49 protein-coding genes and 2 tRNA genes (1 of these 51 running past the window's edge) are annotated in these 56,396 nt (G+C 62.8%); 39 read left to right on the top strand and 12 right to left on the bottom strand.

Going from position 1 to position 56,396, the window contains the following annotated elements:
- The 7 genes from AB5Y68_RS09010 to AB5Y68_RS08980 form a co-directional block, all read left to right on the top strand.
- A protein-coding gene (locus AB5Y68_RS09010) for a M3 family metallopeptidase (protein ID WP_039039457.1) crosses the window boundary here: on the top strand, positions 1-974 show its 3' portion. 877 nt of this gene lie to the left of the window's left edge; the window shows 974 of its 1,851 coding nt (coding positions 878-1,851); its start codon lies beyond the left edge, outside the window; its stop codon occupies positions 972-974.
- A 402-nt stretch (positions 975-1,376) separates the two neighbouring features.
- Positions 1,377-1,853 (top strand): murein L,D-transpeptidase family protein, encoded by a 477-nt coding sequence (locus AB5Y68_RS09005; protein WP_029313677.1) that lies wholly within the window; start codon positions 1,377-1,379, stop codon positions 1,851-1,853.
- A 121-nt stretch (positions 1,854-1,974) separates the two neighbouring features.
- Complete coding sequence (locus AB5Y68_RS09000; protein ID WP_039039458.1) at positions 1,975-2,688, top strand: AzlC family ABC transporter permease; 714 nt, start codon at positions 1,975-1,977, stop codon at positions 2,686-2,688.
- Between the two features lie 2 nt (positions 2,689-2,690).
- Positions 2,691-3,026, top strand: a complete 336-nt coding sequence (locus AB5Y68_RS08995; protein ID WP_010672834.1) for an AzlD domain-containing protein — start codon at positions 2,691-2,693, stop codon at positions 3,024-3,026.
- 122 nt (positions 3,027-3,148) lie between these two features.
- Positions 3,149-4,675 (top strand): YjjI family glycine radical enzyme, encoded by a 1,527-nt coding sequence (locus AB5Y68_RS08990; protein ID WP_039039459.1) that lies wholly within the window; start codon positions 3,149-3,151, stop codon positions 4,673-4,675.
- A 10-nt stretch (positions 4,676-4,685) separates the two neighbouring features.
- Positions 4,686-5,567, top strand: coding sequence for a YjjW family glycine radical enzyme activase (locus AB5Y68_RS08985; protein ID WP_039039460.1), 882 nt, complete (start codon positions 4,686-4,688; stop codon positions 5,565-5,567).
- Between the two features lie 117 nt (positions 5,568-5,684).
- Complete coding sequence (locus AB5Y68_RS08980) at positions 5,685-6,008, top strand: DUF1820 family protein (RefSeq protein ID WP_039039461.1); 324 nt, start codon at positions 5,685-5,687, stop codon at positions 6,006-6,008.
- A gap of 16 nt (positions 6,009-6,024) precedes the next feature.
- Here AB5Y68_RS08980 and AB5Y68_RS08975 read toward each other — a convergent pair whose 3' ends face one another.
- Positions 6,025-6,957 carry a LysR family transcriptional regulator gene (locus AB5Y68_RS08975; protein WP_039039462.1) on the bottom strand — a complete coding sequence of 311 codons (933 nt, stop codon included), beginning with the start codon at positions 6,955-6,957 and terminating at the stop codon, positions 6,025-6,027.
- A 58-nt stretch (positions 6,958-7,015) separates the two neighbouring features.
- Positions 7,016-8,212 carry an amino acid aminotransferase gene (locus AB5Y68_RS08970; protein ID WP_201970069.1) on the bottom strand — a complete coding sequence of 399 codons (1,197 nt, stop codon included), beginning with the start codon at positions 8,210-8,212 and terminating at the stop codon, positions 7,016-7,018.
- Positions 8,213-8,605: 393 nt separating this feature from the next.
- Here AB5Y68_RS08970 and bcsG point away from each other — a divergent pair, with 393 nt between their 5' ends.
- The 7 genes from bcsG to bcsC are packed head-to-tail and all read left to right on the top strand — an operon-like array spanning position 8,606 to position 20,474.
- Positions 8,606-10,252: a cellulose biosynthesis protein BcsG gene (gene bcsG, locus AB5Y68_RS08965; RefSeq protein WP_042014583.1), complete on the top strand. Its 1,647-nt coding sequence runs from the start codon at positions 8,606-8,608 to the stop codon at positions 10,250-10,252.
- Between the two features lie 14 nt (positions 10,253-10,266).
- Positions 10,267-10,491, top strand: a complete 225-nt coding sequence (gene bcsR, locus AB5Y68_RS08960; RefSeq protein ID WP_319909462.1) for a cellulose biosynthesis protein BcsR — start codon at positions 10,267-10,269, stop codon at positions 10,489-10,491.
- Positions 10,488-11,150, top strand: a complete 663-nt coding sequence (gene bcsQ, locus AB5Y68_RS08955; protein ID WP_309563269.1) for a cellulose biosynthesis protein BcsQ — start codon at positions 10,488-10,490, stop codon at positions 11,148-11,150. Before bcsR ends, bcsQ begins: the two co-directional genes overlap by 4 nt.
- Positions 11,147-13,714 (top strand): UDP-forming cellulose synthase catalytic subunit, encoded by a 2,568-nt coding sequence (gene bcsA, locus AB5Y68_RS08950; protein WP_368207093.1) that lies wholly within the window; start codon positions 11,147-11,149, stop codon positions 13,712-13,714. Before bcsQ ends, bcsA begins: the two co-directional genes overlap by 4 nt.
- Positions 13,711-15,936 (top strand): cellulose biosynthesis cyclic di-GMP-binding regulatory protein BcsB, encoded by a 2,226-nt coding sequence (gene bcsB, locus AB5Y68_RS08945; RefSeq protein ID WP_368207091.1) that lies wholly within the window; start codon positions 13,711-13,713, stop codon positions 15,934-15,936. The genes bcsA and bcsB overlap by 4 nt, the downstream gene beginning before the upstream one ends.
- 3 nt (positions 15,937-15,939) lie before the next feature.
- Positions 15,940-17,049, top strand: a complete 1,110-nt coding sequence (gene bcsZ, locus AB5Y68_RS08940; RefSeq protein WP_339581327.1) for a cellulose synthase complex periplasmic endoglucanase BcsZ — start codon at positions 15,940-15,942, stop codon at positions 17,047-17,049.
- The gene (gene bcsC / locus AB5Y68_RS08935) at positions 17,034-20,474 is read left to right on the top strand and encodes a cellulose synthase complex outer membrane protein BcsC (protein WP_368207089.1); all 3,441 of its coding nucleotides are present in this window, start codon (positions 17,034-17,036) and stop codon (positions 20,472-20,474) included. The genes bcsZ and bcsC overlap by 16 nt, the downstream gene beginning before the upstream one ends.
- A gap of 28 nt (positions 20,475-20,502) precedes the next feature.
- Here the strand turns inward: bcsC and AB5Y68_RS08930 are convergent, their stop codons facing one another.
- On the bottom strand, positions 20,503-20,778 hold the full coding sequence (locus AB5Y68_RS08930; RefSeq protein ID WP_041214512.1) for a metal/formaldehyde-sensitive transcriptional repressor: 276 nt from the start codon (positions 20,776-20,778) through the stop codon (positions 20,503-20,505).
- 71 nt (positions 20,779-20,849) lie between these two features.
- Between AB5Y68_RS08930 and dmeF the strand changes: the two genes are divergently transcribed.
- Positions 20,850-21,791 carry a CDF family Co(II)/Ni(II) efflux transporter DmeF gene (gene dmeF / locus AB5Y68_RS08925; RefSeq protein ID WP_201895089.1) on the top strand — a complete coding sequence of 314 codons (942 nt, stop codon included), beginning with the start codon at positions 20,850-20,852 and terminating at the stop codon, positions 21,789-21,791.
- A gap of 15 nt (positions 21,792-21,806) precedes the next feature.
- On the opposite strand, the gene AB5Y68_RS08920 is transcribed toward dmeF, so the two are convergent.
- Positions 21,807-22,208 (bottom strand): hypothetical protein, encoded by a 402-nt coding sequence (locus AB5Y68_RS08920; protein ID WP_041211001.1) that lies wholly within the window; start codon positions 22,206-22,208, stop codon positions 21,807-21,809.
- Between the two features lie 261 nt (positions 22,209-22,469).
- Here AB5Y68_RS08920 and pulA point away from each other — a divergent pair, with 261 nt between their 5' ends.
- Complete coding sequence (gene pulA, locus AB5Y68_RS08915) at positions 22,470-26,522, top strand: pullulanase-type alpha-1,6-glucosidase (protein ID WP_039039471.1); 4,053 nt, start codon at positions 22,470-22,472, stop codon at positions 26,520-26,522.
- A gap of 193 nt (positions 26,523-26,715) precedes the next feature.
- On the opposite strand, the gene AB5Y68_RS08910 is transcribed toward pulA, so the two are convergent.
- Positions 26,716-29,145 carry a zinc/cadmium/mercury/lead-transporting ATPase gene (locus AB5Y68_RS08910; RefSeq protein WP_039039472.1) on the bottom strand — a complete coding sequence of 810 codons (2,430 nt, stop codon included), beginning with the start codon at positions 29,143-29,145 and terminating at the stop codon, positions 26,716-26,718.
- A gap of 254 nt (positions 29,146-29,399) precedes the next feature.
- On the opposite strand from AB5Y68_RS08910, the gene tpx reads away from it, so the two are divergent.
- Positions 29,400-29,900, top strand: coding sequence for a thiol peroxidase (gene tpx / locus AB5Y68_RS08905; protein WP_010672853.1), 501 nt, complete (start codon positions 29,400-29,402; stop codon positions 29,898-29,900).
- Between the two features lie 146 nt (positions 29,901-30,046).
- Positions 30,047-31,267, top strand: a complete 1,221-nt coding sequence (locus AB5Y68_RS08900) for a DEAD/DEAH box helicase (protein WP_039039473.1) — start codon at positions 30,047-30,049, stop codon at positions 31,265-31,267.
- A gap of 96 nt (positions 31,268-31,363) precedes the next feature.
- On the opposite strand, the gene AB5Y68_RS08895 is transcribed toward AB5Y68_RS08900, so the two are convergent.
- From AB5Y68_RS08895 to AB5Y68_RS08885, 3 genes are all read right to left on the bottom strand, one after another.
- Positions 31,364-32,923 (bottom strand): PAS domain-containing methyl-accepting chemotaxis protein, encoded by a 1,560-nt coding sequence (locus AB5Y68_RS08895; RefSeq protein ID WP_010672855.1) that lies wholly within the window; start codon positions 32,921-32,923, stop codon positions 31,364-31,366.
- A 152-nt stretch (positions 32,924-33,075) separates the two neighbouring features.
- Entirely contained in the window at positions 33,076-33,375 is a 300-nt protein-coding gene (locus tag AB5Y68_RS08890) for a hypothetical protein (protein WP_010672856.1), read from the bottom strand.
- Between the two features lie 110 nt (positions 33,376-33,485).
- On the bottom strand, positions 33,486-35,090 hold the full coding sequence (locus AB5Y68_RS08885) for an ABC transporter substrate-binding protein (RefSeq protein ID WP_039039474.1): 1,605 nt from the start codon (positions 35,088-35,090) through the stop codon (positions 33,486-33,488).
- A gap of 173 nt (positions 35,091-35,263) precedes the next feature.
- Here AB5Y68_RS08885 and AB5Y68_RS08880 point away from each other — a divergent pair, with 173 nt between their 5' ends.
- Positions 35,264-35,971: a ParB-like protein gene (locus AB5Y68_RS08880; protein ID WP_201970079.1), complete on the top strand. Its 708-nt coding sequence runs from the start codon at positions 35,264-35,266 to the stop codon at positions 35,969-35,971.
- A gap of 85 nt (positions 35,972-36,056) precedes the next feature.
- Positions 36,057-36,485 carry a DUF2753 family protein gene (locus AB5Y68_RS08875; RefSeq protein ID WP_039039476.1) on the top strand — a complete coding sequence of 143 codons (429 nt, stop codon included), beginning with the start codon at positions 36,057-36,059 and terminating at the stop codon, positions 36,483-36,485.
- A gap of 2 nt (positions 36,486-36,487) precedes the next feature.
- Here the strand turns inward: AB5Y68_RS08875 and AB5Y68_RS08870 are convergent, their stop codons facing one another.
- On the bottom strand, positions 36,488-37,237 hold the full coding sequence (locus tag AB5Y68_RS08870) for an enoyl-CoA hydratase-related protein (protein ID WP_039039477.1): 750 nt from the start codon (positions 37,235-37,237) through the stop codon (positions 36,488-36,490).
- Positions 37,238-37,326: 89 nt separating this feature from the next.
- Between AB5Y68_RS08870 and AB5Y68_RS08865 the strand changes: the two genes are divergently transcribed.
- The 3 genes from AB5Y68_RS08865 to AB5Y68_RS08855 all read left to right on the top strand — a co-directional run bounded on the left by AB5Y68_RS08865 (position 37,327) and on the right by AB5Y68_RS08855 (position 39,188).
- Complete coding sequence (locus AB5Y68_RS08865; protein ID WP_039039478.1) at positions 37,327-37,767, top strand: copper chaperone PCu(A)C; 441 nt, start codon at positions 37,327-37,329, stop codon at positions 37,765-37,767.
- Positions 37,768-37,859: 92 nt separating this feature from the next.
- Positions 37,860-38,489, top strand: coding sequence for a TIGR04219 family outer membrane beta-barrel protein (locus AB5Y68_RS08860; protein WP_010672862.1), 630 nt, complete (start codon positions 37,860-37,862; stop codon positions 38,487-38,489).
- An 18-nt stretch (positions 38,490-38,507) separates the two neighbouring features.
- Positions 38,508-39,188: an SDR family oxidoreductase gene (locus AB5Y68_RS08855; protein WP_010672863.1), complete on the top strand. Its 681-nt coding sequence runs from the start codon at positions 38,508-38,510 to the stop codon at positions 39,186-39,188.
- A 195-nt stretch (positions 39,189-39,383) separates the two neighbouring features.
- Here AB5Y68_RS08855 and AB5Y68_RS08850 read toward each other — a convergent pair whose 3' ends face one another.
- The 3 genes from AB5Y68_RS08850 to AB5Y68_RS08840 form a co-directional block, all read right to left on the bottom strand.
- Positions 39,384-40,013 (bottom strand): PolC-type DNA polymerase III, encoded by a 630-nt coding sequence (locus tag AB5Y68_RS08850; protein WP_039039479.1) that lies wholly within the window; start codon positions 40,011-40,013, stop codon positions 39,384-39,386.
- A 194-nt stretch (positions 40,014-40,207) separates the two neighbouring features.
- The gene (locus AB5Y68_RS08845; RefSeq protein ID WP_039039480.1) at positions 40,208-41,932 is read right to left on the bottom strand and encodes a proline--tRNA ligase; all 1,725 of its coding nucleotides are present in this window, start codon (positions 41,930-41,932) and stop codon (positions 40,208-40,210) included.
- Positions 41,933-42,069: 137 nt separating this feature from the next.
- Positions 42,070-44,079, bottom strand: a complete 2,010-nt coding sequence (locus AB5Y68_RS08840; protein ID WP_039039481.1) for a methyl-accepting chemotaxis protein — start codon at positions 44,077-44,079, stop codon at positions 42,070-42,072.
- Between the two features lie 232 nt (positions 44,080-44,311).
- On the opposite strand from AB5Y68_RS08840, the gene ruvA reads away from it, so the two are divergent.
- From ruvA to AB5Y68_RS08760, 16 genes are all read left to right on the top strand, one after another.
- Positions 44,312-44,926, top strand: coding sequence for a Holliday junction branch migration protein RuvA (gene ruvA / locus AB5Y68_RS08835; RefSeq protein WP_010672867.1), 615 nt, complete (start codon positions 44,312-44,314; stop codon positions 44,924-44,926).
- A gap of 8 nt (positions 44,927-44,934) precedes the next feature.
- Positions 44,935-45,945, top strand: coding sequence for a Holliday junction branch migration DNA helicase RuvB (gene ruvB, locus AB5Y68_RS08830; protein ID WP_039039482.1), 1,011 nt, complete (start codon positions 44,935-44,937; stop codon positions 45,943-45,945).
- 10 nt (positions 45,946-45,955) lie between these two features.
- Positions 45,956-46,198 carry a hypothetical protein gene (locus tag AB5Y68_RS08825; RefSeq protein WP_029313687.1) on the top strand — a complete coding sequence of 81 codons (243 nt, stop codon included), beginning with the start codon at positions 45,956-45,958 and terminating at the stop codon, positions 46,196-46,198.
- A 686-nt stretch (positions 46,199-46,884) separates the two neighbouring features.
- On the top strand, positions 46,885-48,441 hold the full coding sequence (locus AB5Y68_RS08820; protein WP_010672869.1) for a cytochrome ubiquinol oxidase subunit I: 1,557 nt from the start codon (positions 46,885-46,887) through the stop codon (positions 48,439-48,441).
- Positions 48,442-48,453: 12 nt separating this feature from the next.
- Positions 48,454-49,590 (top strand): cytochrome d ubiquinol oxidase subunit II, encoded by a 1,137-nt coding sequence (cydB, locus tag AB5Y68_RS08815; RefSeq protein ID WP_010672870.1) that lies wholly within the window; start codon positions 48,454-48,456, stop codon positions 49,588-49,590.
- 14 nt (positions 49,591-49,604) lie between these two features.
- Complete coding sequence (cydX, locus tag AB5Y68_RS08810) at positions 49,605-49,721, top strand: cytochrome bd-I oxidase subunit CydX (protein ID WP_005331536.1); 117 nt, start codon at positions 49,605-49,607, stop codon at positions 49,719-49,721.
- Positions 49,708-50,019 carry a cyd operon YbgE family protein gene (locus AB5Y68_RS08805; RefSeq protein WP_039039483.1) on the top strand — a complete coding sequence of 104 codons (312 nt, stop codon included), beginning with the start codon at positions 49,708-49,710 and terminating at the stop codon, positions 50,017-50,019. The genes cydX and AB5Y68_RS08805 overlap by 14 nt, the downstream gene beginning before the upstream one ends.
- Positions 50,020-50,305: 286 nt before the next feature.
- Complete coding sequence (gene ybgC, locus AB5Y68_RS08800; RefSeq protein WP_010672872.1) at positions 50,306-50,713, top strand: tol-pal system-associated acyl-CoA thioesterase; 408 nt, start codon at positions 50,306-50,308, stop codon at positions 50,711-50,713.
- Positions 50,703-51,389 (top strand): protein TolQ, encoded by a 687-nt coding sequence (tolQ, locus tag AB5Y68_RS08795; RefSeq protein WP_010672873.1) that lies wholly within the window; start codon positions 50,703-50,705, stop codon positions 51,387-51,389. Before ybgC ends, tolQ begins: the two co-directional genes overlap by 11 nt.
- A complete protein-coding gene (gene tolR / locus AB5Y68_RS08790; protein WP_010672874.1) occupies positions 51,389-51,835 on the top strand; it encodes a protein TolR in 447 nt (148 codons plus the stop codon). The genes tolQ and tolR overlap by 1 nt, the downstream gene beginning before the upstream one ends.
- A 5-nt stretch (positions 51,836-51,840) precedes the next feature.
- Entirely contained in the window at positions 51,841-52,971 is a 1,131-nt protein-coding gene (tolA, locus tag AB5Y68_RS08785; protein WP_039039484.1) for a cell envelope integrity protein TolA, read from the top strand.
- Positions 52,972-53,063: 92 nt separating this feature from the next.
- A complete protein-coding gene (gene tolB, locus AB5Y68_RS08780) occupies positions 53,064-54,389 on the top strand; it encodes a Tol-Pal system beta propeller repeat protein TolB (RefSeq protein ID WP_010672876.1) in 1,326 nt (441 codons plus the stop codon).
- Positions 54,390-54,437: 48 nt separating this feature from the next.
- A complete protein-coding gene (gene pal / locus AB5Y68_RS08775; RefSeq protein WP_010672877.1) occupies positions 54,438-54,962 on the top strand; it encodes a peptidoglycan-associated lipoprotein Pal in 525 nt (174 codons plus the stop codon).
- Positions 54,963-55,119: 157 nt separating this feature from the next.
- On the top strand, positions 55,120-55,929 hold the full coding sequence (ybgF, locus tag AB5Y68_RS08770; RefSeq protein WP_042014605.1) for a tol-pal system protein YbgF: 810 nt from the start codon (positions 55,120-55,122) through the stop codon (positions 55,927-55,929).
- Positions 55,930-56,103: 174 nt separating this feature from the next.
- A tRNA-Lys gene (locus tag AB5Y68_RS08765) sits at positions 56,104-56,179 on the top strand.
- A gap of 32 nt (positions 56,180-56,211) precedes the next feature.
- Positions 56,212-56,287 (top strand) — tRNA-Val (locus tag AB5Y68_RS08760).
- Positions 56,288-56,396: the final 109 nt, after the last annotated feature.

Genomic DNA, 56,396 nt, shown 5'->3' with positions numbered 1-56,396 from the left:
TCTGTCACGGCCCGGTGCCGAGCTTCTGGCAGGAAGGGGAGTGGGTGCCTGCGGTGGTCAACTTCACCAGTCTGGCCAATCCGGCCCAGGTGGGCAGCGGCTGGAGCGGGCTCAACACCTTGTTCCATGAGGGCGGCCACGCGGCGCACTTTGCCAACGTCACCGGCAACGCCCCCTGCTTCTCCCAGGAGTTTCCGCCCACCTCCATGGCCTATGCCGAGACCCAGTCCATGTTCTGCGACAGCCTGCTGGACGACGCGGACTGGCTCAAGCGCTATGCCAGAAACGCGGTGGGAGAACCCATCCCCGATGCGCTTATCCAGGCCATGATTGAAGCGCGCCAGCCATTTCGTGCCTTCAACGAGCGCCAGATTGCGCTGGTGGCCTACTTCGAGCGGGATCTCTACGCCATGGCAGAGAGCGAGCGCACCCCGGCCGCCGTGCTGGCCCTGGCCCGCAAGTGGGAGCGCAAGATCCTGGGGGTGGAGAGCCCGCGCCCGCTGCTGGCCATCCCGCACCTTCTGAACCAGGAGTCGGCCTGCGCCTATCACGGCTATCTGCTGGCACTGATGGCGGTGGAGCAGACCCGCGCCTATTTCCTGAGGCGCGACGGCTACCTCACCGACAACCCGCGCATCGGGCCGGATCTGGCCGCCCACTACTGGGGACCGGGCAACGGCATGACCCATGACGAGACGCTGCAGAGCCTCACCGGCGAGGGTTTCAGCGCGGTGCCGCTGGCCGAGGCGTGCAACCGGAGCGCCGCCGAGGCGTGGCAACAGGCACAAGCGTGCATGGCGGCGGCGCGGCAGCGCCCACCGGCAGTGGAGGGGACGCCCCTCGACGCCCATATCCGGGTGGTACACGGGGCCGAGCTCATCGCCGACAACAGCGAGTCCGAGGCGCGCATGCTGGCAGACTTCGAGGCCTGGATCCGGCGCCTTGAGGCCGCCGAACCAGTGACCCAGGCCTGAGCCCGGTGTTGCACAGTCAAAAGAGCCCCATCAGGGGCTCTTTTCTTGTGCGTTGAGATGGCCTGACCCCATGGTGCCAGCCGGGGATTGGCGGGTGGACAGGCTCAAGTGTCACTGGCGGCGGCGCTGCCCGCTGGTTTTTCTCCCTGCGCCATCTTCCTGGCCTCGATGACCTGCGCTGAGGTGCCCGGTTGCAGGCAAGAGACGACGCCCAGCCCTTGGCAGGGCCTCTGCATGGCGGGTTGACGGCCATTTCCCCCTGCTGGCCACAGATATGTTTCTCCCGATATATTGAGTATTCACGGCGATCCCATATCATGGCGCTCGCTCGCCACCAGAGAGTGGCGACATTCAGATGATTTGCTAACAAGAGAGCCCAGAAGGCTCGCAGAGGGATGGATAGTGAGAGCCGTATTGCTGTGTTTGCTGGGGCTGTGGCCCGCGTTGAGTTTTGCCACTCTGTCCGCCGATATGGTGGTGGTGAAGAAGTCGAGTTACAGCCTGACCCTGATGAAGGATGGCAAGGAAGTGAAGCGCTACTGGATTGCCCTGGGCCCGGCTCCCAAAGGACACAAGCAGCGTGAGGGGGATCAGCGTACCCCGGAAGGTCGCTATACCCTGGACTACAAGAAGAGCAACTCCGGTTTCTACAAGGCTATTCACATCAACTACCCGAATCTGGACGACATCAAGCGCGCCAACGAGTTGGGTGTGAACCCGGGCGGCATGATCATGATCCACGGCCAGCGCAACAGCCTGGGGGATCGCAGGGTGCAGCCGTCCAACTGGACCAATGGCTGCATTGCGGTGCTGAACCACGAGATGGACGAGATCTGGAACGCCATCGAGCCCGGCACCCCCATCATCATCGAGCCCTGATCCCGCCTGCCAACGCCCGCTCTCATGCGGGCGTTGCATTTGTCGCAGACCATGACGTGACACTGCCTCCTGCGCCGTGCTAGTTTTTCCGGTTCGCATTGGCTGTGACAAGGATGATCCCATGATGTCGGAAACCCGCCTCCCTGCGCCCGAGCGCACGGGGGCACTCTGGTGGCGCGCCACCCTGGATATGCTCCCGCTCTCCATTTCCGTCATCCCCTGGGGGATACTGTGCGGCGCCCTGGCGCTTCAGGCGGGTATGAGCCCGCTCCAGGCACAGCTGATGTCGCTGCTGGTCTATGCGGGGGCGGCCCAGCTCTCGGCCACCACCTTGTTCGGGGCGGGGACACCGCTGCTGCCCATCATGGGCTCCACCATGGTGATCACCTCCCAGCATCTGCTCTATGGCTTCACCTTCCGGCGCGACGTGCTGCCGCTCTCCCTGCGCTGGCGGGCCAGTCTCGCCTTCTTCCTGACCGACGAGATGTTTGCGGTGGCGCTGAAAGAGAGGGAGCGCAGCGGCGCCTTCAATCCCGCCTATGCGCTCATCGCGGGCTTTGTCTTCTATCTGTTCTGGAACCTGGCGACCCTGCTCGGCATCGCCGCCGGCCAGTATATTGACGGGTTGGACAAGATGGGGCTCGACTTTGCCATCGCCGCCACCTTTATCGCCATGACGCTCCCCGCCATGAAGAACCTGCCCATGGTGGCGGCCACCCTAGTGAGCGGCGGGACGGCGCTCGTCACCAAGCCGCTGCTGGCGGAGATCCACATCATCGTCTCGGCCCTGGCCGGCATGGTGGTGGGCTATGTGCTGCACCGGATGAGGAGGTGATCATGGGCTGGCTGATGATAGGGCTGCTGGCCCTGATCACTTTCTTCAACCGTTTTGCCTTCTTCTCGCGGTTGACCCGCTATCAGCCGGGAGCCGAGATGGGGGCTTTCCTCAGCTTCTCGGCCCAGTCGGTGCTGACCGCCATCTGGCTGCCCATCGTCTTCAGCTATGAGCCCGGCCACGGGCTGGACTGGGATCCGGACTACCTGGCAGCCACCCTGCTGGTGACGGTGCTGACCCTGCTGCGCCTGCCTACCCTGGTGGTGGTGGTCGTCGGCATGGGGGGCTTCTTCCTGCTGCGCTGGCTGGGGGGCGTGGCCCTGTTCTGGCCCTGGTGAAGGATGTGTCGTGATCCGGCATAGCGGATGTCTTGATGGGATATCCGCCCTGTTGGGAATGTCACTTCAAAAAAGGCCTCCCAAGTGTGAGGATTTTGGTTCCACCCGCCACGGAGTGAACTATGTCCTTCACCGAAACTTGCCAGCGCATCGTGCGCGACCCTCTGCTCTCACCGGCCCAGAAGAATCGGGCCCTGGCGCTCGCCGCCGAAAACGCGTTGCCTTACCCCGAGTTGCCTGCCGCCGTGCAGGATGCCATGGCACAAGGGATGCTGTGCGACATGTTCGAGGGGCACGCCCCCTACAAGCCGCGCTATGTGCTGCCGGACTACGAGAAGTTCCTGACCCAGGGCTCAGCCTGGCTGGAGCTGGCAGCGCCGCGGGATTTCGATGAAGCGCTCGATGCCTTGCGCATCCTCTATCACCACGTTCCTTCCGTCACCGGCATGCCGGTCTGGTTGGGACGGCTCGATCAGCTGCTGCTCCCCTTTGTCGGCGAGCTGGATGACGAGACTCTCTACCGCAAGCTGAAAGGGTTCTGGATCTATCTGGACCGGGTGCTGCCGGACGCCTTTATGCACGTCAACATTGGTCCCAACGACAACCGGATCTGCCGCCTGATCCTGCGCATCGACAACGAGCTCAAGCAGGTGGCCCCCAACCTCACCTTCTTCCACGATCCAGAGCAGACTCCCGACGATCTGCTGCTGCTGGCGGTGAAGAATATCGCCGAGTGCAGCAAGCCGCACATCGCCAACTACCCGATCCATCGCGATACCTTCGACCAGCGTGGTTTTGGCATCGTCAGCTGCTACAACTCCCTGCCGCAGGCCGGTGGCGCCAACACCCTGGTGCGGATCTCCCTCAAGCGAGTCGCCGAGCAGGCACAGGGGATCGATGATTTCCTCGGCTGTCTGCTGCCCCACTACTGCCGTCTCACGTCCCAGCTGATCGCGGTGCGCGCCGCCTTCCTGCACGAGGAGTCCGGTTTCTTCGACAGCTTCCTGGTCAAGGAGGGGCTGCTGGATGAGGATCGCTTCGTCCCCATGTTCGGCATCTACGGCATGGCGGAAGCGGTCAACATCTTGATGGATAAAGAGAATCTGCCGGGCCGCTACGGTCACGACGAAGAGGCAAATCAGCTTGGCTATCGCATCTCGGCCCAGCTTTCGGAATATGTCACTACGACGCCGCAGACCCATGCCTGGGGTGGGCACGCTCTGCTGCACTCACAGGGCGGCCTCAGCATCGATGTGGCGGTGACCCCGGGGGTGCGGATTCCCTACGGGCAGGAGCCGGATCCGGCCAGCCATGTGCTGGCGCTGGCGCCGCACCACGGCTACTACCACTCGGGGATCAGCGAGATCCTGACCCTGGATCTCACCATCCGCCAGAATCCGCAGGCACTGCTGCAGCTCTGCAAGGGGGCGCTCGCCATCGGCATGCGCGAGTTCACCGCCAACGTGGCCGACAGCGATCTGGTTCGGGTGACCGGCTATATGATCCGCAAGAGCGACGTGGCACGCTTCGCAGAGGAGGGGTCGCGGCTGCAGACCACCTGTCTTGGTGCCGAGGCGAGTGAAGTGACCGCCATTCGCCAGCGGACGCCGCGAGTGGTCGCCAATGAGTCGACCATCAGTCAGTACTGAGCCAAGTCCGATGGATGAAGCTCTGCTGACGCGCAGCGCCCTGGTGAGCAGGGTGCTGCCTTTTTCCTGCGTAGACGGGCCGGGCAACCGGCTGGTCTTGTTTCTGCAAGGGTGCAACTTCCGCTGCCCCGGTTGTCACAATCCCCACACTATCGGGCTGTGCGACGATTGCGGCGACTGCCTTGCGGTCTGCCCGAGTGGCGCCCTCGCCATGAGCGAGGGCAAGGTTCATTGGCAGGAGGCGCTCTGCACCGATTGTGACGCCTGTCTGGAGGCCTGCCCTCGCCACGCCAGCCCCAAGACGCGCCAGATGTCGGTGGCCGAGGTGCTGGCCCTGCTGCGCCGTTATGGCCCGCTGCTCACCGGCATCACCGTCTCTGGCGGGGAGGCTACCACCCAGTTGCCCTTCGTGATCGCCCTGTTCACGGCCATCAAGGCTGCGCCGGATCTGGCCCGTCTCACCTGCCTGCTCGACAGCAACGGATCCCTGGGGAAAACGGGTTGGCAGCGGCTGCTGCCGGTGCTGGACGGCGCCATGATAGACCTCAAGGGGTGGCGCGAGCCTGTGCATCAGGCCCTGACCGGGCGGGGCCGCGAGCGGGTGCTGGCGTCGCTGCGCTGGCTGGCTGCCCATGACAGGCTGGCGGAGGTGCGGCTGCTGCTGGTGCCGGGGCGGAGCGATTTTCTCGACGCCACTGGCGCGCTGGAGGAGGCGTTGACGACCTTTTTGCTGTCGCTGGGGCCCGTGCCCATCCGCCTCAACGGCTTTCGCCACCACGGGGTGCGAGGGGAGGCGCTGTCATGGCCAGAAGCCGGGTCGGCTGATCTGACAGTGCTTGCCAACGCATTGAAGGCCAAGGGGTTTGGGTCGGTGATGCTGCCTGCGATCTGAGCTCTGCGGCACGTAGGGATGCTGTGACCCGATATGACGCAACTGTGAACTCTGTCTATAGGGGCTGTCCGAGGGGACGGCTAGAATGGGTAAACCGTCCATCACCAACAGATACCCATGAGTGAATCCAACGCCCTTTATCGAGTGCAGTTCATTTGTCACAGCGAGCGTTACGAAGTCTATGTAAGAGAGGTGAATCAGGGCCAGCTGTTCGGCTTCATCGAGATCGCCCACTTCGTGTGGGACACCCACACGGCGCTCATCGTCGACCCCAGCCACGAGAAGCTGAAGAGCGAATTTGCCGACGTCACCCGCACCCTGATTCCCATGCACCACGTGCTGCGGGTCGATCAGGTGCGCAAGCAGGGGGCCGCCCGCATCACCGAACTGGGCAACAACGTCACCTCTTTCCCAGGCCCCATCTATACCAAGAAGCCCTGAGTCCTGCCGCCAGGCATCATTGTGGGGCGTCCAGCTCCCGGGCCAGTTGCAGGATGCGCTGACGGAACCAGCGCAGGGCGGGATCTTCCCCCAGGGGGCCATACCACACCAGGCTGTGGCTCACTGCGCCGTAATCGAAGGGGACGGGGCGGCTCACCAGCCCCTGGGTACAAGCCCGGGTAGCCCAGCCCTTCACGGCTGTGAGAATGAGATCGCTCTGGCGCAGCAGGGCGGCGGCGCTGCCAAAATCCGGCAGGGTGGCCCCCAGTCTGCGCCGTACCTGGCGCTGGGCGAGACTCTGCTCGAAGAAGGGATCGGCCAGCTCCTGATCGCGAATGGCGATGTGGCGCCAGCTCAGGTAGGCATCGAGATCCCAGGGGCGCGTCAACGCCGGATGATCCGCGCGCATCAGGCAGACCAGCTCGTCCTCCCGCAAGGTTTCCCAGACGAGGCCGGGCTGATTGACCCCGGGCTGGCTCTGATCGTGGGGCAGGATCACGAAGTCGAGCTTGCCCGCCGCCAGAGCAGCCAGACCCTGCTCGTCCTTGCTACGCACAACGGGCATCAGCCCCGGCACTTCCTGCATCAACTGACCCAGTACGGCTCCCATGGGCCAGATCATGCTGCTCTCCCGCATCGCCAGGTTCAGCTCCCCCTGCCAGTTGGCAGGGGCAAATCCTTCCTGGCTGGTGAGGCCGTTGAGCTCCCCCAGCAGGCGGCGCAGCGTCGGGCCGAGGCGTTCGGCAAACGGGGTCAGCAGCAACTGATTGCCCTGGCGGTAGAGCAGTTGATCCCCCAGCAGTTCGCGCAACTGGTTGAGGGTCTTGCTGACAGTGGAGGGGGTGGTGCAGAGGCGCTCGGCGCTGCGGGTGACACTGCGGGTGTCGAGCAGCAGATGCAGGGTCACCAGGTGGCGACCGCCGAGGCGGGAGAGGGCAATGAGATCCATCACGGTTCCACGGGCAAGGGGACAAACGAAAAGCCCCGCCTGAGCGGGGCTTGCGGGCTTAGCCCTTGAGCACGGCGGCCATGGCGTCGGCCACATAGTCGACGTTGCGGCTGTTGAGGCCCGCCACGCACATGCGACCGGAGCGCACCAGGTAGACGGCGAACTCTTCCCGAAGGCGGTCCACCTGCTCCGGCGTGAAGCCGGTGTAGCTGAACATGCCGCGCTGGTTGATGAAGTAGCCAAAATCGCGGCCCGGCACCTTGGCACTCAGCACCTCGAACAGCTTCTGGCGCATGGCCTTGATGCGGGTGCGCATCTCGGTCACCTCACCGACCCACATGGCGTGCAGTTCGGGCTGGCTCATTACCGCCGCGGTGATCTGGCCGCCGTGGGTGGGGGGGCTGGAGTAGTTGCGGCGCACGGTGGCCTTCATCTGCCCCAGCACCCGGCTCGCCTCTTCGGCATCCTGGCAGATGACCGACAGGCCGCCGCAACGCTCGCCGTAGAAGGAGAGGTTCTTGGAGAAGGAGTTGCTGACGAAGAAGCTGACACCGGCGGCCACCATGGCGCGGATGGCATAGGCATCCTCTTCCAGCCCGTCACCGAAGCCCTGATAGGCGATGTCCATGAAGGGGATCAGGTTCTTCTCGACCACCAGAGCGATCACCTGGTCCCACTGGGCACGGGAGAGATCCACCCCGGTCGGGTTGTGGCAGCAGGGGTGCAGCAGCACGATGCTTTTCGCAGGCAGGCTGCTCAGGCAGTCGATCATGGCGTCGAACAGCACGCCGCCGGTGGCCGCATCGTAATAGGGGTAGTCGTGCACCTTGATGCCGGCCCCCTCGAACATCGCCTTGTGGTTGTCCCAGGTAGGATTGCTGACCCACACCTCGGAGGTCGGGAAGTAGCGCTTGAGCAGATCGGCACCGATCTTCAGGGCGCCGGAGCCGCCGATGGTCTGGATGGTGGCGATGCGACCCGCCTTGACCGCTTCGTGCTCGGCGCCAAACAGCAGGTGCTGCACCGCGGTGCGGTAGTTGGCGGCGCCTTCCATCGGCTGGTAGGGGCGTGGGGCCGGGGCGGCGGCGCGCTGCGCTTCGGCCTGCTGCACCGACGGCAGCAGCGGAATGCGGCCCTGCTCATCGTAATAGAGGCCAATCCCCAGGTTCACCTTCTGTTCGCGGGTATCTTTGTGGAAGGTTTCGACTAGCGTCAGTATGGGGTCGCCAGCATAGGCATCGACGTGTTCAAACATGGGGGGTCCTTGAAGTTGACTGTCCAATTCGGCCGGCCATCAGCCGGGCCGATATGATGGCGCAATCCAGAGGTGGCCTCAAGTTGTTCGAGATGGCGACAGGGCTGACAAAGTCTGTCGCAGTGGTGAATGCGGGGCCCTTGCCAGGATCCTGCATCCCGTCTGCACGTTCCCCCCATTTTGTCAGAGAAGGCTGCCTTATCGGCATCGTTTGGATAATATATGGATGCATACGGCCCCTCTCATTCCCCTCCCACCCATCCGGGGGAGCCAGGTTCGGCGCCGCCTGAGACAAAAGAAATAGTTGCATAATAGTCAGGCTATTCTTTTGACAACCATTGCAGTGTGCCCGGCCCCTTCGGGGGGCCCACGATAACAGGTGACTCATCGCCGATGACCCGACATGTTTCTGATGCCGATTCCCCCTGGCTGGACTGGCACGGCCTGGGTGGCTGGAATGTCTATTTTCTTGCCAAGTTCGCCCTGCTCTGGGGGGGATATCTCAACTTCCATCCCCTGATCAACCTGGTGTTTGCCGCCTTCCTGATCTTTCCCCTGCCAAGGGCCGGGTGGCGCCGTGCGCGGCACTGGCTGGCGTTGCCGGTAGGGGCGGGGATCTTCTATCACGATACCTGGTTGCCGGGGATAGAGAGCATTCGTGCCCAGGGCAGCCAGGTCTTCTCCTTCACCCTGGATTACTGGGCTGAGCTGCTCGGGCGTTTCATCAATTGGGAGATGGTCGGCGCGGGGTTCGTGCTGCTGACGCTCTATCTGTTCATCGCCCAGTGGTTGCGCTTCACCCCCTGGATCCTGCTGGCGCTGCTCTGGCTCTGGGTCTCGCCCCAGGTGAGCAATCCCTTCGCGAGCAGCAAGGGGGCGAGCGAGCACGCCCTGAACACGCCCCGGGAGGAGACCCGCCCCTCAGTGCTGCCCATGGAGGAGCAGCTTGACCAGAGTGCCCCGCCGACCAACGAGAACCTCAACGCCTATCTCGATGACTTCTATCGGGAGGAGCAGGAGAGGCTGGTGCACTTCCCGGAGAGCCTGCCAGCCCAGGCGACCCCCTTCGATGTGCTCATCATCAATGTCTGCTCCCTGGCCTGGCGTGACGTGGAGGCGAGCGGCCTGACCGGGCACCCGGTCTGGTCCCACTTCGACATTCGCTTCAACCGCTTCAACTCCGCCACCTCCTACAGCGGCCCGAGCTCCATTCGCCTGCTGCGGGCCAGTTGCGGGCAGACCAGCCACCAGGGGCTCTATGTGACGGCGCCGAAGCAATGCCTGCTGTTCGAGAACCTGGCCCAGCTCGGCTTTGCCAAACAGGTGGCCATGGATCACTCGGGGGATTTTGGCAACTACCTGACCGGCCTGCAGCAGTATGCCGGGCTGGATGTGACCCCCATGGACAAGAAGGGGCTGGCCCATGATCTCGCCTCCTTCGATGGCGAGCCCATCTATCGCGGGGATGCCCTGTTCGGCCGCTGGCTGAACGAGCGGACACAGAGTCAGGCGGCACGCAACGTCACCTTCTTCAACCTCATCGCCCTGCACGATGGCAACCGCTATGTGGCGAGCCGCCAGATAGCGCCCTACAAGGCGAGGCTCAAGACCCTGCTGGATCAGCTGGACGACTTCATGACGACGCTGGAGCAATCCGGCCGCAAGGTGGCCGTGGTGATGGTGCCTGAGCACGGCGCCGCTCTCACCGGCGACAAGATGCAGATGGCCGGGCTGCGGGACATTCCCAGTCCGAGCATCACCCAGGTGCCGGTGGGGGTTGCCCTGCTCGGTACCAAGGCGCCCCACGAGGCGACCCGCAACGTGGACACCCCCAGCAGCTTCCTGGCGGTATCAGAACTGGTCTCCAGGCTGGTGGGGAAGGATGTGTTCGGGAGCGAGACCATCGATTGGGATGCCCTGCTGGGCGACCTGCCGCAGACCCCGTCGGTGTCCGAGAACCAGGGCTCGGTGGTGATCGAATATCAGGGCAAGTACCACATCAAGCTGGGGCAGGGGGACTGGGTCCCCTATCCCCAATGAGACCGGAGGTGACGATGCGCAGCGAACGGCAATCAGACATGCAGATCCCCTTCGGCGTCCCGGTGGAGGGCACGGTAATCAATGACGTGGCCATGGTCCAGCAGGCCTTTGGTGTCAGCCTCTCCTACCAGGATATTGCCGCCAGGGAGCGGCTCGCCGTCTTGTGCGCACGCTTCCCCCTGCTGGCGGAGGTGGCAGTGAAAGGGCCCGAGGGGACTGGCGAGGGGAGGTCTGCATGAAGGTGATCGCCCTGCAGGGGATCCGGGGAGGTGTGGGGACCACCGCCATCGTGGCGGGGCTTGCCCAGGCTGCCCATGAGCAGGGGGCAAGGGTGCTGGCGGTGGATCTCTGCCCGGACAACCAGCTTGGCATCCACCTTGGCCTGCCCCATGACGATCCGGGAGGCTGGAGCCGGCTGACCCAGCCGGCGCGGGAGTGGCGAGGTGCGCTTCACCGCCGGGAGGAGGGACTGGATCTGCTCTCCCATGGAGGGGGGGAGGGGGCGTCGGCCGAGTGGCTGGCGGGGATCGATGGCTATGATCTGGTGCTGCTGGATCTGCCCCTGGGCATGGCCCCCGTCATCCCCTGCAGGCGCTTGCTGGTGGTCAATGCGGATGCCAACTGCCATGTGCGGCTTCACCGCCACTCCTGGGCGGCCGATGAGCGTCTGCTGGTGACCCAGTTCTCCAGCCAGCGGGCCCTGCAGCAGGGGTTGCTGGATCTCTGGCTGGCAGGGGGGCTCCCTCTGCTCAATCTTCATCTGCACAGGGATGAAGCCATGGCGGAGGCCATGGCCGCCAAGCTGCCGGTCGGCCGCTATGCGCCCACCAGTCTGGTTGCCCACGAGCTGGCCGCCCTGGCGACCTGGTGTCTGGCAGAGGGGGAGGCGCCCCGATGAGAGTGCGGCTGCTGACGCCGGCTGCGGGCCTCTGGTGCTCGCAGCGCTATGGCGCACTGCGCGAGCGGGGGGCTTCCCGCCCGGGGGCGGCCGCATTGACACTGGGCTGGCTGCTGGCCTGGGCTCTCTTCCCCCTCGAGCGTCATGGCTGGCAATGGGTGCTGGGCCATGCCCGGGGACTCTATCCCCAGCTGACGCACCCCCGGGTGGGGGATCCCCTGCGCGTTCTGTTGCAGAGCCTCTGGATGATAGTGCGTCGCCCACAACCCATCCCTCTGCGCTGGCCTGCCTCCTGGCAGCGGCTCTGGCATAGGGGCACCCAGGCTCTCGGCGCCTTCCTGGCCCGCCAGGAGGAGAAAGGGCTGGCCGCCGCCAGGGCCACGCCCCGCGAGGCGCGCTGGAAGAGCGTGCTGCTCTGCGTGGTGGCCGGGAGCCTCTCTCTGCTCTGCGTCACCCAGCCGTTCACCCTGCAGGCGCAACTGGTGTTCGTGCTCCTGCTGGCGGCCATGGCCTTTATCCTGCGCGCCGTGCCGGGCCGTTATCCCATGCTGATGATGATGGTGCTCTCCCTCACCATCTCCTGCCGCTACATCTGGTGGCGCTACACCTCGACCCTCGACTGGTTCGACCCCGTCAGCCTGGCCTGCGGCCTGCTGCTGCTGGCCGCCGAGACCTATGCCTGGCTGGTGCTGCTGCTCGGCTACTGGCAGACCGCATGGCCCCTGCACCGCCCTCCGGCACAACTGCCGGCGGATCCGGCCCAGTGGCCCAGCGTGGATCTGATGATCCCCACCTACAACGAGGATCTCGCCATCGTGAAGGGGACTGTCTACGCCGCCATGGGGCTCGACTGGCCTGCCGACAAGCTGACCATCTGGCTGCTTGACGACGGGGGGCGGGCGGCGTTTCGCGACTTCGCCGAGGAGGCCGGGATCCGCTATGTGGCCCGGTCGACCCATGAGCACGCCAAGGCGGGCAACATCAATCACGCCCTCAAGATGGCCACCGGGGATCTGGTCGCCATCTTCGACTGTGACCACCTGCCGACCCGCTCCTTCCTGCAGATGACGGTGGGCTGGTTCTACCGGGATCCCCGTCTGGGCGTGGTCCAGACCCCCCACCACTTCTTCTCCGCCGATCCGTTCGAACACAACCTGCAACGGTTTCGCAAGATGCCGAACGAGGGGGCCCTCTTCTACGGCCTGGTGCAGGATGGCAACGACATGTGGGATGCCAGCTTCTTCTGCGGTTCCTGCGCCGTCATCAAGCGCACTGCCCTTGACGAGATCGGCGGCATCGCGGTGGAGACGGTCACCGAGGATGCCCACACCTCCCTGCGGCTGCACCGCCTCGGCTACACCTCGGCCTATATCCGGATCCCGCTGGCTGCGGGGCTGGCCACCGAAAGCCTCTCTGCCCACATCGGTCAGCGCATCCGATGGGCGCGCGGCATGGTGCAGATCCTGCGTCTGGACAACCCCCTCTTCGGCAAGGGGCTCAAGCTGGGGCAGCGGCTTTGCTACTTCAATGCCATGCTGCACTTCCTCTCGGGCATACCGAGGCTCATCTTCCTGACGGCGCCGCTCGCCTTCCTGATCCTGCACGCCTACATCATCTATGCCCCTGCGGCGGCCATCGCCCTCTACATGTTGCCGCACATCTTCCACAGCGCCCTGACCAACTCCCGGTTGCAGGGCAAGGTGCGCCACTCCTTCTGGGGCGAGGTCTATGAGACGGTGCTGGCCTGGTACATCGCCAGGCCGACCACGGTGGCGCTCTTTGCACCTCACAAGGGGACGTTCAACGTGACTGCCAAGGGGGGGATGACGGAGGAGGTGTTCCTCGATCTGTCGGTCTCCCGCCCCTATCTGCTGCTGATCCTGCTCAATCTGTGCGGGCTGGGGTTCGGCCTCTGGCGCATCGGCACCGGCCCTGCCGACGAGGTGCCGACCCTGATCCTCAGCATGATCTGGACCCTCTACAACATGACCATACTGGGCGGCGCCCTGGCGGTGGCCTTCGAGTCGCGGCAGGTCCGTGCCAATCCCAGGGTGGAGATGGTGATGCCGGCGGCCATCAGGCTGGCGAACGGTCACCTCTACCCCTGTACCGTCAGGGATTACTCCAACGGGGGGGTCGGGGTGCTGCTCGAGGCGCCCCTGCCCCTGGCCGACAAGGAGAGGGTCTGGTTGCTGCTGCGCCATGACCAGCGGGAGCAGGCGTTCGCCGCCAAGGTGCAGCGGGTGTTCGGCTGCAAGCTGGGACTGGAGCTGGAGCCCATGGCGCAGGCACAGCATGTCGAGTTCATCCAGTGCACCTTCGCCCGGGCCGATACCTGGTCCCTGTGGCAGCAGCGTCTGGGCAAGGATCGCCCCCTCCACAGCCTGATCGACATTACCCTGCTCGGCTGGGGGGCTTACTGGCGTCTGGCCCGTACCTCACCCATCGGCTTTGTTTGTATCCTCCTCGAGAAGCTGGCTCGCTGGCTCCTCTCCTTCGTTCCCCGTCGCGTCTCCCCAGATTTCCGGGCCGGGACTCCGACCTCACAGACAGTGAAAGGATGATGAAACCACAACGCTACCTTATTCCTCTCCTGCTGATGGCGCAGGGTGCGACTGCCGCTGAGGCCGTCGGCCCCCTGCCGCCCGTTCCCGCTCCGGTGCGCACCCAGGGAATGAGCTTCGAACAGATGGCGTCATCGCCAGGCACCCTCTCCCTGCGCGGCAATGCGCCAGACGGACTGGCCGACTTCACCGTGCGGCGGGACGAGGTGGTGACCCGGGCCACCCTGGATCTGAACTTCACGCCATCGCCCTCCCTGCTGCCGCTCATCTCCCAGGTCAAGGTCTATCTCAATGACGAGCTGATGGGGGTGACGGCCCTCAACCAGGATCAGATGGGGACGATGACCCATGCCAGCATCGAGCTGGATCCCCGCTATGCCAAGGATTTCAACCGCCTCAAGGTGAGCTTCGTCGGCCACTATCAGAAAGTGTGCGAGAACCCGGCGAGCGACACCCTCTGGCTCAACGTCAACCGGGACAGCAAGCTGACCCTGCAGTTGCAGACCCTGCCGGTGCGCAACGAGCTCTCCTTCTTCCCCATGCCGTTCCTCGACGTGCGGGACAATGGCAAGCTGACTCTGCCCATGGTGTTCACGGGCTCAGTGCCCCCGGAGCAGCAGCAGGCGGCGGCGGTGCTGGCCTCCTGGTTCGGCACCAAGGCCCAGTGGCGGGGCCAGCATTTCCCGGTGCTCATCAACCAGTTGCCGGATCGCAACGCCGTGATCTTTGCCACCAATGACGCGCGCCCCGATTTCCTGGTGGACTATCCCGAGGTGAAGGGGCCCACCATCGACATGATCAGCTCCCCCGACAATCCCTATGTGAAGCTGCTGCTGATCTTGGGGCGGGATCAGCAGGATCTGCTGACGGCGGTGCAGGGGCTGGCGCGAGGCGATGTCATGCTGCGTGGCCAGAGCGTCATGGTGGACGAGGTGAAGCCGCTCTTGCCGCGTCAACCCTACGATGCCCCGAACTGGGTGCGACTGGATCGCAAGATGCGCTTTGATGAGCTCACGGAGTACCCGGGCCAGTTGCAGGCAACGGGACGCACGCTGTGGCCCATGAGCCTGACGCTGCGCCTGCCGCCGGATCTCTATCTGCTGGGGGAGAACGGCATCAGGACGGAGCTGAAGTATCACCATACCTCGCCCACCCTGCGCGACGGTTCCCGGCTGGATGTGGGGGTCAACGGCCAGCTCATGAAGTCGTTCACGCTCGAGCCCGGCGAGGTCAAGAGTGAGCGGTTGCTGACCCTGCCGCTCTGGTTTGCCGACGACGGCGACACCATGGCGCTGCGCATGCCCGGGCTCAAGACCACCCAGGCCAACAGCCTGAGCTTCTCGTTCGAGTATGCCCAACAATACATGGGAGGAACGGAGGATGGCCGTTGCGACTTGGTGATGCCGCCTGCCCATCAGGTGCGCATCGACGAGGGCTCCACCATCGACTTCACCGGCTATCGCCACTTCATCGAGATGCCCGACCTCAAGGCGTTCGCCTATGCCGGCTTCCCGTTCAGCCGGATGGCGGATCTCGCCGACACCCAGATTGTCATGCCGGCCAGACCACATCCCGGGCAGATCACCACCTTGCTCGATGCCGTCGGTGCCATCGGGGCCGAGACCGGGTATCCGGCGCTCTCCCTGCAGGTTCTGGACGACTGGGAGCGAGCGCGCACCGCGGATCGGGATACCCTGCTCATCGGCACCCTGCCGGAGGAGTTTCGAGGGGATCTGGCTCCCGACGCCCTGCTGCAATCCACGCGCAGCTGGGTCAACGAGCCAACCCGCCAGCACAAGGGGGATCTGCTGCACACCATGGCCGATCGCCAGCCCCAGGCCCGGGTGGGCATGACGGGCAATCGGGCCATCGCCGTCATCCTGGGGCTGCAATCGCCGACCCATGATCAGCGCAGCCTGGTGGCCTTGCTGGCGGATGGGCCGGCGGGGGTCACATTGCTCAATGAGGCCCTGCAGACCCGGACCCTGCGCGATCAGGTGGCAGGCTCGGTGGCCATCATCCGGGAATCCGGGGTGAAGAGCCTGGTGGTGGGGGATCGCTACGAGGTGGGCTACCTGCCGTGGTGGGAGCGTCTCTGGCAACTGTTTGCCCGTTATCCGGTGCGTCTTGCCGGGCTGACCCTGCTCTGCATGCTGGTACTGGGCTGGGGTCTGCGGGTGCTGCTTGCCAGTGCCAGTCGCCGCCGTCTGAAGGAAGATTAAGAGATGACTCAGATGAAAAATGTCTGTGGTGCCCTGCTCCTCTGGGCCCTTTGTTCCCTCCCGGCGCAGGCCGTCTGCCACTGGCCGGAGTGGGATCACTTTCGCCAGCACTACATCAGCGAAGAGGGCAGGGTCATCGACCCTGCCGAGGGGCGCCGCATCACCACCTCGGAAGGCCAGAGCTATGCCCTCTTCTTCGCCCTGGTCAACGATGACAGGGAGACCTTTGCCCGCCTGCTCGACTGGACGGAGCGGCAGCTCGCCCGCGGGGATCTGACCGGCTTCCTGCCATCCTGGCTCTGGGGCAGGCAGCAGGACGGCAGTTGGGGTGTGCTGGATGCGAACAGCGCGTCCGATTCGGATCTCTGGATAGCCTACAGCCTGCTGGAGGCGGGTCGCCTGTGGGACAACCACAGCTACTCTGCCCTCGGCACCCTGTTGCTGCGCCGTATTGCCCGGGAGGAGGTCGCCACGCTGCCGGGTCTCGGCCCCGTGTTGCTGCCCGGGGCGAAAGGCTATGAGGGGGAGGGACGCTGGACCCTCAACCCCAGCTATCTGCCTCCACAACTGCTGGCCAGATTCGCCTCCTTCAAGGGACCCTGGGGGGAGATGAGGGCCCTCTTGCCCAAGCTGCTGCAGGAGAGTGCGCCCCGTGGCTTTGCCCCGGACTGGGTGGACTGGCAGGGGGAGAAGGGGTGGCAGGTGACGGCGGACAAGGGCGACACCGGTGGCTATGACGCCATCCGCGTCTATCTCTGGCTCGGCATGTTGAGCGAGGAGGATCCCGCCAGGGCTTCCCTGGTGGCCCATTTTGCCCCCATGCTGGCGCAGCTGACCGAATCGGGTCATCTGCCCGAGCGGGTCTCCAGCCTGAGTGGACAGGTTCAGGGCAAGGGGCCGAGCGGCTTTGCCGCCGCCCTCCTGCCCCTGTCACGGGGCTTGCCGGCGCAGGTCACCTTGCGCAAGCAGGTCTCCGATCACGGGCTGGATGCGGATGCCTACTACGGCAGCGTGCTGACCCTGTTCGGCGCAGGCTGGGATCAGGGGCGTTATCGCTTTGCCGCCGACGGTACCCTGCAGCCGGATTGGAGCGAGTCATGTCAGGCAGAGTGACCCTGGGGTGCCTGCTCGCCTGCCTGATGAGCGGAGCCCTGGCGCAAGGGACGGTACAGCCGGTGGCCTGGCTGCTGGAGCAGGTCAGGATTGGCGAGGCCCGTGGGCGGGAAGATCTCGTCAGCAACAGCCTCTATTCTCTCTCCCTGGTGGAGCCCGATCATCCGGAGCTGCTGGCAGCCCAGGCCCGTCAGGCCCTGCGCCAGGGCAAGGTCAAGGAGGCCGGGGCACTGCTGGCCCGCCTTGGCAAGCAAGACCCCGACTCTGCGCTCTATCGTCAGGGCATGGCCAATCTGGCCCTGAACGAACCGGCCAGGCGCCAGCAACTGCAACAAGCCAGGCTGCTGACCAGCGCCGGCAGGCTGGAGGAGGCCGAGCGTCTCTATCGCTCCCTGTTCTCAGGTGACTTGCCCCCCAATCTCGACGTGGCGGTGGATTATGCCCTGTTGCAGACACGGATCCCGGCCATGAAGGCAAAGGGGCTGGCGGCCCTGGAGGCACTCAACCGGCAATATCCGGGTGAGCCCAGAGTGCGGGGCGGGCTGGCTCGCCTCTATCTGGCGGAGGGTCGGCGCCAGGGGGCGCAGAACCTGTTGCGCGAGATGGCGCGAGACCCCTATCAGCGGGACGAGGCCGCCGAGATCTGGCTCGCAGACATCGAATCCCTGCCCATCGGTCCCGGGAGCATCGCTGCCTTGCAGGAGTATATGGTGCTCTTTGGCGAAGGGGATACCACCAAGGCGGAACAGCTGCTCGCGGCCCAGGAGGAGAAGTGGGCCTCGCCTGCCTATCGTGCACGCCAGTCGGCGCTCGCAAGCACGGCGGGAGGTGGTGCATCCATCTCCCGCTTGCAGCGTGCCCTGGCTGCCAACCCGGGGGATCCCGAACTCATGGGGGCCCTAGGGCAGGCCTACTCCCGCAACGATCAGCGAGCGCTGGCCATCGCCCAGTTTGAACGGGTGCTGGCACACCCCGAGGTGACCGACAAGGACAAATGGCGCAGCCTGCTGGCCACCAACCGCTACTGGCTGCTGGTGAGCCAGGGGCGCAGCGCCCTGGAACGGGAGCAGTGGGATGAGGCGGCGACCCTGTATCGCCGTGCCATCGCCCAGGATGGGCATGAACCCGAAGCCTGGCTGGGGCTCGGAGACAGCGAGCGTGGCCGCCATCGCGATGCCGACGCGGAGTCTGCCTACCGCAAGGCGCTCGCCATGGGGAGCGCGCGGGAGCGGGCCCTGGCCCGCCTGTTCGATCTCTACAAGGAGCAGGATCCGGCGCGTGCCCTGGCCCTGCTGGAGCAGCAGGGCACCCCCGGGATGCAGGCCGAAGGGCGGCGGCTCAAGGCCGGGCTGTTGGAGGAGGAGGCCGATCAGCTTGATCGGGCCGGCAAGGTGGCGGCGGCGCTGCGCCTTCGCGAGCAGGCACTTGCGCTGACCCCGGAAGAGGTGTGGCTGGCCTATCGAGTGGCCGATACCCGGGCCCGCCTCGGGGAGGCTGGCAGCGGGGAGCGGCTCTTGCGGGAACGGCTGGCGGCGCACCCGCAGGATGCCACCCTGCGCTACGCCACCGCCCTCTATCTCTCCGGGCAGGACAAGATGGTGGAGGCGAGAGGGGTGCTGGCCGCCATCCCTAGGTCCGGCTGGACACAGGACATGGATGCGCTGGATCAGCGCCTCGCCCGTGACGAGGTGCTCGCCAGGGCGAGGGCGCGTCACGAGGCCGGGGATGATGAGGGGGCCGAACGCCTGCTTCAGCCGTTTCAGCCGGATGAAGAGGCGAGCCTGATGCTGGCGGAGTGGGCCACGGATCGGGGGGCCTATGCACTGGCGGAGCAGCGCTATCAGGAGGTGCTTGCCCGCACGCCGCAACAGCCCGAGGCCAGGCTTGGCATGGCCGAACTGGCCCAGGCCAGGGGCGATCTGGCAAAGGCCCGTCACTGGCTGCCCGCCTGGCCGGTCAGCCCGCTGCCCCCGGAGGGGGCCAACTACTACCGCCGGGTAGCCAATCTCTATCAGGCGCTGGGAGAGGGCGAGACAGCCCGCGCCATTTTCACCGACTACGAACCCCTGGTGGCGATGCAACCGGCCTCCCAGCAGACGGCGCTGTTCTGGCGCGATGCCGCCCGCCAGCGCGTTGCCGAGCATGATGTGGAAGAGGCCCTGGTACGGGATCGCAAGGGGCTGGTGGCCGCAGGTTTGGTCCCCCGCGAGGATCTGGAGGGGGGCGAGCTGACCCGGCTGGCCCGCAGTCAGGATGGGGAGGGGTGGCTGGCATCCGGCCTGCGCAGCGATCTCGACAGGCATTACCGGCAGAGCCAGACCACCTTCTCCCTCGACAGCGATTACTGGGGCTCCAGCGGTACCGGGGGCTACTCGGATTTGCGGGCGTTGACCCAGATGGCGCAACTGGATACGCCGCTGGCCGGTGGGACCGCCTTCGGCCGCCTTGAACTGGTCGACATGGATGCCGGAGATCTGCCGGACGCCCCTTACCGGGCGCAGTTCGGTACCTGCGCGGCCAGGGACTGCCGCGGGGACGCGCACCAGCAGAGCCGGGGGACCACCCTGGCGGCAGGCTGGCAGCGGGGGGCCTGGGCGTTCGATCTGGGGACCACGCCCCTCGGTTTCGAGGTGGTGGACTGGGTCGGTGGCGCCACCTTGACCGGTGACTGGCACACGCTAGGGTGGGGGATGACCCTCTCGCGTCGGCCCGTCAGCAGCTCGCTGCTCTCCTATGGGGGAACGGTGGATCCGGGCACGGGCATCAGCTGGGGCGGGGTGCGGGCGAACGGGGTCCGCCTCGATCTCAGCCGGGATCAGGGAGGGGCCGTCGGGTTCTGGGGCAGCGCCCAGCAGCACCTGCTGACCGGCAAGAACGTGCCCGACAACTGGCGCACCCGGCTCATGGGAGGGGGCTATTACAAGTTCGTCAACGAGACCCATCGCCGTGCCAGCGTGGGGCTCAGCACCATGCTGTGGCACTACCAGCAGGATCTGGGGGGCTATACCCTGGGGCAGGGGGGGTATTACAGCCCGCAAGGGTACTTCTCGCTCTCGGTGCCGGTCAGCTACCGGCAGCGAACCCCGGACTGGTCGTGGGAGCTGGGCGGGTCGGGATCCTGGTCCTACGCCCGTACCGACGACAGTCGCCGCTACCCGCTGGAAGGCCTGTTGCCAAGCGGTTTGCCAGACAGGAATGCGCCTGTGAAAGGGGGCAGTAGCAGTGGATTCGGCTACACCCTGAATGGCATGGTGGAACACAGGCTGACGGAGCACTGGCGCATCGGTGGCCGGGTGGACATCCAGCAGGCGGATGACTATGCCCCCAGCCATGTCACCCTGTTCCTGCGCTACACCTTCAAGCCCTGGCAAGGGGATCTCGATATGCCGCCAAGGCCTCTCACTCCCTACGCGGACTTCGACTGACAGGGGCGCCCGTCATCACCGGGCGCCCTTATTTCAGATAGGAACGCAGTACCCTCACCACCTGATCCAGATCCTCCAGCCGCTCGGCATGGGTCGCCTCCTCGGCGCCAAGATGCTCGCGCATGTGTCCCTCCAGCACCTCCAGCATCAGGCCGTTGACGGCGCCGCGGATGGCGGCGATCTGCTGCAGGATGGCGGCGCAGTCTGTTTCCTGTTCCAGAGCGCTCTCCAGGGCACCGGTCTGCCCCTTGATGCGCCTGACCCGTGCCAGCAGCTTCTTCTTGTCGTGAACCGTGTGTGACATCCAGGATCCTCTCGATCAATAAAACTATACTGGGGTATAGTATGTAGCATCCTTGTTTTCAGGAGAAATCCATGCCATCCCTCGCTTCATCCCACTGCCACCACCCCGTCGTCCACGAAGGGAATCCCCTGGCCGAACAGAAGACCCGCTGGGCCGTGCTGCTCACCGTCGTCATGATGGTGGCGGAGATCGGTGGGGGTTGGTTCTACAACTCCATGGCGCTGCTGGCCGATGGCTGGCACATGAGCTCCCATGCCCTGGCCCTCGGCCTCTCGGTGCTGGCCTATCGCGCTGCCCGCCACTTCGCGCGGGATCACAGGTTCAGCTTCGGTACCTGGAAGATAGAGGTGCTGGGGGGCTTCAGCAGCGCCCTGCTGCTGGTGGGGGTGGCGGGATTGATGCTGTTCGAGTCGGTGGCCAGGTTGCTGGACCCCAGCCCCATCCATTATCAGCAGGCGATCGGCATTGCCCTGCTGGGCCTGCTGGTGAATCTGGCCTGTGCCTGGCTGCTCAGGGACGATCACGGCCATCACCATGGTCACGACCACCATCACGGTCATCACGACCACTCGCACGATCACCACCACGGCCATCAGGATCTCAACCTGCGCGCCGCCTACCTCCACGTGCTGGCGGACGCGGCCACCTCGGTTCTGGCGATTCTGGCGCTGGTGGGAGGCATGTTGTGGGGGGCGGACTGGCTGGATCCCCTGATGGGCATCGCCGGGGCCGTGCTGGTGGCGGTGTGGGCCAGGGGGCTGCTGCGTGATACCGGGCGCGTCTTGCTGGATGCGGAGATGGATGCGCCCCTGGTGGACGAGATCCGCGAGGTGATCGCCGAGCTGCCTGACGCCGAGATCCGCGATCTGCACGTCTGGCGGGTGGGGCAGACGCAGTATGCCGCCGCGATGTCGTTGCAGATGGCGACCCCGGTCCCGGCACAGGCGATCCGCGAGCGCCTCGCCATCCACGAGGAGCTGGTGCACCTGACCATCGAAGTGTCTGCCGACTGACACCCCTGGCGGGTGTCAGCGGGGAGGCTCGCTCCCCTGATCCTGCCAGAGGGAGCCCAGCATCAGCCTCAGCAGCAGTCCCGGCGGGTCGTCGAGCAGGCGGCCCGGCTCCAGCAGCAGGTGCCCGTCGGCATGAAAGCCCAGGCTGGCGTGAACCTTGCCTTCCTCGCCACACACCTGGAGGAGGCCGTTTAGGGAACCCCCCTCGCCGGGTTGACAGCGCAGCCGCAGTTCCCGTGGTTCCCCCAGCAGGGTGAAGGCGCGGGCGAGGGGCGGGCTCTCTTCATAATCCGGCCAGTTGAAGAAGTGATAGCGTTCGGCGAGCACGCCGGCCTGCTGGCAGAACTGATCGAACAACTGGGCAATGCCCTGATACTCCTGGTCCAGCCGCCTGGCCTGCTCCTCAATCCGTTTCATCACCCAGCCCCCTCTATCCATTTGATTGGACATTGATTTCGTCACTCGCTCCCCTCTTCACGCTGGTATGGGCCGAAAGCGGTGCCAGGTCTGTGAGCGCGATCGAATTTTCGTTATGAAAACGTTATCTTGTTGATGCGGATTGGTTTTTTTTGCCCATCCGCTCACATTTACGGCAATTCCCGCTGATTAATATGGCACCGCTCGGCAATGACCGGGTACTCGGATATCGAGACTAACTACAGCGGGAATTATAAAAAAATGGATATGAAAAAGACCAAAGTGGCGCTGGTAACAGCCTCACTGCTCGCGCTTTTGTCAGGCTGTAACGACAACAGTTCTTCTGCTCCTGCCCCTCAGGATGAGCCCGTCGCTCGTCTTCCCAACGTCCAGCCCCCGGCCGAACTGCTGACGGCCGGCCCCGACGAAGCGGTCATCGCCCTGGTGGATACCCAGACCAGCGCGGCGCGCGGTGTCACCGGCCCGTTCGCCAGCCACAGCCTGCACCTGTGGAACAACGATGCCTGCAACTCGACCTCGGAGGGCGGCCTCAACACAGGTTGGGATGACAAGAGCAAGACGCCGTCCGCGGCGGACAGTTTTGGTCCGGCCTGGGTCGTACCGCTCTCCAAGATGGAAGGCTGCATCAACTTCATCGCCCGCAACGGCGATCTCGCGAACCTGACCGGCAGCGACATGAAGGTGGTCTTCAGCGATCACCCGGATCGCACCGTGGCCATCGTCGCCGGCAAGAACGAGATCTTCGGCAGCCGGGCGGAAGCCTTCACCGCCGCTTTCGGCGTGGCGGGGGCCAGTGCCCACCTCATCGACGACAACACCCTGATTTGGCAAGGGGGCAAGGACAAGCCCTATGTGCGCCTCTACTACACAGAGTCAGGCACCATCACCGCAAACAGCGAGGGTGTATTCGATTTCCCCTACCTCAAGCTGACTCCGACCAGCCTGACCGAAGAGCAGCAGGCCAAATACCCGCACCTCAAGGATGCCGCCGCCTTCGCCCTGCCTGCGGGGAAAGATCTCAAGCCTCTGCTCAAGGGTGAGCTGGTCGCCATCGGGACCGATGCGGACGGTATCCTGCAGGGGGCGACCCTGGTGCAGAGTGCCGGTGCCCTCGATGCCCTTTACAGCGAAGCGGCCACCAAGCTGGCCTACGGCGCCGTGGTGGAGGGGGGCAATGTCACCTTCCGGCTCTGGGCGCCGACCGCCAAGTCGGTCAAGCTGGCGCTGTTCGACGAGCAACACAAGTCGCTTGGCGAGCGCGCCATGACCCTGGACGAGGCCAGCGGCAGTTGGAGCGTGCAGGGGGGCAGCGATCTTGTCGGCAAATACTACCGCTACGACATCCAGGTCTATCACCCGGTCAGCCGCAAGCTGGAATCCTATCAGGTGACCGACCCCTACTCCCTGAGCCTGGCGATGAACTCCGAGTTCAGCCAGGTGGTGGATCTCGACGATCCGGCCCTCAAGCCGGAAGGCTGGGACAGCCTGAAGGCGCCCCACAGCCAGAAGAACCCTGCCGACATCACCATCTATGAGGCCCACGTCCGGGATCTGACCGGCAACGACGAGTCGACGCCGGTGGAGCACCGCGGCAAGTTCCTCGGGCTGACCGACAGCGACAGCGTGCCCGTCACCCACCTGAAATCCCTGGCCAAGAGCGGCGTCAGCCACCTGCACCTGCTGCCGGTGTTCGACATCGCCACCGTCAACGAGGACCCGGCCAAGGTGGCCAACATCGGCGATGACTTCAGCAAGCTGTGCGAGGTCAATCCCGAGGTCAAGAACTCCAGGTTTGCCAGCCACTGTGGTGGCGGCGAGACCATCGAAGCCGTGCTCGGTGATCTGCAAGCCAGCGACAGCAAGGAGAACCCCGTGGTGCAGGAGCTGTACGGCTACCTGCGCGGGGTGGACTCCTTCAACTGGGGCTATGACCCCTACCACTACACCACCCCGGAAGGCTCCTACGCCACCAATGCGGAGGGGACGACCCGGATCAAGGAGTTCCGCGAGATGGTGCAGGCCATCAAGCAGAACATCGGCATGAACGTGGTGATGGACGTGGTCTACAACCACACCAACGAAGCGGGTCTCGGTTCCAAATCCGTGCTCGACAAGATTGTGCCCTGGTACTACCAGCGCCTCAATCCGGAGACCGGTTCGGTGGAAAACTCCACCTGCTGCTCCAACACGGCGCCGGAACACGCCATGTTCGCCAAGCTGATGGATGACTCCCTGGTCACCTGGGCACGGGACTACAAGATCGATGCCTTCCGCTTCGACCTCATGGGCCATCACCCGAAAGATCAGATGGTGCAGGCCCTGGCCGAGGTGAAGAAGGTCAATCCGGACATGTACTTCTACGGCGAGGGTTGGAACTTCGGCGAGGTACAGGATGACAAGCGGTTCGTGCAGGCGACCCAGAAGCATCTGGCCGGTACCGGCATCGGCTCCTTCTCCGACCGGCTGCGTGACGCGGTGCGCGGGGGCAGCCCGTTCGACGGCGGCGAAGCCATTCGCAAGACCCAGGGCTTTGGCAACGGCGCCCTGGTGGATGCCAACGAGCTGGACGGCGTCGATCTCGCCACCGCCCTGCATCAGTCCGATCTGGTGCGCCTCGGCATGGCGGGCAACCTCAAGGAGTTCGTGCTGACCGACAAGGACGGCATTCCGAAGAAAGGCTCCGACATCGACTACAACGGTCAACCGGCGGGCTATGCCCAGGATCCGACCGAAATCCAGAACTATGTCGACAAGCACGACAACCAGACCCTGTTCGACAACCTGGCGTACAAGGCACCCGCCGGGGCCGACCTGGTGCGGATGCAGGGGGTCTCTCTGGCGACTGCCATGCTGGGTCAGGGCATTCCTTTCACCCACGCGGGTGTCGAACTGCTGCGCTCCAAGTCCATGGAGCGGGACAGCTACGACTCCGGTGACTGGTACAACCGGGTCGATTACACCCTTGGCGACAACAACTTCGACAAGGGCTTGCCGCGCAAGGACAAGGACGAGGCCAACTACGAGCTGATCGAGCAGGTGCTCGGCCAGCACGCCAAGCCGGGTTCGGCCGAGATGCATCAGATGGTGAACTTCTACCAGGAGCTCTCCGAACTGCGTCAATCCTCTCGTCTGCTGCGTCTTGGCAGCGGCGCCGAGGTGATCAAGCGGGTCGACTTCCGCAACACCGGCCCTGAGCAGATCCCGGGTCTCATCGTGATGAGTGTGGATGACGGGGTGGGCGCCGGTGCGGATCTGGATCCGGCCATCGACGGCCTGGTGGTGATGATCAACGCCACCAATCAGCCCCAGAGCATCGGCGATTTCCGTGACGGCAAGGATCAGCCCATCGATCTGACCGGCATGGTCCTGAGCGGTGCCCACCGTGACTCCGACAGCATCGCGAGCGGGGCGGCCAATGACAGCGGTCAGCTGACCCTTGGCGCCTGGTCGGCGGCGGTGTTCGTCAAGCCGCAGAGCGGTGCCCAGGGCGCGGGGCTGCCGGTGAGCAAGAAGACGGATCTGAGCACCTTGCCTCCCTTCGGTGACACCGAGGTGTTCGTGCGCGGTTTCCTGAATCAGTGGGATCCGGTCAACAAGATGAACTTCAGTGGCAACTTCACCTATGAGTTCACCACCGAGGTGACGGCGGATCAGCTGGGGTCGACCCAGGTGAAGATCGCTGGCAACGAGTGGAGCGGCCCCGTCAATTACGGCAAGTGCAGCGATACCGACCAGCTTGCGACCGGCCAGGTCAATACGCTCTGTGCCAATGGCGGGGATCTGCCGTTCAACGTGGAGAAGGCTGGCACCTACAAGTTTGTCTTCACCGCCATGAACAAGGACAAGCCCACCCTGAGCGTCAGCTACACCGAACCGGCGCAGAGCTGCAAGGTGCTGGATACCGTCGCGGGCAATCCGCTCGGCTTCCCGCTCTATGTGCGCGGCAGTCTGAGCGACTGGAACGCCCAGCCGGCCTACCAGCTGAGCTACAAGGGGATGGAAGGCAACCTCGCCATCTATCAGGCCGCCTTCAACTACGCGGGCAGCTTTGACTTCAAGTTTGCCAACGACGATGGCAACTGGAGCAAGCAGTTCTTCGTGAAGGATGCCGGTGGCACCCTGATCGCACTGGAGCCCGAGCAGGTTTACCCGCTCCAGCACGGCGACGGTGGCATGGGCAACAACAGCATCACGCTGGAACAGGGTCTGTGGAGCTTCCTGGTGAAGGTTGACCCGACCCAGACTTCCGGCGAGGTGGGCAGCGTCATCATCCAGGAGTGCAGCGCCAAGTAAGTCTTTCCCATCGAGCCCGGGGTTGGCTCGGCAGCCCCGGGTTGAATTCCGCCTCGCCAAGGGCGGGATAACACCGAGAGAGTAAGCAAAGCGCGACTGCCGACCGGCAGCCGCGCTTTTTCTTTGCTGTGGGCGAGGCAATAAAAAAGCCGCCCCGTTGGGGCGGCTGTTGGTTGTACCGTTAACGGTCGGCCTAGCGTTTTCGCAGCAGGCGCAGGGCGTTGGCGGTGACCAGGGCGGTGGCGCCGGTGTCGGCCAGCACCGCAATCCACAGGCCGGTGATGCCGAGCAGGCTGGTGACCAGGAAGATGGCCTTGAGCCCCAGGGCCAGCGCGATGTTCTGGTGGATGTTGGCCAGCGCCGAGCGGGAGAGCCGGATCATGGCGGCGACCCCGCCGAGCTGGTTGTGGGTCAGGGCCGCATCGGCGGTCTCCAGCGCCACGTCGGTGCCACCTCCCATGGCGATGCCGATGCTGGCCCGCTTCATGGCCGGGGCGTCGTTGATGCCGTCGCCGATCATCGCGACTTTCTGGCTGAGGCCGAGCTTGGCGATCTCATCGACCTTGCCCTCCGGCAGCAGGCCGGCGCGCCAGCCCATGCCGAGCTCGCCGGCGATCGCCTCGGCGGCGCGGGGGTTGTCACCGGTCAGCATGATGCTCTTGAGACCAAGCTCGCTCAGCTCTTGCAGCGCCGCAGCCGCCTCCAGCCGGATCTGGTCGCGCAGGGCCAGCAGGGCGGCCGGGGCGACGTCAGGCTGACCGAGTACCACCACTGTCTTGCCTTGCTGCTCCAGGGTGGCGACCCGGGCCTGCATCGCCGCATCCAGGGTGGCGACCCGGCTCGGTGCCAGCAACTGCCAGAGGGTACCGTCGATGCGACCCTCTACCCCCATGCCGGGCAGGGCGCGCAGATCCTGGGCGGCGGCGAGGTTGAGGCCCCGTTCACTGGCCGCCGTCACCACGGCGCGGGCCAGCGGGTGGTGGGAGCCCTGTTCGATGGCGGCCGCCAGTGCCAGCAGGTCGGCCTCAGGCTGGCCATTGAGGCTCACCAGTTCGGTCAGCTGCGGCTTGCCCAGGGTCAGGGTGCCGGTCTTGTCAAAGGCCAGAGTATCGATGTGGGCGAGGCGCTCCAGCGCGGCGCCCCCCTTGATGAGGGCACCCTGCCGGGTGGCTGCCGCCAGGGCGGAGGTGACCGCCGCCGGGGTGGAGATGACCAGGGCGCAGGGGCAGCCGATCAGCAGCAGCGCCAGCCCGCGATAGACCCACTCGTCCCAGCTCTGGCCGAAGGCGAGCGGCGGTACCAGCACCACCAGCAGGGCAACCAGCATCATGGCCGGGGTATACCAGCGGCTGAAGCGGTCGATGAAGCGCTCGATGGGCGCGCGCTGGGTCTCGGCCTCCTCGATGAGATGCAGAATGCGGTCGATGGCGTTGTTGCCGGGCTCGGACACCACCTCGAGGCGCAGCACCCGATCCGCCGCCAGGCTGCCGGCGGGCACCTTGTCACCCTGACGGCGCTCCACCGGGATGGATTCGCCGGTCAGGGCGCTCTCGTCAAAGGCGCCGAGGGGGTCGAGCAGGCGGGCATCGGCGGCCAGGCGGGCGCCCGGGGCGATTTCGATGGTGTCGCCGGGGCGCAGCTGGTCGGCAGCGACCTCTTCGCGCACCTCGCCCTCGGCAGTGGTGCGGATGCGCAGCGCCTTGTCGGGCACCAGCGCCATCAGGGCGGTGACCCCGGCGCGGGCGCGGCCGGCGGCGTAGGCCTCCAGATGTTCCCCCAGCATGAACAGCAGCAGCACCATGGCCGCTTCGGCGGTTTCGCCGAGGAAGAGGGCCCCCACGGCGGCGACCGTCATCAGGGTCTCGATGGCGAAGGGGGAGCCGCTCTTGGTCAGCGCCCACGCCTTGCGGGAGATGGGCCACAGCCCCCAGAGGGTGGCCAGGGTAAAGAGCGGCTGACCGAGCTGGTTCGGCAGCAGGGCCGCCATCCCCATCAAGCCGGCGAGCGACAGGGGCTGCCAATACTTGGTGAGCAGGTTGCTGACCCTCTGCATCAGCGGGCTGCGGCCCGGTTCGCTGCGAGCCGTGTTCTGAGCGCCTCCTTTGAGCTGGAAGCCGGCGGCCAGCACGGCGGCGGTAACGGGGTCGGGGGAGAGGCCGGGGGCCAGATCCACCACCAGCTTCTCGGTGGCAAACAGCACCCGAGCCTGCTGTACGCCCTCCACCCGGCTGACGGCGGTCTCTATCTTGCGTGCACAGCTGGGACAATCCATGCCCAGCACCTGCCAGCTATGGCGGCGGCTGTTCTGCTCGGGGGTAGCCAGCGGCGGCTCGGTCGCGGCGGCCGTGTGGGCGTGCCCCTGCTCATGATGATCGTGGTCGTGGTCGTGGTCGTGGGCTGTGTCGGTGGCGCAAGCGCCTCTGGGGGGCTCTTCATCCCCCGGGCCGTCTGCGCCACTTTGCCCCTGATGATCGTGGCGGGTCGGGTTGGCGACACCACTGGCCTGTGCCCCGTTGTCGCAGCAGTGGCTGGTGTGGCTGTGCCCGGCCTGTGGGGTGGCGGCCTTGCTGACGGCCTTGATGGGGGCAGCGGCGTGTTGATGGCTGCAGCAGGATTTGCTCATGATGCGTTCCTCTTGAGGGATCCCGCCCCTGCGGGATCCTGGATGACTGAGCCGAGTGTAAACCTTGGTGTAAAGTCCAAGGTCAAGTCCTCTTCTCCTCTTTGTCCGGGACCATGACAGTGGCCGCTGATCTGCCCCTGGAGCTGGAGGGACGCAAAGGGATGCCAAATCCCTTTCATTAGCGGGTGTTTGTCATCCCGTGGCGGGCCTATACTGGGGACCCTGGATCCCACATCAATCATCAAGGACCTAACATGAGCAATACCGTCACCCTGCAAGGCAACCCCGTCTCCGTCTCCGGCCACTTCCCCGTTGCCGGTGAGCAGGCCAAGCCCTTCTCCCTGGTTGCTGGCGATCTGTCCGATGCGACCCTGGCGACCTTCGCCGGCAAGCGCAAGATCCTGAACATCTTCCCGAGCGTCGACACCCCGACCTGCGCCACTTCCGTGCGCAAGTTCAACGAGCAGGCAAGCGCCCTGAACAACACCGTCGTGCTGTGCATCTCCGCCGACCTACCGTTCGCCCAGGCCCGTTTCTGCGGCGCCGAGGGTCTGGACAAGGTGGTGAACCTCTCCACCCTGCGTGGTGTCTCCTTCCTGCAGGACTACGGCGTGGCCTTCTCCTCCGGCCCGCTGGTGGGTCTGGCTGCCCGTGCCATCGTGGTACTGGATGAGCACGACAAGGTGCTGCACAGCGAGCTGGTGGCCGAAGTCGCCGACGAGCCAAACTACGCCGCCGCCCTGGCCGTTCTGTAAGTCGCGCCACAGGCTGATTGCCTGACGGCCTGCCCCGTTTACACGGGGCAGGCCGTTTTTATTGCGCTCCCGAACCTTTTACTTATGGGGTGGGTCTGGCTAGACTTCGCCTCCACATCCTCGTTCAGCCTGTATCTGCGATCCCCATGACGTTTGACGAACTCGCCCTTGCCCCCGCCCTGTTGCCCCTGCTGCCCGCAGCGCTGGAAAAACCGACCCCCATTCAGCAGCTAGCCATTCCTGCTGCCTTGTCAGGACGGGATCTGCTTGCCCTGGCCAGGACCGGCAGTGGCAAGACCCTGGCATTCGGCCTGCCGCTGCTGCAAAGGCTGGACGCAGCCAGTGACCGGGTACAGGGATTGGTACTGGTCCCCACCCGGGAGCTGGCAAGCCAGGTGAGCGCCGCCCTGCAGGAGATTGCCGACGGGTTGGGGGTGCGCCTTCTGACCCTGTGTGGCGGGGTGGCCCAGGAGTGGCAGGAGCGGGAACTGGCTCTCGGCCCCCAACTGCTGGTGGCGACCCCCGGACGGTTGCGGGACTTGCTGGCCCAGCAGACGCTGGGACTGGGTGCTCTGCGCATGCTGGTGCTGGATGAGGCGGATCGCCTGCTGGAGATGGGGTTCTGGCCCGATATCCAGTGGCTGATGAAGGCGATGCCGGAGGCGCGGCAGCTGATGCTCTTCTCCGCCACCTTGCCGATCGAACTGGAGAGCCTGGCCTCGGGCCTGCTGCAGGATCCGGTGCGCATCGAGGCCGAGCCGCTCAACAGCCTGGTGAGCGACATCAAGGAGCGGCTCTATCTGGTCAACAGGAGCAGCAAGGTGCCTGCGCTGATCACCCTGCTGGAGGCCGGAGAGTGGCCCCAGGTGCTGGTCTTCATCAGTGCCAGGGACGACGCGGACGGGGTGGCCAAGAAACTCGCCAGGGCTGGCATGACGGTGGCAGCCCTGCACGGAAACAAGGATCAGGCCGTGCGGGAGCAGGCGCTGGCGGATTTCAAGGAGGGCAGGGTGCGGGTGCTGGTGGCCACGGACCTGATGGCGCGTGGCATCCACGTGGAGGCATTGCCCGTGGTGATCAATCTGGATCTGCCGCACCATGCCCCCGTCTACGTGCATCGTATCGGTCGTACCGCCCGTGCCGGACAGAGCGGTCTGGCCATCTCCCTTACCTGCCACGGGGATGGGGACGCGCTCGAGGGGATCCGGGCCCTGACCGGTCGGCCCCTGCCCCTGGCGGCGCTGGCAGGTTTCCCGGTGACCGACAAACCCGCCAGCGGGGAGAGCAAACGGGCGCCAAGAGACAAGCAGGCGAACCGTCGCACCCAGGGCAAGCGCAGCATCAAGCAGTTCAAGGGCAAATCCTGAGACGGACTTCTTGCCCCCGGCGGGAGCCTGTCGTCGTGAAGGAGAGGAGAGATCGGCAGCGCGCCCGGGGGCGCGCCAAACTACACGGCAAGGGGGTCAGTCGTGGAACTGGTTGATCAGGCGGGAGAGGTTTTGCAGCCGCTCCACCAGCAGGGTGATGCCATCGAGGGCCTGACGGCTGTTGTCCGCGGTGTGGCTCGCCAGTTGGTGGATCTGGTGGATCCCCTGATCCAGGGTGCTGGTGACATCCGCCTGCTGGCTCACCGCCTGGGCTATCTCGTCGCTGGTGTGGGTCACCCGGGCCAGCATCCGGTTGATCTGGTCGAGCACCTCGGCGGTGGCCCCCATGTGCTGCTGGCAGAGCACTGATGTCTGGGCCCCCTGCTCCATGCCATCGGACAGTTGCCGGGTACTCTGTTGCAGCGCCCCTATCATGTCGCTTATCTCGCCGGTGGAGCTGCGGGTCTTCTGGGCCAGGGCCCGTATCTCGTCGGCCACTACCGCAAAGCCGCGCCCTTGTTCACCGGCCCGTGCCGCCTCGATGGCCGCATTGAGGGAGAGCAGGTTGGTCTGATCCGCAATCTGCCCGATCACCTCCAGAATGCCGTTGATCTTCTGGCTGTCCTGGGTCAGGCGCGCCAGCACGCCCTGGCTGGCGTCCAGCTCCTGATGAAGCCTGTCGACCGAATCCCGGGTGGTGGCCAGCGCCTGCTGACCACTGGCGGACACCTGCTGGACCTCGCCCACCAGCGCATTGGCCTGGTGGGCATTGTCAGCCACATCGCGGATGGACTGGCTCATCTGGGTGATGGCCGCCGCCAGTTGCTCGCTCTGGGCCCGCTGCTGTTGCAGGTGAGTGTCTATGGTCTGGATATGCCCCCTGTCATCTTCCGCCGCCTGCAGGATCTGCTGGTTGGTGTCCGCGCTGCGACCTACCACGGCGCGCAGCTCCGCCTTCTTCATGCGCAGCAGCAGTTCAAGGGCGGCCAAGCTGTCCTGACGCCTGGCATAGAGTACCTGGCAAAGGGCGCTGCCCTGCTCCTCGCCCGCCATGGCCAGCAGCCTGGCCAGCCGCCGTTGCAGATGCCAGCCATGCCCCATCTGGGCCAGCAAGCAGAGCAGGGTGATGACGCCCCACCCCGGCTGGCCGGTGACCAGACTGGCCCCCATGCCGAGCAGGGCGGTGCCAGAGAGCAGCAGACACAGCGGCCCCGGCTCCAGGGTCAGCCGGGTCAGCCAGGGCAGTGCCTTGCCGTCACGGATCCGGGCATAGAGCTGCTCTGCCCAGGCGATGTCGTGATCCTGGGGACGGGTGCGGACAGACTGGTATTCGATGATCTGCTGCTGATCGTTGAGAATCGGCGTGACGTAGGCGTTGACCCAGTAGAACTGACCACTCTTGGCGCGGTTCTTTACCAGCCCCATCCAGCTCTTGCCTTGTTGCAGGCGGCGCCACATGTCGGCGAACGCGGCCTTGGGCATGTCGGGGTGGCGGACCAGATTGTGGGGCTCCCCTTCCATTTCGGTCGCGCTGTAGCCCGCCACATCGCAAAAGTGCTGGTTGGCATAAGTGATGTGACTGGCGGGATCCGTGGTCGAGATCAGTGAGATGTGATCGGGGAAACGGATCTCCCCTTCGTGCCGGGTTGTGGTCATGTGCGCATCCTGAATGAGCCAAGTAACTGATAAAGTTATTTTTTATTTTTGTGATTGTTACGGCGTCATTGTAGATGCGGACTGTTACACCACCTTGGCTTGGGTCAATAAATCAACACGGGAAAGGCTGAAAAAAGTCGTAGATGGCGGGCTCAGCCGCGGGGAGTGAAGTCGTGGATCTCCCCCGTCCTCGGTTTGAAGCGGGGGTCATTGTCTTCTGCGCTGGCGACCCAGGCCATGGCCTGGCAGAAACTCTCCTGCTTGGCGAAGGCATCCCGGGCCTGATCGATGGCTCGTTCGGCATTGCGCCGCTCCATCTTGCTGGCCTTGCGGTCGCTGAACTGCTTCTGCTGGCTCAACATCCATTCGAGGAAGGCCTGGCGGCATTCGGTTTCATCGGCGGCCTTGGCGGGAAGGGCAACAAACAGGGCAATCAGGAGCAGAGCACGCATGGCAGGATCGGATCACGGGGTTGGTGAATGAAAAGAGGCGGCATTTTATGCCGGGAACTTGAACAGGAACAGTGTCAGGAGGGGTCAGATGTCCCGACCCCTCCCCGGACTTAGTGTTTGACGAGGTAGAGCTGACGGCTGTAGGCCACGTCTTCCGGGTTGTTGATGGGATACCCCTTGAGCCAGGGCTTGATGAGCCGGGCATTGGTGTACTGGTAGATGGGGGCGATGGGGGCCTCCTTCTGCAAGATAGCCTCGGCCTCATCGAACAGGCGGGCCCGCTCTGCGGGATCCTGACTGTTGGCCGCCTGCGCCAGCAGCTTGTCGTAAGCCGGGTTGGCGAACCGGGCCATGTTGCCGCTGTGGCCCGATCCCCAGAGCCCGAGGAAGGCGGAGGGGTCGTTGTAATCGGCGACCCAGGAGGAGCGGATCACCTCGAACTGGCCGCTTTGACGGCTGTCGAGATAGGTTTTCCACTCCTGGTTGGTGAGCTCGACCCGGGCCCCCAGCTTCTGTTTCCACAAGTTGGCGATGGCCAGTGCCATCTTCTTGTGAATTTCCGCCGTGTTGTAGAGCAGGGTCAGCTTGAGGGGATTGCTTGGGCCGTAGCCCGCTTCTTTCAGCAGGGCTCTGGCACGCTCGTCCAGCGCCTGCTGGCTGCTGGTGGAGAGCAGATTGGGCTTGGGGTCGAAGCCGGCGGTCACGTCCGGGGTGAAGTGGTAGGCCGGTTTCTCCCCGGTGCCCAGCACCTTGTCGGCAATCAGGCCCCTGTCGACGGTATAGGAGAGCGCCTGGCGCACCCGTACATCATTGAGGGGCGGGCGCTGGGTGTTGAAGGCGTAGTAGTAGGTGCCGAGCTGTTCCGGGGTATAGACCTCCCCCGGGATCTGGGCCATCAGGCTCTGGTACTGCTCCTTGGGGAAGGATTCGGTGATGTGCAGATCCCCGGCCAGATAGCGGTGGGTGGCCGCGCTCTCCTGATTGATGGGCACGAAGGTGACGCGGGTCAGTACCGTGTGGGCGCGATCCCAGTAGTAGGGATTGGGCGTCAGCTCCAGTTTCTCGTTCACCACCCGGTGACTCAGCACGAAGGCGCCGTTGCCCACCAGCTTGCCGGGCTGGGTCCACTGGTTGCCATATTGCTCCATGCTGGCCCGGTGCAGGGGCGACAGGCTGGGATGGGTCAGCAGGCTCAGGAAATAGGGCACCGGCTGGGAGAGGGTCACCTTCAGGGTATGGTCATCGACGGCCTCCACCCCGAGCGCATCGGGGGCCAGCTTGCCTGCCACTATGTCGTCCACCTTGTCGAAGCGGGCGAGCTGGGCGAACCAGGCGAAAGTGGCGGCTTCCCTGGGGTCAACCAGCTTGCGCCAGCCATAGACGAAGTCGGCGGCGCGCACGGGGTCGCCGTTGGACCAGCGGGCATCCGGCCTAAGGTGGAAGGTGAATGTCTGGTTCCCCTCGTTGTCCCAGCTCGCGGCCACCCCGGGCAGCACCTTGCCGTCCGGCCCCTGGGTCAGCAGCCCCTCGTAAAGGTCTCTGAGGACCTGCAGCTCCGGCAATCCCACCAGCTTGAGAGGGCTCAGGCTCGCCGGTTCATCCTTGAGATGACGGACGACGGCCTGTTCAGCGGCGAGTGGGGTACCGGGCGGCACATCGGCGGCCTGGACGCAGGCACAGCCCAGCAGGGCCAACAGGGGGCTCCATCCTTTCATGGTGAATCCTTCAAAATGTGTGAAGCGAGGAGAAAACTCGGCGAGAATGCATCGCCGGCAGATGGGAAATCATGATATCCCCTTTGCTGGTCAGACCGCCAGCATGAGTCCCATGATATCCGATGCGGCTGTCAACGAGGGGGCGCCGTGAGCGCCAGGAAAAGGAGAGAGTGATGAGAGCATGGATCTTGTTGGCCTGCGTGCTGAGCCAGGGCGCCTGGGCGTTGTCCCCGTGCGAGAAGAGCAGCTCGGTGGGAAGCTGGTGCGAAGTGAACATAGAGGCGCTGCACCCCACCCAGGGCGGCGTCGGTCAGTTGCAGGTGGATACCACAGCCCGGGAGCTGGCGGACAAGAGCGAGAAGCAGCTCGACAAGCTGATGAAAAAGAAAGAGATCCCCATCGTCATCGCGCCGGATGGGGGTTACTGGCTGGTGGACAGGCACCACCTGACCAAGGCGCTGTGGCAGCAGGGGGTGAAGCAGGTCAGGGTCAAGGTGATTGCACGGTTGCAGGACAGGGCCAATTTCTGGAGCCAGATGCAGAACAACCACTGGGCCTGGCTCAAGGATGAACGGGGTCAACCCCTGACTCCCGAGCAGTTGCCCGGCCATATCGGTGAGTTGCCGGATTATCCCTACCGCACCCTGGCGGGGCTGCTGCAGGATGCGGGCTACTTCAGCAAGAAGGATCAGGTCTACTTCGTCGAGTTTGCCTGGGCCAGCTGGCTCGGCCAGCAGATGGCCTGGCAGCCGATCGATGAGGTCAACCTCGCGGATCGCCTCGCCGAAGCCAAACGGCTGGCGTGCAGCAGCAAGGCGGCGGATCTGCCTGGTTACCCCGGCAAGCAGTGTCGCGTCAATCAGCCCAGAACGGCGGGTTGAGGGATCCTGCACAAAGGGTCTGGTTGATATTTGTTCTCGATTGGCCATGATACAAACTCCACTCGTGTCGGCAAAGGAGAGGAACATGGAACATCAGAACTGGCAACGTTACATGCTGGAGGCGGAGAACGCCCTTGGCATGGGGGCTCTGGGCACGGCGATCTGCCTCTATCAGCAGGCCCTGGGGGAAGTGTATGAGCTGGCCTCCGGGGATCTGGACGAACTGGCCAGCATGCGGGTCGCCACCTGTCACCGCATGGCCGATTTCTGGCGTGCCATGGAAGAGCCCGCCTATGAACTGCGCTACCTCAAGCTCGCCTCCGAGCTGGTCACCGCCCTGGTGCCCCAGTGCCCCAACCGGGCGTGCGAATCCCTCATCAGTGAGCTGGGCTGCTGCCGCGCCGCCCTGCTCTCCTTCTTGAAGCGCCACCCCAATCCGGAGATTGCCCGGCTTATCCAGGTGCAGGACAGGGTGCAGGGCTGCGAGCTGATAGGCCGGTTCCGTCTCAACTGAGTTCAGCGCCGTTTTTGCAGCTTGTTGGCGATGCGGCTTTGCGCCTCTTCCCCTTGGAGGGCCTGGGCGAAGGCGCGCGCTTCCAGGTCGATGACGAAATGCACCGCCTGTTTGAGCTCCTGCTTGAGCAGCGCCTTGCTCTTCTGGAGCGCCATCGGCGGCTTGGCCGCCAGTTTCAATCCTTGCTCCCGAGCGAAGGGGAGCAGGTCCGCGGGGGCCAGCACCCGGTTGGCGAGCCCGAGACGCAGCGCCTCTTCCCCATCGATGGCCTCTGCCAGCAGCAACAGCTCCGCCGCCTTGAGGTGACCGACGGCGCGTGGCAGCAGCAGGCTGGCGGCAAACTCCGGCACCAGTCCCAGCTCGACGAAAGGCAGCTGCAGCCGGGCGTTGTCAGCCAGATAGACCAGGTCGCAGTGCAGCAGCAGGGTAGTGCCTATACCGACTGCCGGGCCTCCCACGGCGGCGATCACCGGTTTGGGGAAGTCGGCCAGGGTGTGCAGAAATTGCAGGATGGGATCGTCCGGCTCAAGGGCGTGCTTGCCAACAAAGTCGGCCAGATCGTTGCCGGCGGTGAAGCACTCCGCCTGGCCCTGCAACAGCAGCACATGGACCTCTTCGTCCCGGGCGGCCTGGCGCAGTGCGTCGGTCAGCGCCAGATACGTCTCCGTGTTGAGGGCATTGCGCTTTTCCGGTCGATTGAAGGTCAGGGTGAGCAAGCCGTCCTGCTGTTCGGCCAGAATTGTGAGGGCCATGTCTGAATCCTTGTTGTCGGGGGCTGTCAAAAGCTTGCCACAGGGGTAAGCTTTGTCTCGTTTAACAACATCATAAAAGGATTTCAACCATGTTTAAACGTGCGTTTTATTCCACCATGGCACTGCTTCTGGCCGCCCCGGCCCTGGCCAAGGTCGACGCAGTCGATGGTTATGTGCGCCTGCTGCCCCCTGGCTCGCCGAACACGGCGGCGTTCATGGTGCTCAGGAACGATGGGGACAAACCGGTGAAACTGGTGGCGGGAGCGTCTCCTGAGGCGGGCCGTGTCGAGCTGCACACCCATTTGCACGAGAACGGCGTCATGAAGATGCGCCAGGTGGAGAGCATCGAGATCCCGGCCAAGGGAGAGGCCGTGCTCAAGCCCGGCAGCCTGCACATCATGTTGTTCGACATCCATACCCTGGCCCAGGGCACGCCCTTCCCGCTGACCCTGACCCTGGACGATGGTCAGACGCTGTCACTGAGCCTGCCCGTGAAGCCGGTCGAGCCCATGAAAGGGATGAAGCACTGACATTTCTGGACGCTTGTTCAGCTTTTTACTCTAGGTATTCCTTGCCCAGCGGGTAAAATGATGGCCTTTCCAGTCCAAAATGGAGCGAAGTGATGAAGAAGACCCTGATTGCCGGCACTGTGATGGCTCTGCTCAGCCATGGGGCCATGGCCGCCAATGACTGGCGTTTTGCGGCGGGTGCTGATCTGTGGAATGCCCAGGGAAGTGGCCAGGTCAGCAGCGTGGGTGCCGATGGCAGCTATGACGAGAACTACAACTGGAGCGGCTACCTGCAACTGGAGCACGGCATCCTGCTGCTGCCCAACGCCAAGTTTGAAATGTCCGACTTCAGCAGCAGCGGTGGCAGCTTCAACAACGATCTGCTGGCTTACGACCTGAGCCTCTACTATCGCCTGTTCAACAACGATCTGTTCCAGATCGATCTGGGTCTGACCGGTCGTCGCTACGACGGTGATTTCAACACCCAGCACTACTCCTATGACAAGGATGTGCTGATGGCCTACACCGGGGGTGAAGTACGCATCCCGGGGACCGGCTTTGCGGCGTTTGGCGATATGCGGGTGCAGGATGCCGACAACTACGACTACCGTCTGGGCGGCTCCTACAAGTTCTCTTCCGTGCCGCTCAAGATCCGCGCCGGCTGGCGTGAGGCCGAGATGGACTTCGATCGCGTCGATCAGACCATCGACGGCTGGTTCATCGGTGGTGAATTCACCTTCTGATCTCCCTGAGGAGCACACATGGGCCACATCATAGTGACTGGCGCGGGGTCCGGACTGGGCCGCGCCCTGACCATAGGGCTGGTTGAACGCGGCCATCAGGTTTCCATGATGGGTCGCCGTTACCAGAAACTGCAGGAGCAGGAAGAGCTGCTCGGCAAGGCGGTGATCGGCATTGCCGCCGATCTCGCACACCACGAAGAGGTGGATGTCGCCTTTGCCGCTGCGGTGGAGTGGGGCGGCCTGCCCGACATGGTGATCCACTGTGCCGGTGTCGGCGAGTTCGGCCCGGTGGGTGTCTACACCGCCGAGCAGATCCGCCGGGTGGTGGAGAGCAATCTCATCTCCACCATACTGGTGGCCCAGCAGACGGTACGCCTCATCGGCGACAAGGGCGGCGTGCTGGCGAATGTGCTCTCCTCTGCCGCCCAGACCGGCAAGGCAAACGAGAGCCTCTATTGCGCCTCCAAATGGGGCATGCGCGGCTTTCTCGAATCCTTGCGGGCCGAGCTGAAGAGTGCTCCCCTGCGACTGGTGAACCTCTATCCGAGCGGGATCCGCAGCGAGTTCTGGGAGAATTCGGATCACGTGGACCCGAGCGGCTTCATGACGCCGGAAGACGCGGCAGCCTACATGCTGGATGCGCTGGCCGCGAGAAGCAGCTGCCATGTGACCGATCTCTTTATCGGTCGCAATAGTTGAGATAGTGGGCTCCGGCCCTTGCCGCCCAGAAGAGCAGAAACAAAAGGCGCGCCATTTGGCGCGCTTTTTCATTGATGTGCAGTGCTAAATTATCTGCTTGCCTGCCTCTCTTTACGCCGGGCCATCATGGATGTGAAGGCGGGTAAATTCAGTGCCGACATGGCATGGATGATTGATGATGCATGTCGGCACATATTATTTCCGAGTCGCATATTCCCGCAGGAAGGATGGAATCACCTGTTTTGGCTTCTTGCCAAGGGTCAGCAGCAATTCAAAGTCCGGGTCGATAATGCCATGTCGACACGCCAGCTCTTCCAACAAGGCAAGCCAGAGGTGGGCCGTCACCTCGGCATCCGCCAGGGCACGGTGAAATACCCCGTCATTGGGCAGGCTCCGGTATTGCACCAGGGTACCCAGCTTGTGATCCGGGGCATCGGGAAACAGGCGCCTCGATAGCAGCAGGGAACAGGCGAACTGGCCGCGGTATTGCGCCGGCAATCGCTCTATTTCCGCATCCAGAAAGCGCTTGTCGAAGGAGGCGTTGTGGGCGACCAGATTGTCATCACCGATAAAGTCGACGAAATCCGCCATCACCTCGTTACAGGGGGGAGCCTGTTTCAGCATGGCATTGCTGATCCCGGTATATTGCTCGATGAAGCTGCTCACGTTGAAGCCCGGATTCATCAATGCCGAGAAACGCTCACTGATATGGCCATCCTTGATTCTGACGGCACCGATCTCGATGGCTCTATCCCCTTGTCCGGGTGAAAGCCCTGTGGTCTCGAAGTCGAGCACGACAACGGTATTGGCTGAGGCGATGGACATAACTTCTCGGGCAAGCTCGGTAAAGAGCGCCAGTCTAGGAAATCAGCCGTGCCGTGTACAGGGCAATGCAGTTATCTCATTGGTTCACGCTGGAGACGCATTTTTGTGCATCATGGCTGAGAGCCATATAAAAAGCCCCGAGTGCCGTGGCACTCGGGGCTTTCCTATGAAAAGCGAAAGGCGGTGTCGCGTTATCAGCGACCCAGCTTGGCCTTGAGCAGGGCAACGATCTCTTTGATCGCCACTTCCTGCTTCTCGCCGGAGCGGCGGCACTTGTACTCCACCACGCCGTTGTCGAGACCACGGTCACCGATGACGATGGCGTGGGGCACACCGATCAGCTCCATGTCGGCGAACATCACACCCGGGCGCTCTTTACGGTCGTCGAACAGCACGTCCACCCCGGCGGCTTTGAGCTCGGCGTAGAACTGTTGTGCCTGCTCGGCCACGCGCTCGGACTTGTGCATGTTCATCGGCACGATGGCCACTTCGAACGGGGCGATGGCATCCGGCCAGATGATGCCGTACTGGTCGTTGTTCTGCTCGATGGCGGCAGCCACCAGACGGGAAACCCCGATACCGTAGCAACCCATCTCCATGGTGACGGACTTGCCGCCTTCGTTCAGCACGCTCGCCTTCATCGCTTCGGAGTACTTGGTGCCCAACTGGAAGATGTGGCCCACTTCGATACCGCGCTTGAGCAGCAGCTTGCCCTGGCCGCACGGGCTCGGATCACCTTCCACCACGTTGCGCAGGTCGGCCACTTCGTAAGAGGCGATGTCGCGATCCCAGTTGGCACCGGTCAGGTGGAAACCGGTCTCGTTGGCGCCGCAAACAAAATCGCTCAGATGGGCGGCGCTGCGATCGACGATGATGCGACCGGCAAAGCCGACCGGGCCGATGGAGCCTGCGTCGCAACCGGCGGCAGCCTTGATCTGCTCGTCATTGGCGAAGGTCAGTGGGTTAGCCACGCCAGAAAGCTTCTCGGCCTTGATTTCGTTCAGCTCGTGGTCGCCACGCAGTACCAGGGCGATGACGGCCTGTTTGCCGTGCTCATCTTCCTCGGCCAGTACCAGCAGGGTCTTGGCGATGGCGGTCGGCGCCACGTTCAGGAAAGCGGCCACTTCGTCGATGGTGTGGACGGCCGGGGTGGCCACCTTGGTCAGGGCTTTGGTTGCGGCAGCGCGCTCGCCAGCCGGTGCCAGGGCTTCGGCCATCTCGATGTTGGCGGCGTAATCGGATGTATCGGAGAAGGCGATCAAGTCTTCACCGCTCTCGGCCAGCACCTGGAATTCGTGGGAGCCGGTGCCCCCGATGGAGCCGGTATCGGCCTGCACCGGGCGGAAGTTCAGACCCATGCGAGTGAAGGCGGTGCAGTAGGCCGCATGCATCTTCTCATAGGTATCGACCAGGGAGGCCTTGTCGATGTGGAAGGAGTAGGCATCCTTCATCAGGAATTCGCGGCCACGCATCACGCCGAAACGGGGGCGCACTTCATCGCGGAACTTGGTCTGGATCTGATACAGATTCAGCGGCAGTTGCTTGTAGCTGTTCACTTCGTAACGGACCAGCGCGGTGATCACCTCTTCGTGGGTCGGCCCCAGCACGAAGGGGCGGTTGTGACGGTCGGTCAGGCGGCACAGCTCGGGGCCGTAGTCATCCCAGCGGCCGGACTCCTGCCACAGCTCGGCGGGCTGTACCACCGGCATGGATACTTCGACGGCACCCGCATTGTTCATCTCTTCGCGGACGATGTTTTCAATCTTCTTCAGGACCCGCAGGCCGGTCGGCAGCCAGGCGTACATGCCAGAAGCGAGTTTGCGGATCATCCCGGCGCGCAGCATCAGCTGGTGGCTGACAACTTCAGCGTCGGAGGGGGTTTCCTTGAGAGTGGAAAGCAGATATTGGCTGGTACGCATCGCGGTAGACCTTCGCTAGTTCGGGCGGCTTGGCCCTGGAAAATTTCAAGTGCGGAATTTTAACAGGCGAAGCCCCCCGGCCCAAGGGCTAAATTCAGCGGCGCTGGGGGGAGGGCGGGGGCCTTGCCCCGTCCGCACTAGACCCGAAATTGCGACAGCAACTGCTGTTGCTGCTGGCTGGCCTGATGGAGGGAGGAGGCCAGTTGCAGGCACTCCTGGGCTTCCTGTTCGCCCGTCTGGGCCTGCAGGCTGATATCCGAAACCTTGCCCGTGGTGTGTCCCAGGGTGTGGGAGAGCTGGCTGGTCGCCTCTGCTACCTGTTGCACCATGTCGGCGAGCTGATCGATGGCCTCTTCTACCTTGAACAGGATCTGTTTGGTGTTGTCGGAGTCCGCCATACCCGATTCCACGGTTTTCAGGTTACGTTGCATCATCAGATAAGCCTGCTCTGTCTGCTGCTGGATGCTGTTGATCACGTCCGTTATCTCGGCGCTGGAGGTGGCGGTGCGATTGGCCAGGGTGCGCACCTCGTCGGCCACCACGGCAAAACCGCGCCCCATCTCGCCCGCCCGGGCGGCTTCGATGGCGGCATTGAGAGCCAGCAGGTTGGTCTGCTCCGAGATATTGCTGATGGTGGAGATGATCTGGCCAATCTGCCCTGCCTGCTCCTTGAGGGCGTTGATGGCGGTGGCACATTCACCCACCTCCATGACCACCCGCTGCATGCCGGCGGTGGCGGAGGAGACATACTGGCTGCTTTGCGTGGTGAGCTGGCGCACCTCGTTGGCGTTGTGTGCCGCCAGGTTGCAGTTGCCCGAGATGGTGGTGGCCACCTGCACCATCTGCTCGCTGTCGTGGTGCAGCGCCTGGGCATGCGCTGCGGTCTGGCGGCTGCTCTGGCTGATGGCCTGGACCCGGTTGACCGAGGTGTGCACGTGCTGGTTGATGTGCTGGTTGTTGTCCATGGTGGCGCTGATCATCTTCTGCAGCTTCTCGATGAAGCGATCCACGCTGCCGGCCAGGGAGCCAATCTCGTCGTCGCGTGAGAGGTTGATGCGGGCATTGAGATCTCCTTCCCCGGCGGCGATGTCCTGCATGCGCTTGTCGACCTGGAGTAGCGGGCGAACAATGGTGCGTACCAGCCAGAAGCCGCAGCAGGTGACGATCAGCAGGCTGAGCAGCAAGCCCCCCAGGATGAGTCCCCTGGTGTAGTCGATGATGGCGTTGAGCAGGTGAACCTGATCCTCGACGGTGGCGTCCCCCTGGGCTTCGACCTCGACCAGCGCCAGCCTGAGCTGGTCGGCACTGTGTTCGTAACGGGTCAGCTGGTTCTGATAAGCGCTCAGGGCTGTGGTCCATTCACGGATCTGGCGGGCATTGTCGGCTTGCAGGGCACGATACTGGGTGGAGAGCATTTGGCCTGCAAACTCCCCGTCACCGGGCACATCGAACTGGCCGGTTGCCAGCATGCCGTCAACCGCGTCCTGATAGAAGCGGGTGGCTTGTGCCAGCTCGGCCTGGATGGCAGGAGTGAGGCCTTCGCTCTGCATCTTCTCCAGCGCATAGAGCTGGCGCAGGAATCCGATGTTGGCCTCCATGCTGCCATCGGCCGCCTGCCAGCGAGTTGCAAGGCCGCCGTTCCAGCTGATGGCCTGATCCGGTGAGCGGGTGAGGCTCTCGACGGCCTCGTCACCGATCACCTCCAGCCTGGTCGAGAGGCGTGACATGCGTTCAGAACTGGCGCGCAACGCCTCATCGGCGCTCGTGAAGGTGCGATAGAGGGTCAGCAGCTGTGCCTGCTCTTGCTGATAGGTCTGCTCATGCTGCTTCAGCGTGGTGATGGCTGCCGCATCGATGAGCCCGCCTTGCTCCACCCGGCGCAAAGCGTCGCTGGCCGCCTCTTTTGCCCGTTGCAGCTCCGGTGCGTCGAGGGGGATCCTCGAGAGCATCTTCTGGATATAGAGCGACTGGTTGCCGAGTTCGATGGAGCCCTCCATGGCACCATCTGCAGTCTGCCAGGCGGCCCCCAGGACGTAGGAGAGCAGATCAGCCAGCCGCTGGCTGCCATACCAGCCGATCGCCCCCATGCCCAGGGTGCAGCCGAGCAGAATGGTGAGTCCGAGGTTGGATGTGGTGACGATTTTCATGATTCAAGCCTTCCATGGTGCCGAACAAGACCATTTCAGTGTTCAATCAATGACGAAGATGTGCCATCCCCGATGGAAAATAAAGTGACCGACAGTGTTCTGAACGAGGGAAATGGCCGGGTATGAAGAGCGGGTCATCCCATGACCTGCATGGACCTATGCTGGATACTTATCCAGTTATTCTTTATGCTATGACCCAATTTGCGAGAGTCTGCGTGGCGAGGAAAAGAACATGATCGGTCGCTTGAGAGGCGTCATCATCGAGAAGCAACCCCCCGAGGTGTTGCTGGAAGTCGGAGGGGTGGGATATGAGGTTCATATGCCCATGAGCTGCTTCTATGATCTGCCCGAACTCGGGAAGGAGGCCGTCATTCACACCCACTTCGTGGTGCGTGAAGATGCCCAGCTGCTCTACGGCTTCAACCACAAGCAGGAGCGGGCGCTGTTTCGCGAGCTGATCAAGACCAACGGGGTCGGCCCCAAGCTTGCCCTGGCCATTCTCTCCGGCATGACGGCCACCCAGTTTGTGATGAGCGTCGAGCGCGAGGAGATAAGCTCACTGGTCAAGTTGCCCGGCGTGGGCAAGAAGACCGCCGAGCGCCTGGTGGTGGAGATGAAAGACCGCCTCAAGGGCTGGGTCAGCCACGATCTCTTCTCCCCGGCCGAAATCACCCTGCCCGCGAAAGAGAGCCCGCTGCGAGCCCCGGATGCGAGCGAGGAGGCGGCCAGTGCACTGGTGGCCCTCGGCTACAAGCCGCAGCAGGCCAGCCAGATCGTCAGCAAGGTGGCTGCCGACGGCATGTCGGTAGAGGAGATCATTCGTGAATCCCTGCGCAGCCTGGTGTGAGGTAGACAATGATTGAAGCGGATCGCCTCATCTCGGCCGGTGCCGCCCGTGAGGACGAGATCATCGATCGGGCCATCCGGCCCAGAAAGCTGGCCGATTATACCGGGCAGGATCACGTCTGCGATCAGATGGAGATCTTCATCGAGGCCGCCCGCCAGCGCGGGGAGGCCCTCGATCATCTGCTGATCTTCGGGCCTCCCGGCCTTGGCAAGACCACGCTGGCCAACATCGTCGCCAACGAGATGGGGGTCAACATCAAGACCACCTCGGGCCCCGTGCTGGAGAAGGCCGGCGATCTGGCGGCGCTCCTCACCAACCTGGAACCGAACGATGTGCTCTTCATCGACGAGATCCACCGTCTCAGCCCGGTGGTGGAGGAGGTGCTCTACCCGGCCATGGAGGATTATCAGCTCGACATCATGATAGGGGAGGGGCCAGCGGCCCGCTCCATCAAGCTCGATCTCCCTCCCTTCACCCTGATCGGTGCCACCACCCGGGCCGGCTCCCTCACCAGCCCCCTGCGGGATCGGTTTGGCATCGTGCAGCGCCTCGAGTTTTACAACGTCAAGGACCTGACCGACATCGTCTCTCGCAGCGCCCGCTGCCTCGGGCTCGACATGGCGGAAGACGGCGCTCTCGAGGTAGCCCGTCGCTCCCGGGGGACACCGCGCATTGCTAACCGTTTGTTAAGGCGGGTACGAGATTTTGCCCAGGTGAAGTCTGACGGGCGAATTGACGGACCCATTGCGGCCCGAGCCATGGACATGCTGGACGTGGACAACGAAGGTTTCGACTTCATGGATCGCAAGCTATTGTTGGCCGTCATCGACAAGTTTATGGGGGGGCCCGTCGGGCTCGACAACCTGGCCGCCGCCATCGGTGAGGAGAAGGACACCATAGAAGACGTGCTGGAACCTTATCTGATCCAGCAAGGCTATCTGCAACGTACACCCAGAGGGCGGATCGCAACTCAGAGAGCCTATGCACACTTTGGCTTGGAACGACCGGCAGATCAGTAGACGTTGCGATATGAACCAAAAAGCCGCCCTTGAGGCGGCTTTTTGTTTTGCGGGCAAAAAAAAGCCCACGGCACAGGCGGTGGGCAAAGACAATTCAGGATGGATGTTCACAGACAGTGAGCGCGTCTGCAGACCGGTCGGGAAAAAACAGAGGAGCCGTCGCGAGGCTTCAGAGTCGGTTCATTTGATAGAGTTGAACGAAAGAAAGCTTGTAGTAACGGATGGTCTTGGCAACAAACTTTTTCATCATTAATCCCAACAAACAGGTTCGAAATGTTCATCGAATACGTACCGGGAACCCGGAATGACCGGCCTGTATTCAGAGGTATGCCCTCACTGCGAGGCGCATTGTAGGAGCTATTTCCGGGTGGGACAAACAAGAAAATCTATGGGCTTTTGATTAGATAAACTAATGATTTTGGTGGGGGTGTCAATCCGCATAAACATGTGTTTTTACTGGGTTTAAATTGATTTTTGGATGAGCCTGGCCATTTATTGAAATAATCGAGACGCGAGGGCTTTATTTCCGGGGTTGCGTATTTGTTTAACAGAATTGAAACTATTTTGATGTGTCATAAAATTGATTTAAATCAATTATTTACGGCTTGGCGTTTTTTGTGATGAAGCTCCCATAATTAATGGGAAAAGCCCCATAAGTTACCTTGAAAAAACATGTATTGAGGGTGGTTTTACATTGATTTCAATCAAATAAAGGTGATATAAAACAGCGATCATTATAGGCGGGAATAGAACCCTGGTTATTGTTTATTAGATGTTAAACATTAGCTTTTTTTGTTCCTGTATATTGCCTTGTTGTTAATGTGGTGGCAGTCGAATCCGGTCAGTCCGCGAGGGGTGACCGACCGTTCGGGGACTTCCAATGGAAGCTTTGTCCTTAAAACTTAAAATAGCCGTGCCAATAATCGGTGAGGAAACATCATGATTGCTGAGCATGTGGTAGACCTATCGCGGTTCCAATTTGCTGCGACGGCCCTTTATCACTTCCTGTTTGTACCCTTGACGCTGGGGATGGCCTTCATCCTGGCGATCATGGAGTCTGTCTATGTGATGACCAACAACACAGTGTACCGGGACATGACCAAGTTCTGGGGCAAGTTGTTTGGTATCAACTTTGCCCTCGGGGTTACCACCGGGCTCACCATGGAGTTTCAGTTCGGTACCAACTGGGCTTACTACTCCCACTATGTCGGCGACATCTTCGGGGCCCCGCTGGCCATCGAAGGCTTGATGGCCTTCTTCCTGGAGTCCACCTTCGTCGGTATGTTCTTCTTCGGTTGGGATCGTCTCAGCAAGCGCCAGCACCTGGCGGCTACCTGGCTGATGGCGCTCGGGACCAACCTCTCCGCACTGTGGATCCTGGTCGCCAACGGCTGGATGCAGAACCCGGTGGGTGCCGAGTTCAACTTCGAATCCATGCGCATGGAGATGGTGAGCTTCGCCGACCTGGTGTTCAACCCGGTTGCCCAGGTCAAGTTCGTCCACACCGTGGCGGCAGGCTATACCACGGGCGCCATGTTCGTGCTCGGGATCTCCTCCTATTACCTGCTGAAGAATCGTGATGTGGCATTCGCTCGTCGCTCCTTCGCCATCGCGGCCGCGTTCGGCATGGCCTCCATCCTCTCCGTGCTGGTGCTGGGTGACGAGTCCGGCTACGAGACCGGGGAAGTGCAGAAGGTGAAACTGGCGGCCATCGAGGCCGAGTGGAACACGGAGCCGGCTCCGGCATCCTTCACCCTGTTCGGGATCCCGAACCAGGAGGAGATGCGCACCGACTACGCCATCAAGATCCCCTATGCCCTCGGCATCATCGCCACCCGTTCCCTGGACGGTCAGGTGACTGGTCTCAAGGATCTCAAGAGCGAGCATGAGCTGCGCGTGCGCAACGGCATGACCGCCTACGACCTGCTGACCAAGCTGCAATCCGGTGACAAGTCCGACGATACCCGCGCCCGCTTCGACGAAGTGAAGCAGGATCTGGGCTACGGTCTGCTGCTCAAGCGTTACACCCCCAACGTGACCGACGCCACCGACGAGCAGATCAAGGCTGCCGTGGATGACTCCATCCCGCAGGTACTGCCGCTGTTCTTCGCCTTCCGCATCATGGTCGCCTGCGGCATCCTGATGCTGGTGCTGATCGGTCTGGCCTTCTATGACAGCACCCGCCACAAGATCGGCGAGCGCAAGTGGCTGCTCAAGGCGCTGCTGTACGGTATCCCGCTGCCCTGGATCGCCATCGAGGCGGGCTGGTTTGTCGCTGAATATGGTCGTCAACCCTGGACCATCGCCGAGATGCTGCCGACTTATGTCTCTGCATCCAACATTCCTGCGTCCGAGATCTGGTTCTCTCTGATCGGGATCTTCCTGTTCTACACAGTACTGCTGATCATCGAGATGTACCTGATGTTCAAGTATGCGCGCCTGGGCCCAAGCAGCCTGAAGACGGGCAAGTACCACTTCGAACAGAGCAAGGCATAAGGAGAGTGACCCATGTTTGATTACGAACTGTTGCGTCTGGTCTGGTGGGTGCTGGTCGGCGTGCTGCTGATCGGGTTTGCCATCACCGACGGTTTCGATATGGGGGTGGGCGCCCTGCTCCCCTTCGTCGGCAAGAAGGATGTGGAGCGTCGCGTGATGCTCAACACCATGGGGCCGCACTGGGAAGGCAACCAGGTCTGGCTGGTGACCGCCGGTGGCGCCCTGTTCGCCGCCTGGCCCATGGTCTATGCGGCGGCCTTCTCCGGCTTCTACATTGCCATGATCCTGACCCTGATGGCGCTGTTCTTCCGTCCGGTCGGCTTCAAGTACCGCTCCCTGCAGGAAGATGCCAAGTGGCGCTCCAACTGGGACTGGGCTCTGTTTGCCGGTAGCGCCATTCCCCCTGTCATCTTCGGGGTGGCGTTCGGCAACCTGCTGCAGGGTGTACCGTTCAGCTTCAACCAGTTCCTGATGATGACCTATCACGGCAACTTCTTCGGTCTGCTCAATCCGTTCGGTCTGCTGGCCGGTCTGGTGAGCCTCTTCATGATCATCACCCAGGGTGCAACCTGGCTGATGATGAAGACCGAAGGTGAAGTGCTGGCGCGCTCTCGCACCGCCGCCATGATCTTCTCCCTGCTGACCCTGGTGCTGTTCGCCCTGGCCGGTGTCTGGGTGAGCGGCATGGATGGTTATGTGATTGTGGGCTCCGTCGCCACCGACGCCGTCACCAACCCCCTTCACAAGGAAGTGGTGGTGCAGGCCGGTGCCTGGATGCAGAACTACAACCTCTATCCCTGGATGATTGCCGCACCCGTTCTGGGTCTGGTGATGTGTCTGCTGACCGCCGTGGCGGCCAAGCTGGACAAGGGTTGGGTGGCGTTCCTGTTCTCCTCCCTGGCCATCGCCGGCATCATCCTGACCGCGGGCTTCTCCATGTTCCCGTTCGTGATGCCCTCGAGCCTCGAGCCGTCCCAGAGCCTGACCATGTGGGATTCCACCGCCTCCTTCAACACCCTCAAGGTGATGACGGTAGTCGCAGTCGTCTTCGTGCCGACCGTGCTGGCTTACACCATCTGGACCTACATCAAGATGTTCGGCCGGGTGAGTAACAAGCACATCGAAGACAACCAACAATCGCTCTACTAAGAAGGTGCCCTGATATGTGGTATTTCACCTGGATCCTGGGGCTGCTGCTGGCCTGTGCGTTTGGGATTATCAATGCGCTCTGGCTGGAGCACACCGAGAACCTGGATCGTCAGATTGATGAAGACAAGTGACAGGCTCGCCCGGCTGGCCGCTCCTCTGGAGCGCCAGCCATGGCAAGGTCTGATGCTGCTGGCGGCGGCCCTGCTGGCTGTCGCCATCTTGCAGGCGCCCAACCTGGTCGCGGCCAACACCAGTGAGCACGGCCTCTGGCTTGCGCCCTGGCTGATGTGGGCGGTCTGTTGCGGTGTCATGCATGGACTGGGGTTTCACCCGCGCAGCCTGGTGGGTCGCGTGCTGTTCTTCCCCTGGCTCGCCCTGCCCAGCCTGCTCTGCGGGCTCTGGCTGACCAGCAGCTACTACCTGCCATAAATGATGAAGGAGGTCGGCATGAGCCCACCTCCTTCTTCTTTTTTGACGGGCGTGCCGTCGCCCGGTCAGAGCGACAGAACCTCGCTCGTCACGCCGCTCGCAGCCACTGCTCTTGTCCGCTTTTCTTGCGATGCTGACAGCCCTGTGGTCTTCGGCCTGTCGGCGCCGCAGCACGCCATAAAAAACAGGGGGAGAGGGGATTTCCCTGTCTCCCCCTGCTTCTTTCCTATTCAGCCCTGCGCTATGATAGCCCCCCATCTGACTGTCGAATGGATCACAGATTTTTATGGGGGAAGTCTCTGAGTTTCCGGTGCGTGTCTACTACGAAGACACGGATGCCGGAGGCATCGTCTACAACGCCAATTATCTCAAGTTTATGGAACGGGCCCGCACCGAATTCCTGCGCGCAGGCGGCATCGAACAGGATGTCCTGCTGCAGGCGGGGATCGCGTTTGTGGTGAGTCGCACCGAAATCGACTTCCGCGCGGCGGCCCGCTTCAATGAACTGCTGACCGTAATGACGCAAGTAACTGAAGTGAAACGCGCTTCCATGCGTTTTTCACAGCAGATCCTGGCGGCTGATGGACGGCTGATCACTCAGGCCATGGTACAGATCGCCTGTGTCAGTCATCCGCAAATGAAACCTGTTGCAATACCTGAAAAAATCAAGGGAGTGCTGTTAAGTGCACGCTGAAATTTCGTTTATTGGCCTGTTCTGGCAAGCCAGTCTGTTGGTGAAACTGGTCATGATGACCCTGATGGGCATGTCGGTCGTCTCCTGGGCGCTGATCATCCAGCGCTCCAAGGCCATCAAGGCGGCCAACCTCGCCTCGGAGCAGTTTGAAGACAGATTCTGGTCCGGGGTCGACCTCAATCGTCTCTACCAGGAGTCCTCCTCCCGTCGTGACGACATCGAAGGCATGGAAGACATCTTCTACTCCGGCTTCAAGGAGTATGCCCGCCTGCTCAAGGCCGGTGCCCGTGGTCAGGATGCGGTGATGGACGGTACCTATCGCGCCATGCGAGTCTCCCTGTCCCGAGCAGTGGACGATCTCGAGTCCAACCTGCCGGTCTTGGCGACCATCGGCTCCATCAGCCCCTATATCGGTCTGTTCGGTACCGTCTGGGGGATCATGAACGCCTTTATCGCTCTGGGTCAGGTTCAGCAGGCGACCCTGCAGATGGTGGCACCGGGTATCGCGGAAGCGCTGATCGCCACCGCCATGGGTCTGTTTGCCGCCATCCCGGCCGTTATCTTCTACAACCGCTTCACCAACAAGGTCGAACGGCTGGAAAACGCCTACGCCAACTTCATGGACGAGTTCACCACCATTCTGAACCGCCAAATCGCACAGCAGGGTGAGAAGTAATGCAAACCTATCAGCGGCTCAAACGCAAGAAGGTCGCCGAGATCAACGTGGTGCCCTATATCGACGTCATGCTGGTGCTGCTCATCATCTTCATGGCGGTCACGCCCGTGATCACGCAGGGGGTCAAGGTCGACCTGCCCCAGGCGGAGTCCGAGCAGTTGCCGGAAGACTCCAAGCCGCCTTTCATCGTCAGCGTCAATACCGAGGGTGAGTACGTCATCAAGGCTGGCGAGGCGGATGACGAGCCCGTACCGAGCGGCACCCCAGAGGCGATGCAGCAGTACATCACCGAGAAGGCCATGGGCTATCTGGCCATCAACCAGAACGCGCCCGTGGTGGTCGCCGGTGACAAGTCCGTGCGCTACGAGGAGGTGATCCTGCTGATGGTGGCCCTCAAGAAAGCCGGTGTGCCTCAGGTTGGTCTGATGACGGATCCGGTGAACTGACGGAGATGGATGTGAAGCGTGGTATTTCCGGTTATCTCGTCGCGTCGCTGCTGCTGCATCTGATCATCGGCATCATCCTGCTGGTTGGCATCGACTTCAGCAAACCCAAGCGCCCCGAGTCCAAGGGACAGATCGTCAATGCGGTCATGATGGACAGCGAAATGCTGGAGCAGCAGATGCAGCAGGTCCAGCAGCAGAAGCAGGCCCAGCCCAAGGCTGCACAGCAGCAGAAGGACAAGGAAGACGCTGAGCGCGTCAAACGCGAGCTGGCACAGGAGCAGGAGCGTCTGCGTATCGCCGAGACCAAGCGCAAGCAGGCCGAAGAGGCGACCCGCAAGGCCGAAGCCGACAAGCAGAAGAAAGAGGCTGAACAGAAGCAGGCGGAAGAGAAGGCCCAGAAAGCCGAGGAAGCCCGCAAGCTGGAAGAGCAGAAGACCAAGAAGGCCGAAGCCGAACGCAAGGCGGCGGAAGAGGCCAAGGCGCTGGCGCTCAAGAAGAAAAAAGAAGAGTTGGAGAAGAAGCAGGCTGAAGAGAAGGCCAAGGCGGAAGAGGCCAAAGCCAAGAAAGCGGAAGCCGAGAAGAAGGCCAAGGCCGAAGCCGAGAAAAAGGCGAAGGCGGAAGCCGAGAAGAAAGCCAAGGCCGAGGCCGAGAAGAAGGCGAAGGAAGAGGCTGACAAGAAGGCAAAAGCTGACGCAGAGAAGAAGGCGAAGGCCGAGGCTGACAGAAAGGCCAAGATTGAGGCGGAGCGCAAGCGCAAGGCGGCCGAAGAGGCCAAGTTGCAAAAAGAGATGGAAGCCATGATGGAGCAGCAGCTGGCCGCCGAGGCCAATGCGCGCAGTCAGGCAGCATCGGCAGCCGCCAAGGGCGAGGTCGACAAGTATGCCGCCCTCATCAAGGCCACGGTCGAGCGCTACATGATTTTGGATCCCACCATGCGGGGTAAAACATGTACTATCGGTGTCAAGTTGGCCAGTAGCGGCTTCGTCATCTCGGTGGACAACGGTCAGGGTGATCCGGCGGTCTGCCGCTCCGGCAAGGCGGCGGTGCTGAAGGCCAACCAGTTGCCGGTGCCGAAGGATCCGGCGGCATTCGAGATGTTGAAGGAGTTTAACCTCAAGTTAGAACCGAGCATCTAAGCGTGATAGAACGGGGTCAATGACCGTGGTTGGCAGCATCTGCTGATAAAGGGATTTCACCTCTCATTTTTTTGGAACAGAGTATTTAAGCCATGATAAGAAAAGTGTTTTTTGCTTTGGTTGGCTGCCTTCTGCTAGGCCAGAGCGCTCAGGCGGCCTTGGACATCGTCATCACCGGCGGTATCGACAGTGCGCGCCCCATCGCCATCGCCCCCTTCAAGTGGGAGGGCAATGGCCAGTTGCCGCAGGATATCGCGGAAGTGGTCTCCAACGACCTGATGCGCAGCGGCAAGTTCAAGCCGCTGGCCCGTGGCCAGATGCCGCAGACGCCGAGCACCAGCGGCGAGATCAACTTCGCACCCTGGGCTTCCCAGGGGGTCGAAGCCGTGGTGGTCGGCTCCATCGCCGCCGTGGGTGATGGTACCTACAAGATCAACTTCGAGCTGGTCGACGTCCTGAAAGGCCAGCTGGCCAAGACCCAGGGCGGTGAGGCGAACGGTTATATCCTGGACAGCCGCATGGCGACCATCCCGGGTGCGCAGATGCGCCAGTTTGCCCACCGCATCTCCGACATCGTCTACGAGCGTCTGACCGGTGAGCGTGGTGCCTTCCTGACTCGTCTGGCCTATGTCTCCGTGCAGCAGGGCACCCAGTTCCCGTATCAGCTGCGGATCTCCGACTACGACGGCTACAACGAGAAGACTCTGCTGCGCTCCCGTGAACCCCTGATGTCCCCGGCCTGGTCGCCGGATGGCAGCAAGCTGGCTTACGTGAGCTTCGAGAACCAGAAGTCCGAGATCTATGTGCAGGACATCTACACCCAGCAGCGCAGTCTGATCACCAGCTTCCGTGGCATCAACGGTGCGCCGGAGTGGTCTCCAGATGGTCGTCGTTTGGCTATTGTTCTGTCCAAAGATGGACAGCCTGACATCTATGTCGTTGATGTTGCTAGCAAGCAACTCACTCGAGTCACAAATAACCGAACCATCGACACCGAACCCTCCTGGATGCCGGACGGTCAAACTTTGCTGTTCACCTCTGAACGTGGTGGCAAACCCCAGATTTATAGCGTAAATTTGGCGACTGGCATGACTCGCCGGATGACCTGGGAAGGGGATTCCAACCAGGGGGCATCCATCACACCGGACGGCAAGTCCATGGTGATGGTGACCCGGGTTCAGGGACAATATCGCATCGCTCGCCAGGATATGGAAAATGGAGCCATGCTGGTACTGACCCAGAGTGCTCTGGATGAATCGCCAAGTGTGGCTCCCAATGGCAGCATGATCATTTATGCCACCATCTATCAGGGTCGTAAGAGTCTTGCATTGGTGTCGACCGACGGTCGCTTCAAGGCAGTGCTTCCGACCAGTAGCGGTGAAATTCGTGCACCAGCTTGGTCGCCCTTCTTGAATTGATAAAAATCGATTGTTTTTTGTTTTGTTATAAAGGTTTAAGGAAATAGCATGCAACTCAATAAACTGCTCAAGGGTCTGGCCATCGCACTGCCACTGTTCACCCTGGCTGCCTGTAGCTCCTCTTCCGACTCCGACGCCGCTGGCGCCGAGTCCGGCATGACTGACGGCATGGGCGGTGTACAAACCGGCGGCGCCAACGGCATGTTGTCCCCGGAAGAGCAGATGCGTCAGAAGTTCGAAGCGCTGCAACGCGACAACGTGATCTACTTCCCGTACGATGGTTACGACATTCAGGGTCAGTACGCCGACCTGCTGGATGCCCACGCCAGCTACCTGCGTGAACGTCCGAGCGTCAAGGTACTGATCGAAGGCCACGCCGACGAGCGCGGTACGCCGGAATACAACATCGCGCTGGGTGAGCGTCGTGCCAAGGCTGTTGCCAAGTATCTGCAAACCCTGGGTGTGCAGGCCGAGCAGCTCTCCATCGTCAGCTATGGCGAAGAGAAGCCGCTGGATCTGTCCCACACCGAGGAAGCCTTTGCCAAGAACCGCCGTGCGGTCCTGGTTTACTAAGGTTTGAGTCGAACGAAGTTCGTTTATATGCAAGCGGCCATTTCGATGGCCGTTTTATTTGCACTAAACGTCAAGGTTTGATCCGAATGAAATCTGTATCAGCGAGCGACTATGCGCTGGCCGTTTTATTTGCACTAAACGCTAAGGTTTGATCCGAATGAAATCTGTGTACAAGCAAGCTGGTGTTGCGCTGGCCGTGTTGGTTGCTTTGAATGCGCAAGCGGCAGCACCCGTGAGCGATCTGAGCGGGGATTCTGGCAGCAGCGGTGTGGTGCTGAGCGGCAACAATGGTGCCATCGTACCGACCGGCAGCCTGGAAGACCGGGTTGCTCTGCTGGAGCGTACCCTCAACGCCCGTCTGCGTCTGCAGGCCGAACTGCAGCAACAGGTCGACTCCCTGCAAGGGGAGGTCTCCGAGCTGCGTGGTCAGCTGGAACAGCAGACCTACCAGATGGAGCAGTCCCAGGAGCGCCAGCGCCAACTCTACCAGGAGCTCGACAAGGTGGCCAACAGCCAGCCTGCCGCCGCGCCCGCAACACCTGCTGCAGGTGCTGCAACGCCTCCTGCCGCGGCTGCCAACTACTCCACCAACCAGGATGAGAACCAGGCCTACGACGCGGCCGTGAACATGGTGCTCAAGGAGAAGAACTACGACAAGGCCATTCCTGCCTTCGAAGGGTTCATCAAGCAGTTCCCGAACTCCAGCTATGTTCCCAATGCCCACTACTGGCTTGGCCAGCTGATGTTCAACAAGGGCGACAGGGCGGGGGCCGCGAGCCAGTTCTCCACGGTGGCGAATAAATACAGCAAGTCACCCAAGCGGGCCGATGCCCTGCTGAAACTCGGCATGCTCGCCCAGCTTGACGGCAAAAAAACAGAGGCCAAGGCCTTCTATGAGCAGGTGATCAAGGGTTACCCCAACACCTCGCCGGCCCAGCTGGCCAAACAGAGTCTGGCCAAGCTGTGACATTGCTGCATGTCACTGTTTTCGTAACACTCTTGTAAAGAACTCTCTGCTTTGTATGCGCAGTGAACAATCAGATTTAATTTAAGATTTTTCTATTGCGCCAGGATGATAAATCCGTAATATAGGCCGCCGTCAGAGCCGGAGCAGTAATGCAGTTGGCACTGGTCGTGGTGAGGGTCGTTAGCTCAGTCGGTAGAGCAGTTGACTTTTAATCAATTGGTCGCTGGTTCGAATCCAGCACGACCCACCATTTCTTCACAGCAGGTGAAGACAATATTCCCAGGTCGTTTAGCTCAGCTGGGAGAGCACCTCCCTTACAAGGAGGGGGTCACTGGTTCGAGCCCAGTAACGACCACCATGTTGTAACGCTGACCGCCACATGCGGTTGGTGAAAAGTTCAGGATGTGGGTCGTTAGCTCAGTCGGTAGAGCAGTTGACTCTTAATCAATTGGTCGTAGGTTCGAACC

It is taken from the genome of Aeromonas sp. R6-1 (assembly GCF_040908165.1).
Lineage (GTDB): Bacteria > Pseudomonadota > Gammaproteobacteria > Enterobacterales > Aeromonadaceae > Aeromonas > Aeromonas caviae.
The sequence above is the reverse complement of the archived record's forward strand: the minus strand, read 5'-3'. Positions and strand labels throughout refer to the sequence as shown.

Excerpts from the sequence above, each read along its gene's own strand:
- AB5Y68_RS09000 (WP_039039458.1), top strand. The coding sequence starts at position 1,975 with ATGATGTCGGAAACCCGCCTCCCTGCGCCCGAGCGCACGGGGGCACTC.
- AB5Y68_RS08995 (WP_010672834.1), top strand. The coding sequence starts at position 2,691 with ATGGGCTGGCTGATGATAGGGCTGCTGGCCCTGATCACTTTCTTCAAC.
- AB5Y68_RS08990 (WP_039039459.1), top strand. The coding sequence starts at position 3,149 with ATGTCCTTCACCGAAACTTGCCAGCGCATCGTGCGCGACCCTCTGCTC.
- AB5Y68_RS08985 (WP_039039460.1), top strand. The coding sequence starts at position 4,686 with ATGGATGAAGCTCTGCTGACGCGCAGCGCCCTGGTGAGCAGGGTGCTG.
- AB5Y68_RS08980 (WP_039039461.1), top strand. The coding sequence starts at position 5,685 with ATGAGTGAATCCAACGCCCTTTATCGAGTGCAGTTCATTTGTCACAGC.
- AB5Y68_RS08975 (WP_039039462.1), bottom strand. The coding sequence starts at position 6,957 with ATGGATCTCATTGCCCTCTCCCGCCTCGGCGGTCGCCACCTGGTGACC.
- AB5Y68_RS08970 (WP_201970069.1), bottom strand. The coding sequence starts at position 8,212 with ATGTTTGAACACGTCGATGCCTATGCTGGCGACCCCATACTGACGCTA.
- bcsG (WP_042014583.1), top strand. The coding sequence starts at position 8,606 with ATGACCCGACATGTTTCTGATGCCGATTCCCCCTGGCTGGACTGGCAC.
- bcsR (WP_319909462.1), top strand. The coding sequence starts at position 10,267 with ATGCGCAGCGAACGGCAATCAGACATGCAGATCCCCTTCGGCGTCCCG.
- bcsQ (WP_309563269.1), top strand. The coding sequence starts at position 10,488 with ATGAAGGTGATCGCCCTGCAGGGGATCCGGGGAGGTGTGGGGACCACC.
- bcsA (WP_368207093.1), top strand. The coding sequence starts at position 11,147 with ATGAGAGTGCGGCTGCTGACGCCGGCTGCGGGCCTCTGGTGCTCGCAG.
- bcsB (WP_368207091.1), top strand. The coding sequence starts at position 13,711 with ATGATGAAACCACAACGCTACCTTATTCCTCTCCTGCTGATGGCGCAG.
- bcsZ (WP_339581327.1), top strand. The coding sequence starts at position 15,940 with ATGACTCAGATGAAAAATGTCTGTGGTGCCCTGCTCCTCTGGGCCCTT.
- bcsC (WP_368207089.1), top strand. The coding sequence starts at position 17,034 with ATGTCAGGCAGAGTGACCCTGGGGTGCCTGCTCGCCTGCCTGATGAGC.
- AB5Y68_RS08930 (WP_041214512.1), bottom strand. The coding sequence starts at position 20,778 with ATGTCACACACGGTTCACGACAAGAAGAAGCTGCTGGCACGGGTCAGG.
- dmeF (WP_201895089.1), top strand. The coding sequence starts at position 20,850 with ATGCCATCCCTCGCTTCATCCCACTGCCACCACCCCGTCGTCCACGAA.
- AB5Y68_RS08920 (WP_041211001.1), bottom strand. The coding sequence starts at position 22,208 with ATGAAACGGATTGAGGAGCAGGCCAGGCGGCTGGACCAGGAGTATCAG.
- pulA (WP_039039471.1), top strand. The coding sequence starts at position 22,470 with ATGGATATGAAAAAGACCAAAGTGGCGCTGGTAACAGCCTCACTGCTC.
- AB5Y68_RS08910 (WP_039039472.1), bottom strand. The coding sequence starts at position 29,145 with ATGAGCAAATCCTGCTGCAGCCATCAACACGCCGCTGCCCCCATCAAG.
- tpx (WP_010672853.1), top strand. The coding sequence starts at position 29,400 with ATGAGCAATACCGTCACCCTGCAAGGCAACCCCGTCTCCGTCTCCGGC.
- AB5Y68_RS08900 (WP_039039473.1), top strand. The coding sequence starts at position 30,047 with ATGACGTTTGACGAACTCGCCCTTGCCCCCGCCCTGTTGCCCCTGCTG.
- AB5Y68_RS08895 (WP_010672855.1), bottom strand. The coding sequence starts at position 32,923 with ATGACCACAACCCGGCACGAAGGGGAGATCCGTTTCCCCGATCACATC.
- AB5Y68_RS08890 (WP_010672856.1), bottom strand. The coding sequence starts at position 33,375 with ATGCGTGCTCTGCTCCTGATTGCCCTGTTTGTTGCCCTTCCCGCCAAG.
- AB5Y68_RS08885 (WP_039039474.1), bottom strand. The coding sequence starts at position 35,090 with ATGAAAGGATGGAGCCCCCTGTTGGCCCTGCTGGGCTGTGCCTGCGTC.
- AB5Y68_RS08880 (WP_201970079.1), top strand. The coding sequence starts at position 35,264 with ATGAGAGCATGGATCTTGTTGGCCTGCGTGCTGAGCCAGGGCGCCTGG.
- AB5Y68_RS08875 (WP_039039476.1), top strand. The coding sequence starts at position 36,057 with ATGGAACATCAGAACTGGCAACGTTACATGCTGGAGGCGGAGAACGCC.
- AB5Y68_RS08870 (WP_039039477.1), bottom strand. The coding sequence starts at position 37,237 with ATGGCCCTCACAATTCTGGCCGAACAGCAGGACGGCTTGCTCACCCTG.
- AB5Y68_RS08865 (WP_039039478.1), top strand. The coding sequence starts at position 37,327 with ATGTTTAAACGTGCGTTTTATTCCACCATGGCACTGCTTCTGGCCGCC.
- AB5Y68_RS08860 (WP_010672862.1), top strand. The coding sequence starts at position 37,860 with ATGAAGAAGACCCTGATTGCCGGCACTGTGATGGCTCTGCTCAGCCAT.
- AB5Y68_RS08855 (WP_010672863.1), top strand. The coding sequence starts at position 38,508 with ATGGGCCACATCATAGTGACTGGCGCGGGGTCCGGACTGGGCCGCGCC.
- AB5Y68_RS08850 (WP_039039479.1), bottom strand. The coding sequence starts at position 40,013 with ATGTCCATCGCCTCAGCCAATACCGTTGTCGTGCTCGACTTCGAGACC.
- AB5Y68_RS08845 (WP_039039480.1), bottom strand. The coding sequence starts at position 41,932 with ATGCGTACCAGCCAATATCTGCTTTCCACTCTCAAGGAAACCCCCTCC.
- AB5Y68_RS08840 (WP_039039481.1), bottom strand. The coding sequence starts at position 44,079 with ATGAAAATCGTCACCACATCCAACCTCGGACTCACCATTCTGCTCGGC.
- ruvA (WP_010672867.1), top strand. The coding sequence starts at position 44,312 with ATGATCGGTCGCTTGAGAGGCGTCATCATCGAGAAGCAACCCCCCGAG.
- ruvB (WP_039039482.1), top strand. The coding sequence starts at position 44,935 with ATGATTGAAGCGGATCGCCTCATCTCGGCCGGTGCCGCCCGTGAGGAC.
- AB5Y68_RS08825 (WP_029313687.1), top strand. The coding sequence starts at position 45,956 with ATGAACCAAAAAGCCGCCCTTGAGGCGGCTTTTTGTTTTGCGGGCAAA.
- AB5Y68_RS08820 (WP_010672869.1), top strand. The coding sequence starts at position 46,885 with ATGATTGCTGAGCATGTGGTAGACCTATCGCGGTTCCAATTTGCTGCG.
- cydB (WP_010672870.1), top strand. The coding sequence starts at position 48,454 with ATGTTTGATTACGAACTGTTGCGTCTGGTCTGGTGGGTGCTGGTCGGC.
- cydX (WP_005331536.1), top strand. The coding sequence starts at position 49,605 with ATGTGGTATTTCACCTGGATCCTGGGGCTGCTGCTGGCCTGTGCGTTT.
- AB5Y68_RS08805 (WP_039039483.1), top strand. The coding sequence starts at position 49,708 with ATGAAGACAAGTGACAGGCTCGCCCGGCTGGCCGCTCCTCTGGAGCGC.
- ybgC (WP_010672872.1), top strand. The coding sequence starts at position 50,306 with ATGGGGGAAGTCTCTGAGTTTCCGGTGCGTGTCTACTACGAAGACACG.
- tolR (WP_010672874.1), top strand. The coding sequence starts at position 51,389 with ATGCAAACCTATCAGCGGCTCAAACGCAAGAAGGTCGCCGAGATCAAC.
- tolA (WP_039039484.1), top strand. The coding sequence starts at position 51,841 with ATGGATGTGAAGCGTGGTATTTCCGGTTATCTCGTCGCGTCGCTGCTG.
- tolB (WP_010672876.1), top strand. The coding sequence starts at position 53,064 with ATGATAAGAAAAGTGTTTTTTGCTTTGGTTGGCTGCCTTCTGCTAGGC.
- pal (WP_010672877.1), top strand. The coding sequence starts at position 54,438 with ATGCAACTCAATAAACTGCTCAAGGGTCTGGCCATCGCACTGCCACTG.
- ybgF (WP_042014605.1), top strand. The coding sequence starts at position 55,120 with ATGAAATCTGTGTACAAGCAAGCTGGTGTTGCGCTGGCCGTGTTGGTT.